This window comes from Mesorhizobium sp. B4-1-3 (assembly GCF_006439355.1).
GTDB lineage: Bacteria > Pseudomonadota > Alphaproteobacteria > Rhizobiales > Rhizobiaceae > Mesorhizobium.
Map to the genome: position 1 here is coordinate 167,311 of NZ_VFTG01000004.1, position 55,082 is coordinate 222,392.

The 55,082-nt window shown below is 63.7% G+C and carries 56 protein-coding genes (2 of these 56 only partly in view); 25 read left to right on the forward strand and 31 right to left on the reverse strand.

Features of this window, described 5'->3' with window-relative positions:
* The 6 genes from FJW06_RS07650 to FJW06_RS07675 form a co-directional block, all read right to left on the reverse strand.
* On the reverse strand, positions 1 to 300 hold the beginning of the coding sequence (locus FJW06_RS07650; protein WP_140750242.1) for a pyridoxal-dependent decarboxylase. The gene continues 1,113 nt to the left of window position 1, outside the view; only the first 300 of its 1,413 coding nucleotides appear in the window; the start codon lies at positions 298 to 300; its stop codon lies off the left edge, out of view.
* 99 nt (positions 301 to 399) lie between these two features.
* Positions 400 to 1,131 (reverse strand): peptidase, encoded by a 732-nt coding sequence (locus FJW06_RS07655; RefSeq protein WP_140750244.1) that lies wholly within the window; start codon positions 1,129 to 1,131, stop codon positions 400 to 402.
* Between the two features lie 133 nt (positions 1,132 to 1,264).
* Positions 1,265 to 2,059 (reverse strand): transglutaminase family protein, encoded by a 795-nt coding sequence (locus tag FJW06_RS07660; protein WP_140750246.1) that lies wholly within the window; start codon positions 2,057 to 2,059, stop codon positions 1,265 to 1,267.
* Between the two features lie 21 nt (positions 2,060 to 2,080).
* Positions 2,081 to 3,022 carry an alpha-E domain-containing protein gene (locus tag FJW06_RS07665; RefSeq protein ID WP_140750248.1) on the reverse strand — a complete coding sequence of 314 codons (942 nt, stop codon included), beginning with the start codon at positions 3,020 to 3,022 and terminating at the stop codon, positions 2,081 to 2,083.
* Between the two features lie 134 nt (positions 3,023 to 3,156).
* Positions 3,157 to 4,569 carry a circularly permuted type 2 ATP-grasp protein gene (locus tag FJW06_RS07670; RefSeq protein WP_181178179.1) on the reverse strand — a complete coding sequence of 471 codons (1,413 nt, stop codon included), beginning with the start codon at positions 4,567 to 4,569 and terminating at the stop codon, positions 3,157 to 3,159.
* Positions 4,570 to 4,738: 169 nt separating this feature from the next.
* Positions 4,739 to 4,975: an Lrp/AsnC family transcriptional regulator gene (locus FJW06_RS07675; RefSeq protein WP_040995065.1), complete on the reverse strand. Its 237-nt coding sequence runs from the start codon at positions 4,973 to 4,975 to the stop codon at positions 4,739 to 4,741.
* Positions 4,976 to 5,270: 295 nt separating this feature from the next.
* Between FJW06_RS07675 and FJW06_RS07680 the strand changes: the two genes are divergently transcribed.
* Positions 5,271 to 5,690 carry a DUF4864 domain-containing protein gene (locus FJW06_RS07680; protein WP_140750252.1) on the forward strand — a complete coding sequence of 140 codons (420 nt, stop codon included), beginning with the start codon at positions 5,271 to 5,273 and terminating at the stop codon, positions 5,688 to 5,690.
* 61 nt (positions 5,691 to 5,751) lie between these two features.
* Here FJW06_RS07680 and tgt read toward each other — a convergent pair whose 3' ends face one another.
* From tgt to coaD, 6 genes are read right to left on the reverse strand one after another with little or no spacing between them, the layout of a single operon-like run.
* Entirely contained in the window at positions 5,752 to 6,882 is a 1,131-nt protein-coding gene (gene tgt / locus FJW06_RS07685) for a tRNA guanosine(34) transglycosylase Tgt (RefSeq protein ID WP_140750254.1), read from the reverse strand.
* A gap of 43 nt (positions 6,883 to 6,925) precedes the next feature.
* Positions 6,926 to 8,014, reverse strand: coding sequence for a tRNA preQ1(34) S-adenosylmethionine ribosyltransferase-isomerase QueA (gene queA / locus FJW06_RS07690; protein ID WP_140750256.1), 1,089 nt, complete (start codon positions 8,012 to 8,014; stop codon positions 6,926 to 6,928).
* Positions 8,014 to 8,463, reverse strand: coding sequence for a DMT family transporter (locus FJW06_RS07695; RefSeq protein ID WP_140750258.1), 450 nt, complete (start codon positions 8,461 to 8,463; stop codon positions 8,014 to 8,016). The genes queA and FJW06_RS07695 overlap by 1 nt, the downstream gene beginning before the upstream one ends.
* Before the next feature lie 10 nt (positions 8,464 to 8,473).
* A complete protein-coding gene (locus FJW06_RS07700; protein WP_140750260.1) occupies positions 8,474 to 8,986 on the reverse strand; it encodes a peptidylprolyl isomerase in 513 nt (170 codons plus the stop codon).
* 30 nt (positions 8,987 to 9,016) lie between these two features.
* The gene (locus FJW06_RS07705) at positions 9,017 to 9,622 is read right to left on the reverse strand and encodes a peptidylprolyl isomerase (RefSeq protein ID WP_140750262.1); all 606 of its coding nucleotides are present in this window, start codon (positions 9,620 to 9,622) and stop codon (positions 9,017 to 9,019) included.
* A gap of 19 nt (positions 9,623 to 9,641) precedes the next feature.
* A complete protein-coding gene (coaD, locus tag FJW06_RS07710) occupies positions 9,642 to 10,142 on the reverse strand; it encodes a pantetheine-phosphate adenylyltransferase (RefSeq protein ID WP_140750264.1) in 501 nt (166 codons plus the stop codon).
* A gap of 284 nt (positions 10,143 to 10,426) precedes the next feature.
* Here coaD and FJW06_RS30050 point away from each other — a divergent pair, with 284 nt between their 5' ends.
* Positions 10,427 to 10,576 carry a hypothetical protein gene (locus FJW06_RS30050; RefSeq protein ID WP_181178180.1) on the forward strand — a complete coding sequence of 50 codons (150 nt, stop codon included), beginning with the start codon at positions 10,427 to 10,429 and terminating at the stop codon, positions 10,574 to 10,576.
* Between the two features lie 50 nt (positions 10,577 to 10,626).
* On the opposite strand, the gene gyrA is transcribed toward FJW06_RS30050, so the two are convergent.
* Entirely contained in the window at positions 10,627 to 13,413 is a 2,787-nt protein-coding gene (gyrA, locus tag FJW06_RS07715; RefSeq protein WP_140750266.1) for a DNA gyrase subunit A, read from the reverse strand.
* Between the two features lie 173 nt (positions 13,414 to 13,586).
* Here gyrA and FJW06_RS07720 point away from each other — a divergent pair, with 173 nt between their 5' ends.
* From FJW06_RS07720 to FJW06_RS07730, 3 genes are all read left to right on the forward strand, one after another.
* The gene (locus tag FJW06_RS07720; protein ID WP_181178181.1) at positions 13,587 to 15,305 is read left to right on the forward strand and encodes a SulP family inorganic anion transporter; all 1,719 of its coding nucleotides are present in this window, start codon (positions 13,587 to 13,589) and stop codon (positions 15,303 to 15,305) included.
* Positions 15,302 to 15,925 (forward strand): ParB-like protein, encoded by a 624-nt coding sequence (locus FJW06_RS07725; RefSeq protein ID WP_140750268.1) that lies wholly within the window; start codon positions 15,302 to 15,304, stop codon positions 15,923 to 15,925. Before FJW06_RS07720 ends, FJW06_RS07725 begins: the two co-directional genes overlap by 4 nt.
* Positions 15,926 to 16,044: 119 nt before the next feature.
* The gene (locus FJW06_RS07730; RefSeq protein ID WP_140750270.1) at positions 16,045 to 17,058 is read left to right on the forward strand and encodes a PQQ-dependent sugar dehydrogenase; all 1,014 of its coding nucleotides are present in this window, start codon (positions 16,045 to 16,047) and stop codon (positions 17,056 to 17,058) included.
* Between the two features lie 65 nt (positions 17,059 to 17,123).
* Here the strand turns inward: FJW06_RS07730 and FJW06_RS07735 are convergent, their stop codons facing one another.
* On the reverse strand, positions 17,124 to 17,954 hold the full coding sequence (locus FJW06_RS07735; protein ID WP_140750272.1) for an AraC family transcriptional regulator: 831 nt from the start codon (positions 17,952 to 17,954) through the stop codon (positions 17,124 to 17,126).
* Between the two features lie 85 nt (positions 17,955 to 18,039).
* Here FJW06_RS07735 and FJW06_RS07740 point away from each other — a divergent pair, with 85 nt between their 5' ends.
* Both FJW06_RS07740 and FJW06_RS07745 read left to right on the forward strand, forming a co-directional pair.
* Positions 18,040 to 18,573, forward strand: coding sequence for a hypothetical protein (locus FJW06_RS07740; RefSeq protein ID WP_140750274.1), 534 nt, complete (start codon positions 18,040 to 18,042; stop codon positions 18,571 to 18,573).
* A 152-nt stretch (positions 18,574 to 18,725) separates the two neighbouring features.
* Entirely contained in the window at positions 18,726 to 19,355 is a 630-nt protein-coding gene (locus FJW06_RS07745) for a MarC family protein (RefSeq protein WP_140750275.1), read from the forward strand.
* A gap of 24 nt (positions 19,356 to 19,379) precedes the next feature.
* Here the strand turns inward: FJW06_RS07745 and FJW06_RS07750 are convergent, their stop codons facing one another.
* The 3 genes from FJW06_RS07750 to FJW06_RS07760 all read right to left on the reverse strand — a co-directional run bounded on the left by FJW06_RS07750 (position 19,380) and on the right by FJW06_RS07760 (position 20,940).
* On the reverse strand, positions 19,380 to 19,823 hold the full coding sequence (locus FJW06_RS07750; protein ID WP_140750277.1) for an OsmC family protein: 444 nt from the start codon (positions 19,821 to 19,823) through the stop codon (positions 19,380 to 19,382).
* Between the two features lie 174 nt (positions 19,824 to 19,997).
* A complete protein-coding gene (locus FJW06_RS07755) occupies positions 19,998 to 20,396 on the reverse strand; it encodes a DUF2306 domain-containing protein (RefSeq protein ID WP_140750279.1) in 399 nt (132 codons plus the stop codon).
* Positions 20,397 to 20,421: 25 nt separating this feature from the next.
* The gene (locus FJW06_RS07760; RefSeq protein ID WP_140750281.1) at positions 20,422 to 20,940 is read right to left on the reverse strand and encodes a single-stranded DNA-binding protein; all 519 of its coding nucleotides are present in this window, start codon (positions 20,938 to 20,940) and stop codon (positions 20,422 to 20,424) included.
* Between the two features lie 236 nt (positions 20,941 to 21,176).
* On the opposite strand from FJW06_RS07760, the gene FJW06_RS07765 reads away from it, so the two are divergent.
* From FJW06_RS07765 to FJW06_RS07800, 8 genes are all read left to right on the forward strand, one after another.
* Entirely contained in the window at positions 21,177 to 21,491 is a 315-nt protein-coding gene (locus FJW06_RS07765; protein ID WP_042642786.1) for a metalloregulator ArsR/SmtB family transcription factor, read from the forward strand.
* Complete coding sequence (locus FJW06_RS07770) at positions 21,488 to 21,964, forward strand: SRPBCC domain-containing protein (protein ID WP_140750283.1); 477 nt, start codon at positions 21,488 to 21,490, stop codon at positions 21,962 to 21,964. The genes FJW06_RS07765 and FJW06_RS07770 overlap by 4 nt, the downstream gene beginning before the upstream one ends.
* 16 nt (positions 21,965 to 21,980) lie before the next feature.
* Positions 21,981 to 22,583 (forward strand): ATP-dependent Clp protease proteolytic subunit, encoded by a 603-nt coding sequence (locus tag FJW06_RS07775; protein WP_140750285.1) that lies wholly within the window; start codon positions 21,981 to 21,983, stop codon positions 22,581 to 22,583.
* Positions 22,584 to 22,659: 76 nt separating this feature from the next.
* Complete coding sequence (locus FJW06_RS07780) at positions 22,660 to 22,941, forward strand: hypothetical protein (RefSeq protein WP_140750287.1); 282 nt, start codon at positions 22,660 to 22,662, stop codon at positions 22,939 to 22,941.
* Between the two features lie 794 nt (positions 22,942 to 23,735).
* Positions 23,736 to 26,657, forward strand: coding sequence for an excinuclease ABC subunit UvrA (gene uvrA, locus FJW06_RS07785; protein WP_140750289.1), 2,922 nt, complete (start codon positions 23,736 to 23,738; stop codon positions 26,655 to 26,657).
* A gap of 106 nt (positions 26,658 to 26,763) precedes the next feature.
* Complete coding sequence (locus FJW06_RS07790) at positions 26,764 to 27,222, forward strand: GNAT family N-acetyltransferase (protein WP_140750291.1); 459 nt, start codon at positions 26,764 to 26,766, stop codon at positions 27,220 to 27,222.
* Positions 27,223 to 27,250: 28 nt separating this feature from the next.
* Positions 27,251 to 28,057 (forward strand): DUF72 domain-containing protein, encoded by an 807-nt coding sequence (locus FJW06_RS07795; protein ID WP_140750293.1) that lies wholly within the window; start codon positions 27,251 to 27,253, stop codon positions 28,055 to 28,057.
* A 112-nt stretch (positions 28,058 to 28,169) separates the two neighbouring features.
* Positions 28,170 to 29,315 (forward strand): GGDEF domain-containing protein, encoded by a 1,146-nt coding sequence (locus FJW06_RS07800; RefSeq protein ID WP_140750295.1) that lies wholly within the window; start codon positions 28,170 to 28,172, stop codon positions 29,313 to 29,315.
* Positions 29,316 to 29,337: 22 nt separating this feature from the next.
* On the opposite strand, the gene FJW06_RS07805 is transcribed toward FJW06_RS07800, so the two are convergent.
* Positions 29,338 to 29,514 carry a hypothetical protein gene (locus FJW06_RS07805; RefSeq protein WP_140750297.1) on the reverse strand — a complete coding sequence of 59 codons (177 nt, stop codon included), beginning with the start codon at positions 29,512 to 29,514 and terminating at the stop codon, positions 29,338 to 29,340.
* Between the two features lie 625 nt (positions 29,515 to 30,139).
* On the opposite strand from FJW06_RS07805, the gene FJW06_RS07810 reads away from it, so the two are divergent.
* Positions 30,140 to 30,529 carry a hypothetical protein gene (locus FJW06_RS07810; RefSeq protein WP_140750299.1) on the forward strand — a complete coding sequence of 130 codons (390 nt, stop codon included), beginning with the start codon at positions 30,140 to 30,142 and terminating at the stop codon, positions 30,527 to 30,529.
* A gap of 155 nt (positions 30,530 to 30,684) precedes the next feature.
* Here the strand turns inward: FJW06_RS07810 and FJW06_RS07815 are convergent, their stop codons facing one another.
* The 3 genes from FJW06_RS07815 to FJW06_RS07825 form a co-directional block, all read right to left on the reverse strand.
* Complete coding sequence (locus FJW06_RS07815; protein WP_140750301.1) at positions 30,685 to 32,256, reverse strand: GMC family oxidoreductase; 1,572 nt, start codon at positions 32,254 to 32,256, stop codon at positions 30,685 to 30,687.
* A 142-nt stretch (positions 32,257 to 32,398) separates the two neighbouring features.
* Positions 32,399 to 32,947 carry a gluconate 2-dehydrogenase subunit 3 family protein gene (locus tag FJW06_RS07820; protein ID WP_140750303.1) on the reverse strand — a complete coding sequence of 183 codons (549 nt, stop codon included), beginning with the start codon at positions 32,945 to 32,947 and terminating at the stop codon, positions 32,399 to 32,401.
* Positions 32,948 to 33,025: 78 nt separating this feature from the next.
* Positions 33,026 to 33,421, reverse strand: coding sequence for a VOC family protein (locus tag FJW06_RS07825; RefSeq protein ID WP_140750305.1), 396 nt, complete (start codon positions 33,419 to 33,421; stop codon positions 33,026 to 33,028).
* Between the two features lie 337 nt (positions 33,422 to 33,758).
* Between FJW06_RS07825 and FJW06_RS07830 the strand changes: the two genes are divergently transcribed.
* The 4 genes from FJW06_RS07830 to FJW06_RS07845 all read left to right on the forward strand — a co-directional run bounded on the left by FJW06_RS07830 (position 33,759) and on the right by FJW06_RS07845 (position 38,062).
* On the forward strand, positions 33,759 to 34,064 hold the full coding sequence (locus FJW06_RS07830) for a ribbon-helix-helix domain-containing protein (protein WP_140750307.1): 306 nt from the start codon (positions 33,759 to 33,761) through the stop codon (positions 34,062 to 34,064).
* 261 nt (positions 34,065 to 34,325) lie between these two features.
* Entirely contained in the window at positions 34,326 to 35,078 is a 753-nt protein-coding gene (locus FJW06_RS07835) for a gluconate 2-dehydrogenase subunit 3 family protein (protein ID WP_181178182.1), read from the forward strand.
* Positions 35,079 to 35,081: 3 nt separating this feature from the next.
* A complete protein-coding gene (locus tag FJW06_RS07840) occupies positions 35,082 to 36,848 on the forward strand; it encodes a GMC family oxidoreductase (RefSeq protein ID WP_140750309.1) in 1,767 nt (588 codons plus the stop codon).
* Entirely contained in the window at positions 36,845 to 38,062 is a 1,218-nt protein-coding gene (locus FJW06_RS07845; RefSeq protein ID WP_140750311.1) for a cytochrome c, read from the forward strand. Before FJW06_RS07840 ends, FJW06_RS07845 begins: the two co-directional genes overlap by 4 nt.
* Before the next feature lie 2 nt (positions 38,063 to 38,064).
* Here FJW06_RS07845 and FJW06_RS07850 read toward each other — a convergent pair whose 3' ends face one another.
* Together FJW06_RS07850 and FJW06_RS07855 are read right to left on the reverse strand one after the other, a co-directional pair.
* Positions 38,065 to 38,772: a DeoD-type purine-nucleoside phosphorylase gene (locus FJW06_RS07850; RefSeq protein WP_140750313.1), complete on the reverse strand. Its 708-nt coding sequence runs from the start codon at positions 38,770 to 38,772 to the stop codon at positions 38,065 to 38,067.
* Positions 38,773 to 38,870: 98 nt separating this feature from the next.
* Entirely contained in the window at positions 38,871 to 41,456 is a 2,586-nt protein-coding gene (locus FJW06_RS07855) for an ATP-binding protein (RefSeq protein ID WP_140750315.1), read from the reverse strand.
* Positions 41,457 to 41,664: 208 nt separating this feature from the next.
* Here FJW06_RS07855 and FJW06_RS07860 point away from each other — a divergent pair, with 208 nt between their 5' ends.
* Positions 41,665 to 42,393, forward strand: coding sequence for a flagellar biosynthetic protein FliO (locus FJW06_RS07860; RefSeq protein ID WP_140750317.1), 729 nt, complete (start codon positions 41,665 to 41,667; stop codon positions 42,391 to 42,393).
* Positions 42,394 to 42,622: 229 nt separating this feature from the next.
* Here FJW06_RS07860 and dksA read toward each other — a convergent pair whose 3' ends face one another.
* Positions 42,623 to 43,039, reverse strand: a complete 417-nt coding sequence (gene dksA, locus FJW06_RS07865) for an RNA polymerase-binding protein DksA (protein WP_040972254.1) — start codon at positions 43,037 to 43,039, stop codon at positions 42,623 to 42,625.
* Between the two features lie 243 nt (positions 43,040 to 43,282).
* On the opposite strand from dksA, the gene FJW06_RS07870 reads away from it, so the two are divergent.
* The 4 genes from FJW06_RS07870 to FJW06_RS07885 all read left to right on the forward strand — a co-directional run bounded on the left by FJW06_RS07870 (position 43,283) and on the right by FJW06_RS07885 (position 47,055).
* Positions 43,283 to 43,786, forward strand: a complete 504-nt coding sequence (locus FJW06_RS07870; RefSeq protein ID WP_140750319.1) for a histidine phosphatase family protein — start codon at positions 43,283 to 43,285, stop codon at positions 43,784 to 43,786.
* Positions 43,787 to 43,849: 63 nt separating this feature from the next.
* Positions 43,850 to 45,322, forward strand: coding sequence for a YcjX family protein (locus FJW06_RS07875; RefSeq protein WP_140750321.1), 1,473 nt, complete (start codon positions 43,850 to 43,852; stop codon positions 45,320 to 45,322).
* The gene (locus FJW06_RS07880) at positions 45,319 to 46,401 is read left to right on the forward strand and encodes a TIGR01620 family protein (protein ID WP_140750323.1); all 1,083 of its coding nucleotides are present in this window, start codon (positions 45,319 to 45,321) and stop codon (positions 46,399 to 46,401) included. Before FJW06_RS07875 ends, FJW06_RS07880 begins: the two co-directional genes overlap by 4 nt.
* Before the next feature lie 99 nt (positions 46,402 to 46,500).
* Positions 46,501 to 47,055 (forward strand): hypothetical protein, encoded by a 555-nt coding sequence (locus FJW06_RS07885; protein ID WP_181178183.1) that lies wholly within the window; start codon positions 46,501 to 46,503, stop codon positions 47,053 to 47,055.
* Positions 47,056 to 47,101: 46 nt separating this feature from the next.
* Here the strand turns inward: FJW06_RS07885 and FJW06_RS07890 are convergent, their stop codons facing one another.
* The 7 genes in view from FJW06_RS07890 to FJW06_RS07920 are tightly spaced (at most 39 nt apart) and all read right to left on the reverse strand, a layout consistent with a single transcriptional unit that may run on beyond the window.
* A complete protein-coding gene (locus tag FJW06_RS07890) occupies positions 47,102 to 48,091 on the reverse strand; it encodes a dipeptide ABC transporter ATP-binding protein (protein WP_140750650.1) in 990 nt (329 codons plus the stop codon).
* Between the two features lie 8 nt (positions 48,092 to 48,099).
* A complete protein-coding gene (locus FJW06_RS07895; protein WP_140750327.1) occupies positions 48,100 to 49,059 on the reverse strand; it encodes an ABC transporter ATP-binding protein in 960 nt (319 codons plus the stop codon).
* On the reverse strand, positions 49,056 to 50,027 hold the full coding sequence (locus tag FJW06_RS07900) for an ABC transporter permease (RefSeq protein ID WP_140750329.1): 972 nt from the start codon (positions 50,025 to 50,027) through the stop codon (positions 49,056 to 49,058). Before FJW06_RS07900 ends, FJW06_RS07895 begins: the two co-directional genes overlap by 4 nt.
* The gene (locus FJW06_RS07905; protein ID WP_140750331.1) at positions 50,027 to 51,043 is read right to left on the reverse strand and encodes an ABC transporter permease; all 1,017 of its coding nucleotides are present in this window, start codon (positions 51,041 to 51,043) and stop codon (positions 50,027 to 50,029) included. The genes FJW06_RS07900 and FJW06_RS07905 overlap by 1 nt, the downstream gene beginning before the upstream one ends.
* Positions 51,044 to 51,079: 36 nt before the next feature.
* Positions 51,080 to 52,741: an ABC transporter substrate-binding protein gene (locus FJW06_RS07910; protein ID WP_140750333.1), complete on the reverse strand. Its 1,662-nt coding sequence runs from the start codon at positions 52,739 to 52,741 to the stop codon at positions 51,080 to 51,082.
* A gap of 17 nt (positions 52,742 to 52,758) precedes the next feature.
* Complete coding sequence (locus tag FJW06_RS07915) at positions 52,759 to 53,664, reverse strand: proline iminopeptidase-family hydrolase (protein ID WP_140750335.1); 906 nt, start codon at positions 53,662 to 53,664, stop codon at positions 52,759 to 52,761.
* Positions 53,665 to 53,703: 39 nt separating this feature from the next.
* Positions 53,704 to 55,082, reverse strand: the 3' portion of a protein-coding gene (locus FJW06_RS07920) for a leucyl aminopeptidase (protein WP_140750337.1). It continues 136 nt past the right edge of the window; the window shows 1,379 of its 1,515 coding nt (coding positions 137-1,515); the start codon falls outside the window, past its right edge; it ends in the stop codon at positions 53,704 to 53,706.

A 55,082-nucleotide genomic window follows, 5' to 3' on the forward strand; every position in this document is an offset into this window, starting at 1 on the left:
CGCGGCCATCGCCGAGACCAGATATTCCGCCACGACCGAGACCGGCGCCGCGTTGGCCGGGAAATAGGCGAAGAAGCGCGGATGCTGCCAATGCGTCATGCCCGGCACGATTTTCGCTTCGAAATCGGCGAAGATCTTTTCCATCGGTTCGGGCAATTCGGGTGGCGAGGCCTCGATGCTCCTGAAAATCTCGCCCGGCGCGATCGCCGGCCGCACCGGGCGGTCGCGCAAGCCCGCACGGTAATCGGCGCCCCAATCGGCAGCCCGCCGCGACCAGTCGCGGAATTCCTCATTCTCCATATCTTTCCTCCCGGCAGCCGTCGAAAGACACGGTCGATCGAGCCGCTTTCGAATTTAATTAACATGTTAATACGGCGAAGCAACGGGGGTGGGAGAGCCCTACCCCGGAAAATCAGGCAGATTTGAAAACGCGATTTTCAGCGCGTTGGACCAGCCGTCGGAAATGGTTCGGTAATAAGGATCATCCTGGCCGATCCGTTGGTTCAGCCCCACCTTGAGCGCATCCTGTTCCAGGAACAGCAGATCAAGCGGCAGCCCGACCGAAAGGTTGGATTTCAGCGTGGAGTCGAACGACACCAGAAGCAGCTTCACCGTTTCGGCCAGGCTCATTGTCCGGTCATAGGCGCGGATGATGATCGGCTTGCCGTATTTCGTCTCGCCGATCTGGAAGAAAGGCGTGTCATCGGTCGACTCGATGAAATTGCCCTCCGGATAGATCATGAACAGCCTGGGCGGGCTGCCCTTGATCTGGCCGCCAAGGATGAAGGAGGCATTGAAGTAGGAATCCGCCTTGTCGCCATTCGGCGAGGCATGCTCGATGACTTCCTTGACCGTATCGCCGACCAGCCGCACCGTCTGGTACATGGACGGGGTTTCGAGTAGCTTCGAATGACGGTCGCTAACGGCCTTGTTGCGTTCGTCGAGCAGGCTGACCACCGCCTGCGTCGTGGCCAGGTTGCCCGCCGACATCAGCACGATGACGCGCTCGCCGGGGTCTTCCCACATATGCATCTTCTTGAAAGTCGAGATCGAATCCATGCCGGCATTGGTGCGCGTGTCCGACATGAACACGAGCCCGCGATCGATCTTGAGGCCGACGCAATAGGTCATGGTCGCTCTTCTGCCAAAGCAATTCCAAGAAAGGCGTATAGCGTTTTTTCGCCCGGAATTGCGTGAAAACAAAGAGATAGAGCGGTTCGGCGATTCTATCAAACGCTGAACCGCTCCTGCGATTCGAGGCGGATTACTGCTCTACCGTGACGGTGACGGCAAGCTTCTCTTGCGCTTGCCCCAAGAGTATGCCCGACACCGGCGAGGCGTCGCGATAGTCGCGCCCCGTCGCCACCCGCACATAGCGCTCGTCGGGCGAGATACCGTTCGCCGGGTCGAAGGCAACCCATCCGAGCCCGACGATATAAGCCTCGGCCCAGGCATGGCTCGCGGCCTGCTCGACGGCCGCATCCATCATCAGGTAGCCGCTGACATAACGGGCGGGAAAACCAAGCGCGCTGGCGGCGGCGATGAAGATGTGGCTGTGGTCCTGGCAGACGCCGGACTTCAGCGCGAGCGCCTCTTCCGCCGGCGTCACGACGCTGGTCGTGCCCGGTCTGTAGGCGACGCGTTCGCGGATCACGCCCATCAGCCGGTGCAATCGCTCGATCTCGGTGCCCTGCCCGACCGCGCCGGCCAATTCGCGTATGCCGTCGCCGGCGGCGGTGAGCGGCGTCCGCTGTGCGAACAGCCAGAGCGGCGCAAAGCCCTGATGCGGTCCCGTCACGCCCGCCGTGTCATGCGTGGTCACCTCGCCCGCGGCCTCCACCGTGATCGAGTTCTGGCCGCTCTCGGCGCTCACCAGCCGCGTGTCGTTGCCGAAATGGTCGGCGAAGCGCACCTCCTCGCGCGCGCCGTCCACCTTGATCGCCCAGGACCCGACTGTCTGCATGCGCCCGCTGGAGGGGAGCAGCCGCAGCCGTTGCAGCAGATACTGCACCGGCTGATCGTAGCGGTACTCGGTGCGATGGGTGATCTTGAGCCGCATAGCGCTCGCCCTCGGCTGTGCTCAATAGAACCGGTAGTCCTGGGCAATCTCGTCGCCCAGCCTGGTGTTGTCGCGAATGAACTCGTGCAGGAACTCGTGCAGGCCGTGATCGAATATGTCCTTGATCGACCCTCTCTTGAGCAGCGCCTGGATCTTCTCGGCCGTGGCATGGCAGGCATGGCGCTCGCCGTAATCGTCGGCGAGGAATTTCAAATGCTCGCCGAGGAAGCGGTAGCAGAAGGTCAACGAGCGCGGCATGCGCACATTGAGGATCAGATAGTCGGCGATGTTCGTCGGCTTGTAGTCGGCTTCATAAACCCAACGATAGGAGCGATGCGCCGACACCGAGCGCAGGATCGACTCCCACTGGTAGTTGTCCAACGTCGAGCCGACCCAGGACAGCGAAGGTAGGAGCACATAATATTTCACGTCGAGGATGCGCGCCGTGTTGTCGGCGCGCTCGACATATGTGCCGAGCTGCGAGAAATCGAAGATCTCGTTGCGCAGCATCGTGCCGTAGAACGAGCCGCGGATCAGCGCCGTCTCGCGCTTGATGGCATCGAGCACGGTCGGCAGGTCGCGCTCGTCGATCGGCCGCGCCAGCATGCGCTTCAGCGACATCCACGCTTCATTGATGCTTTCCCAGGTCTCGCGCGTCAGCGCCGTGCGCACCATGCGGGCATTGTTGCGCGCTGTCTCGATGGACGACATGGTGCTCGACGGGTTCGAGGTGTCGCGCAGCAGAAAGTCGGAGACGTTGGCGGCGGTGTACTCCTGATACTTCTGGCTGAAGGCAACGTCCGAGCCAGCGCTGAGCAACACCGAATTCCACTCCTCGGATGCATCCTGGGTGCGCGTCAGCGCCATGCGCAGGCCGGCATCGACAAGGCGCGCCATGTTTTCGGCCCGCTCGATATAGCGGTTCATCCAGTAGAGACCGTTGGCGGTGCGGCCGAGAAGCATGGGAAGGCCCTTCGGGCTAGTGAGTGGCGAATAGGGAGTAGTGAGTAGTAAGCAATTGAATTTCAACGGAGTATGGCATGCGCTTCCCCTCTACATTTCACTACTGACTACTCACTATTCCATACTCACTCATATCAATCATCCAACACCCACGTATCCTTCGTCCCGCCACCTTGCGAGGAATTGACGACAAGCGAACCTTCCTTCATGGCAACGCGCGTGAGGCCGCCTGGCACGATCTGAATGCGATCGGAGACCAGCACATACGGCCGAAGGTCGACATGGCGCGGCGACAGGCCTTTTTCGGTCAGAATCGGACAGGTCGACAGCGCCAGCGTCGGCTGGGCGATGTAGTTCGAGGGCTTCGCTTGCAGCTTCTTGGCGAACTCCTCACATTCCTTTTTTGTCGCCGCCGGGCCGACCAGCATCCCGTAGCCGCCGGAGCCATGCACTTCCTTGATCACCAGTTCGCCTATGTGCTCGAGCACATATTTGAGGCTGTCCGGCTCGGAGCAGCGCCAGGTCGGGATGTTGCCCAGGATCGCCTTGCGGCCGGTGTAGAACTCGACGATCTCCGGCATATAGGAATAGATCGCCTTGTCGTCGGCGATGCCGGTGCCCGGCGCATTGGCGATGGTGATGTTGCCGGCGCGATAGACATCCATGATGCCCGGGACGCCAAGCGCCGAGTCCGGCCGGAACGTCAGCGGATCGAGGAAGGCGTCGTCGACGCGACGGTAGAGCACGTCGATCTGCTTGTAGCCTTCGGTCGTGCGCATCGCGACATGGCCCTCGACGACGCGCAGATCCTGTCCTTCGACCAGTTGCACGCCCATCTGGTCAGCGAGGAAGGCGTGCTCGAAATAGGCCGAGTTGTAGGACCCAGGCGTCAGCACCGCGATGGTCGGCGTGCCTATGGCGCTTTGCGGCCTGACCGCCGCCAGCGACTGGCGCAGCAGCTGCGGATAGTTCTCGACCGGCCGCACCTTGATCTTCTGGAACAGCTCCGGAAAGAGCTGCATCATCGTCTCGCGGTTCTCCAGCATATAGGAGACGCCGGACGGCGTGCGGGCATTGTCCTCCAGCACGTAGAACTCGTTCTCCGAGATGCGGACGGTGTCGACGCCGATGATATGCGTATAGACGCCGGCCGGCGGCCTGACGCCGATCATCTCGGGCAGGAAGGCCTCGTTCCTGGCGATAAGATCCTTGGGCACCCGCCCGGCGCGCAGGATCTCCTGGCGGTGGTAGATGTCGTCGAGAAAGGCGTTCAGTGCCTGCACGCGCTGTTCGATGCCCTGCGTCAGCCGCCGCCATTCCTGGCCGGAAAGGATACGCGGGACGATGTCGAAAGGGATCAGCCGCTCGGAAGCTTCCTGCTCGCCATAGACGGCAAAGGTGATGCCGGTCTTGCGGAAGACGCGCTCGGCGTCCTGCATCTTCTGGGTAAGCCTGGCCGGGTCCTGCTCCTTCAGCCAGCGATCGTAAGCCTCATAAGGTCTTCTCAATCCGGAGACTTCCGGAAGCATTTCGTCGAACGCTGCCAATCGCGTACTCCCCTCTGAGGACATTTCACTGGCCCCGCCGGAGAAAATCAAGCGCAATCGGTGATTTAGGAAGCCGTGACGGCTACTCTATGCAAATTGCCTAAAATCAAGGCGCGGACAGCAAGGCCGGGTCAGCTCCTGCTTGCCGGCAGGGCACAGACAGGCCCGGTCAGAACGCCCGGAAGGTCACGATGGTGAAGGTGTCCTTGATTCCAGGCAGAATCTGCACCCGCTCGTTGACGAAATGGCCGACGTCTTCCTCGTCGTCGATATAGAATTTGGCAAGCAGGTCGTAATTGCCCGCGGTCGAGTAGATCTCGGAGGCGATCTCGGCATCGGCGAGCGCGCTGGCAACCTCATAGGACTTGCCCAGGTCGCACTTGATCTGCACGAAAAATGCCTTCATTGCCCGGTCCTGCCAGCCTCGGAGCAATTCCAGGAAAAGTGGCCTGGCGGTTTTCCGTCCGGAATTGCGTCAAACAAATAGTTGGAACGGGTCGGCGATTCCAGGAGCCGATCCGTTCCAACGAATAAGCGGCCCTTGTGGCAGACTGCCGCCCGGCTTTCAAGCTTCACGCGCCGCGCACCTCAAAGAGCCTCCCGACGCTGAAATGGCGAAATCTTCGCAGCGCGGCGAAACCAAGCCATGCCGCGACACGTATGTTAGATTCGTTCGCCAGCGAATTCCGGGGAGGCAGGCCATGCGCCGCGCATTGTTAGCACTAGCTCTCGTTCCGCTGCTTCTGGCCTCGCTTGCCTTCGCCGGCGATGCCGAGATCAAGGCCGCGCAGACCGTCATCGACAGCCAGTTGAAGGCCTTCATCGCCGATGACGGCGCCACCGCCTACAGTTTCGCCGCGCCGAACGTGAAACGGATATTCCCGACCGTCGACACCTTCATGAACATGGTGACGAACGGCTACGCGCCGGTGCGAAAACCCCAATCCTATTCCTTCGGCAAGGTCGAGCAGACCGCGCCTGGTTCGATCGTCCAGCAGGTGCTGATCGTTGGGCCCGACGGCAAGGACTACGAGGCGGTCTATACGCTGCAGCAGCAGGCGGACGGCAGTTTCAAGATCACCGGCTGCAGCCTGCGCGCCTCGACTTCGGTCAGCGCCTGAGCAATCTCAGGAAAGCGCGGAGCGATTTCCGTCCGGAATTGCGTCAAAATAGATATCGGCGTCACAGCACCGGAATATCGCCCCTCGCCCAGCCTTCGGTGATCTCGGCGGCGCGCGCTTCGAAGGCTTGCGCCGCGATGGCCGCCCGGATGTCCTGCATCAGCTTCTGATAGTAGGACAGGTTGTTCCAGGTCAGCAGCATGGCGCCGAGCGCTTCCTGCGAGCGCACGAGGTGGTGCAGATAGGCGCGCGAGTAATCGCGCGCAGCCGGGCAGTCGCTCTCCTCGTCGAGCGGCCGCGGATCGTCAGCATGGCGGGCATTCCTCAGATTGACCTTGCCGCGGCGCGTATAGGCAAGACCGTGGCGGCCAGCGCGCGTCGGCATCACGCAGTCGAACATGTCGATGCCGCGCGCCACCGATTTCAATATATCGTCCGGCGTGCCGACGCCCATTAGATAGCGCGGCCTGTCGGCCGGCAGTTCCGGGCAGGTGATGTCGAGCATCTCCAGCATCACCGACTGCGGCTCGCCGACCGCCAGCCCGCCGACGGCATAACCCTTGAGGTCCATCGCCTTCAGGGCTTGAGCGGAGCGCAGACGCAAGGCCGCGCTGTCGCCACCCTGGACGATGCCGAACATCGCCTTGCCCGGCTGGTCGCCGAACGCGGTCTTGCAGCGTTCGGCCCAGCGCAGCGACAATTCCATGGCGCGCTCGATCTCCTTGGTCTTGGCCGGAAGCGCGGTGCACTCGTCGAGCTGCATCTGGATATCGGAATCGAGCAGTCCCTGGATCTCGATCGACCGTTCCGGCGACATTTCGTAAGGCGCGCCGTCGATATGCGAGCGGAAGGTGACGCCCTGTTCGGTCAATTTCCGGAGCTTCGACAGCGACATGACCTGAAAGCCGCCGCTGTCGGTCAGGATCGGATATGGCCAGCGCGCGAACTCATGCAGGCCGCCGAGCCGGGCGACGCGCTCGGCGCCTGGCCGCAGCATCAGATGATAGGTGTTGCCGAGGATGATGTCGGCGCCGACGCCGCGCACCTGGTCCATATACATGGCCTTGACGGTGCCGCCGGTGCCGACCGGCATGAAGGCCGGCGTGCGGATCTCGCCGCGCGGCATCGAGACAAGACCGCGCCTGGCCTTGCCGTCGGTAGCAAGCACCTTGAAGGAAAACGTCTCAGCCATTGAACTGCCCGTCGATGGCCGGCGCGCAGACTGTCTTTCGAGATCAACGTCCATCGCTTGTCTCCGCTCGAAAAAGCAGGCTGGCATCGCCATAAGAATAGAACCTGTAGCGGTCCTCGATCGCATGCGCATAGGCCGAACGCATCGTCTCCAGCCCGCTGAAGGCCGAGACCAGCATGAACAGCGTCGAGCGCGGCAGATGGAAATTGGTCATCAGCATGTCGGCGGTGCGGAAGCGATGGCCGGGCGTGATGAAGATATCGGTAGGCCCCGACCAGGGCTCGATCCTGCCGTCGTCAAGAGCCGCACTCTCGAGCAGGCGCAGCGACGTCGTGCCGACGCAGACGATCCGCCCTCCCCGCGCCTTCGCCGCGTTGAGCGCCGCCGCCGTATCCGGGCTCACCGAGCCGGTCTCGGCATGCATCTTGTGATCGGCCGTGTCGTCGGCCTTGACCGGCAGGAAGGTACCGGCGCCGACATGCAGCGTGACGAAGCGGCGCTCGATGCCGTGGGCGTCGAGCGCGGCGAACAGCTCCGGCGTGAAATGCAGCCCGGCGGTAGGGGCAGCAACGGCGCCCTCTTCCCTGGCATAGATCGTCTGGTAATCGGCGCGGTCGCGCTCGTCGTCATCTCGCTTGGAGGCGATGTAAGGCGGCAGCGGGATGTGGCCGACCGCATGCAGCGCCTCGTCGAGGAACGGCCCGGACAGGTCGAAGCCGAGCAGCGCCTCGCCCGCCTCGCGCTTCTCGAGCACCGTCGCGTCGAGTTGGCCGAGGAAGCAGGAATTCTGGTCATGGCCGAAATGGATGCGGTCGCCGGCGGCGATGCGTTTGCCCGGCCGCATGAAGGCCTGCCAGCGGTCCGGCGCCACGCGCATATGCAGCGTCGCCTCGACCTGCGCCACCGCCTCGCCGCGCTTGCGCATGCCTTTGAGCTGCGCCGGAATAACCTTGGTGTCATTGAACACCAGCACGTCGCCTTCGCGAAGCAGCGACGGCAGATCGGAGACGATGCGATCCTGCAGCGTTTCGCCCGGTTTGACGACGAGCAGCCTGGCGCTGTCGCGCGGCTCCGCCGGGCGAAGCGCGATGCGCTCCTCCGGCAAGTCGAAGTCGAACAGGTCGACGCGCATTAGAAAAGCCGGATAAGCAGCGCCCCGGCAAGCAAGAGCACGGCGCCGGCGACGCGGCCAAGCGAGATTTCGCGCACCGCCACGCCAAGGAAGCCGGCGCGGTCGATCAGCATGCCGGCAATCAGCTGGCCGGCGACCAGAAAGGCCATCAGCGCGGCGGCGCCGATCCGCGGCGTCAGGATCGTCGACAGCGTCACATAGAAGCCGCCGAGCATACCGCCGGCAATGAACAGCCACGGCGCCGGCGCCTTCCAGTCGAGCGAGATGCCCTGCAGCTTCACCACTGTGATGGAGATGATGCCGAGCACGATGGCGCCGGACAGGAAGGAAAAGGCGGCGGCCGCGACCGGAAGGCCGAGGCCCTTTGCCAATTGCGAATTGATCGGTGCCTGGATGGCGATGAAGGCGCCGGACAGGATACCAAGCAGGGACCAGACAGCGCCCATCATCGTTCCGCCCTTACTTGACGTCGGCCGCGACCTTCAGCGACACGATCTTGTCGGGATCCTGCACCGGCTCGCCGCGCTTGATCTTGTCGACGTTCTCCATGCCTTCGATGACCTGGCCCCAAACCGTGTACTGGCGGTTGAGGAAGGCGGCGTCGTCGAAGCAGATAAAGAACTGCGAATTCGCCGAGTTCGGGTTCTGTGCCCGAGCCATCGAGCAGGCGCCGCGACCGTGATTGGCGTTGGAGAACTCGGCCTTCAGATCCGGCTTGTCGGAGCCGCCCATGCCCGCGCGCGACGGCGCATAGGTCGGCTTCGAGGAATTGCCGAACTTGACGTCGCCGGTCTGCGCCATGAAGCCGTCGATGACGCGGTGGAATACCACGCCGTCATAGGCGCCCTCACGCGCCAGTTCCTTGATGCGGGCGACGTGCCCGGGCGCCAGCTCGGGATACATCTCGATGACGACCGGGCCCTTGGTCGTCTCCATGATCAGCGCGTTCTCGCGATCCTTGATATCAGCCATGTCAGAAATCCTTTTTGAAAATTGAGGGAGTTATTTGCCGTCGGCCGCGATCCGAACCTTGATCATCCGGTCGGGGTCGGCGACCGTGCCGTTGTCGGCCTCGTCGCCCTTCTTGATCTTGTCGACGAGATCCATGCCGCCGACCACCTTGCCGACGATGGTATATTGGCCGTCGAGGTTCGGCGCCGGCGCGAACATGATGAAGAATTGCGAGTTCGCCGAATTCGGGTCCTGCGAGCGGGCCATGCCGACCACGCCGCGCGTGAACTGCTCGCTCTGCGAGAACTCGGCCGGCAGGTCGGGAAGGTCGGAACCGCCGGTGCCGACGGCTTGCGGGTTGAAGCCCTTCTTCATGTTGCCGAATTTGACGTCGCCGGTCTGCGCCATGAAGCCGCCGATGACGCGGTGGAAGGCGACGTTGTCATAGGCGCCGTCGCGCACCAGCTTCTTGATCTGCGCCACGTGCTTGGGCGCCAGATCGGGACGCAACGCGATGGTCACATCGCCGTCCTTGAGCGTGATGATCATGGTGTTTTCCTTGTCGGCGGCGCCGGCCGGCCCGGATATCGAGAAAAGGGATGCCGCGACAAGGCCGGCAAGCACGACAAGGAACGAAGCGAGCTTCCTCAGCTGCATAGGGATCTCCGGGAAAAGCCTATCTGGTGAACTTGGCGTTGAGCGCGCCGGCGACGGCCGCTGGCACGAATGGGCGGATGTCGCCGCCCATCGAGGCAATCTGGCGCACGAGTGTGGCGGTAATGGTGCGCACGGACGGGCTGGCGGGGAGAAAAACCGTCTGCAATTCCGGCGCCATCGTCTCGTTCATGCCGGCCATCTGCATCTCGTAGTCGAGGTCGGTGCCGTCACGCAGGCCTCGGATCATGATCGAGGCGCCGTGCTTGCGGGCCGCCTCGATGACCAGCCCGTCGAAGGCAACGACCTTGATGCGACCACCGTCGCGGCCGAACTCGGCCTTGGTCGCGGCCTCGATCAGCTCCACGCGTTCCTCGAAGGAAAACAATGGCTTCTTGCCCGGATGAATGCCGATCGCCGCATAGACGGTATCGGCCACTGCCAGCGCGGCTTTCAGCACGTCGAGATGGCCGTTGGTCAGCGGGTCGAAGGAGCCAGCGTAAAGGGCGGTGCGTTCGGTCATGGCAGGCTTCTAGAGCAATTCCAGGAAAAGTGTGAGCAGTTTTCCGTCCGGAATTGCGCAAAACAAAAAGATAGAACGGTCCGCCGTTTCCGACGAAACGCTTTAGGGAGCCTCTCGAAGGATGGCAAATCCCACCGACCGGTCGGCCGTGAACCTTTTCGCGCCGATGAACGACAGATGAACGCGGCAATCACGATCGTTTCACGCAGCGTTCACTAGGTTGGCGCTTCAAGGAATGAAACCAAACCCCCATGTCATCGTTGTAAGCCCAGGAGAACACGCAAATGCTGATCTACATGCTTGCCACTGCAATGACCATCGTGATGCTGATCGCGACTGCATTCGGATTGCACCAAGAAGCGGCGCGGGTGCGCGTCAAGGCCAACACCAAGCGGCTCGATTTCGCGCATCGCAACGTCTATCGTCGTCACTGATACCCGCCAAGACCGAGCCGGCCCAAAAGGCCGGTTGAGCCGGACGAAATCTATTCGCTTCGGCCCGTATCATTCCCATCAGTCTCGCTCGAAGACACGTCTTCCGCCTCCTCGTCAGACTGCGGCTCCGAAATCCGCTCGACCGACACAACCTTCTCGCCTTCGGCCGTGTTGAAGATCGTCACGCCCTTGGTGGCGCGGCTGGCGAAGCGTATGCCGTTGACCGGCACCCGGATGACCGTGCCGCCGTCTGAAACCAGCATGATCTGATCGTCATTGCCGACTGGGAAGGTCGCGACCAGGCGGCCGATCTCGGCCGTCTTCGACACGTCGGTGGCACGGATACCCTTGCCGCCGCGGCCCGTCAGGCGGAAGTCGTAGGACGACGAGCGCTTGCCATAGCCATATTCGGTCACCGTCAGCACGAGCTGCTCATGCGCCTTGAGGAACTCGTAGCGCTCGTCGGAAAGCTCTGCTTCCTCGCCGACCTCCTCATTGGTGAGCGCGATCTCCTCTTCCTCGCCGGCTCCGCCGACGGCAAGCCGCCGCTCGGCCGCCGCGCGCTTCAGGTAGGCTGCGCGCTCGGCGGGTGAGGCATCGACATGCTCGATGATCGACATCGAGATGATGCGGTCGGTCTCGGCCATGCTTATGCCGCGCACGCCGACGGAATTGCGGCTCTGGAAGACACGCACGTCGGAGACCGGGAAACGGATGCACTGGCCGGAATTCGCCGTCAAAAGCACGTCGTCATTGTCGGTGCAGGTCTCGACACCAAGGATCTCGTCGCCCTCTTCCTCCAGCTTCATGGCGATCTTGCCGTTGCGGTTGACCTGGACGAAATCGGACAGCTTGTTGCGGCGCACGGTGCCGCGCGTGGTGGCGAACATCACGTCGAGCTCGCCCCAGTTGCTCTCGTCCTCCGGCAGCGGCATGATCGTGGTGATGCGCTCGCCCTGTTCGAGCGGCAGCATGTTGATCAGCGCCTTGCCGCGCGATTGCGGGTTGCCGATCGGCAGCCGCCAGACTTTTTCCTTGTAGACGATGCCGCGCGAGGAGAAGAACAGCACCGGCGTGTGCGTGTTGGCGACGAACAACCGGGTGACGAAATCCTCTTCCTTGGTCGACATGCCGGAGCGGCCCTTGCCGCCGCGGCGCTGCGCCCGGTAGAGCGACAGCGGCACGCGCTTGATGTAGCCGGAATGGCTGACGGTGACGACCATGTCTTCGCGCTGGATCAGGTCCTCGTCTTCCATGTCCGCCCCGCCCTCGGAGAGCTCGGTGCGGCGCGGCGTGCCGAATTCGTCGCGGACCGCGATCAGCTCGTCCTTGACGATCTGCTGGATACGCGCGCGCGACGACAAAATATCAAGGAAATCAATAATCTCGGCGCCGATCTTGTTCAACTCGTCGGCGATCTCGTCGCGGCCCAGCGCGGTCAGGCGCTGCAGGCGCAGGTCGAGGATGGCGCGAGCCTGTTCCTCGGAGAGATTGTAGGTGCCGTCCTCGTTGATGCGGTGGCGCGGATCGTCGATCAGCTTGATCAGCGGCGCGACATCATGCGACGGCCAGCGCCGCTCCATCAACTGTTCGCGCGCCGTCTGCGGATCGGGCGCGGTGCGGATCAGCTTGATCACCTCGTCGATGTTGGCGACGGCGATCGCCAGACCGACCAACACATGCGCCCGCTCGCGCGCCTTGCGCAGCAGGTACTTGGTGCGGCGGCTGATCACCTCCTCGCGGAAACCGACAAAGGCCTTCAGCATGTCGATCAGCGTCATCACTTCCGGCTTGCCGCCGTTAAGCGCCACCATGTTGGCGCCGAACGAGGTCTGCAGCGGCGTGAAGCGGTAAAGCTGGTTCAGGACGACGTCGGCGACTGCCTCGCGCTTCAATTCGATGACGACGCGGTAGCCCTGGCGGTCGCTTTCGTCGCGGATGTCGGAAATGCCTTCGATGCGCTTTTCGCGCACCAGCTCGGCCATCTTCTCGATCATCGCCGCCTTGTTCACCTGATACGGAATTTCGGTGACGACGATGGATTCGCGGTCGTTGCCGCGTTGTTCGATTTCGACGCGGCCGCGCATGACGATCGAACCGCGGCCGGTGGAATAAGCGCTGTAGATGCCTGACCGGCCAAGCACGATGCCGCCGGTCGGAAAATCCGGGCCGGGCACGATCTCCATCAGCGCCGGCAGGTCGATGGCCGGATTGTCAATGATCGCCATCGCCCCGTTGCACACTTCGACTAGGTTGTGCGGCGGGATGTTGGTGGCCATGCCGACGGCGATGCCGCCCGAACCGTTGACCAGAAGGTTCGGGAAACGCGCGGGCAGCACCTTGGGCTCTTGTTCGGCGCCGTCGTAATTATCCTGAAAATCGACCGTTTCCTTGTCGATATCCTCCAGAAGCTCGTGCGCCAGCTTGGTGAGCCGCGACTCGGTGTAGCGCATGGCCGCGGGCGGGTCGGCGTCGATCGAGCCGAAATTGCCCTGCCCGTCGATCAGCGGCACGCGCAGCGACCAGTCCTGAGCCATGCGCACCAGGGCGTCATAGATCGAGGCGTCGCCGTGCGGATGGTATTTACCCATCACGTCGCCGACGATGCGCGACGATTTCACATGCTTGCGGTTCCAGTGGTAACCGCCTTCCTGCATGGCGTAGAGGATGCGGCGGTGAACGGGTTTCAGGCCGTCGCGCACGTCGGGCAGCGCCCGGCTGACGATCACGCTCATGGCGTAATCGAGATAGGAGCGCTGCATCTCCTCGATGATCGAAATCGGCTCGATGCCGGTGGGGCCGCCGTCCGGCCCGCGCGGTGTCTTCTGGTCGGTCAAATCAGGTCACAATCCAGTCGGGAATCACTGCATGCTTATATAGGAAGCCTCGCCGAAACTCCAATGTCGGCCGGACTTTTCCAGAGACAATTTTGATGGTAATTTCAAATGGATACCGCTGATTGCGACGATATGGCCACCGTCGTTTTCGCCGTCATGCGGCAAGGTCGGCGATGGATCGGGCAAAAACCCCAAGTGCTGTGAACCAGGCCTCATGGCTGCCCTTGCGGGCGTTAAGCGGCTGGAGCGTCAAGGACTTCAACGGCGACCTAGCGGCAGGCGTCACGCTGGCCGCGATCGCCATTCCCGAGCAGATGGCGACGGCGCGGCTCGGCGGTTTCGCGCCGGAGATTGGCTTTTTCACCTTCGTCGCCGGCTCGGTCGCCTTCGCGCTGCTCGGGGCCAACCGCCAGCTGTCGGCGGGCGCGGATTCGACGATCACCCCCTTGTTCGCCGGCGGTCTGGCATTGATCGCCACCTCGGGCTCGCCGCATTACCTGGCGCTGGCGGCCATGCTGGCGCTGATGGTGGGGCTGTTGGTGGCGCTCAGCGGCATTTTCCGTCTCGGCTGGATTGCCGATCTCCTGTCCGTGCCGGTCACGACCGGTTTCCTCGCCGGCATTTCCATCCATATCATCGTCTCGCAACTACCTTCCTTGCTTGGCCTGCCGCCCGAAAGCGGCGAGACGGTGCGGCGGATCGGCGAGATAGGCGCCAATCTCCACCTCACCAATCCCTGGTGCCTGGCAATCGGCCTTGGCGTCTTCGCCGCCGGACAGGTCAGCGCGCGGATCCCGGCGGCATTGATCGGCATGGTGCTGGCGACGCTTGGCGTTGTCGCCTTCGATTTGAGGAACCGGGGCGTCGAGGTGCTCGGCGCCTTGCCGAACGGGTTGCCGATCCCCGGCATGCCGACCGCCGACTTCCAGGACGCGCAGGCGCTTGTCCCGCTGGCGCTGCTGATCGCCATCGTCGTCATGGTGCAGACGGCGGCCACCAGCCGCGCCTTCCCGCCGCAGGATGGCGAAGCGCCCGACCTCAACCGCGACTTCGTCGGCGTCGGCGCGGGCAGCATCGTGGCCGGCCTGTTCGGGGCCTTTGCCGTCAACGCTAGCCCGCCGCGCACGGCTATCGCCGCCCAGACCGGCGGACGCTCGCAGCTTTCGGGCCTGATCGCGGCGGCCATCGTTCTGGCGCTCGGCGCGTTCGGCGGCAGCCTGCTTGCCAACGTGCCGCAAGCGGCCCTCGCCGGCGCGCTGATGTTCGTGGCCCAGCATATCTTGCGCTGGCAGGTGTTCGCCAAGGTCTGGCGCCAGGCGAAGGTCGAGTTCGCGCTGATCCTGATCACCATGATCGCCATCGTCGTGCTGCCGATCGAAACCGGTGTCGCGATTGGCATCGGCCTGTCGCTGCTGCACGGCATCTGGGGCTCGACGCGCACAGCACCGATCGAGCTGGCGCAGGTGCCGGGCACATCGGTCTGGTGGCCTCCGAGCGGTTCCAGCCCGGGCGAGCGGCACTCCGGCGTGCTGGTGGCGGCGTTCCAGGCCCCGCTTTCCTTCGTCAACGCCGACCGTTTCAAGCGCGGCCTGAGCGACCTGATCGACGCCAGGAACGAGGATGTGAAGCTGGTGGTGCTGGAGGCCAGCAACATCGTCGAGATCGATTATACCGCCGCCCAGGCGCTGATCGACACGATCCGCCATTGTCGCGACAAAGGCGCGGTCTTTGCTATCGCGCGCATGGAATCGCTGCGCGCCCAGGCGGCGCTGACGCAGTTCGGCATCGCTGACATCGTCGGCGCTGAGCGCATTTTCCACAGCGTCGACGCGGCGATCAGATCACTTGGTCCGTGGAAACCGCAGCTCAAGAAACAGGATAACATGCCATGATCGATCCTCGAGAGCCCATTGTCACCCCGGTCCCCGTCGAGGATCTGAGGCCGACGCAGATCACGGTCGGCATGCGGGAGGTTGCGCTGAAGCGCCAGATGATCCGGGCGCAGGACGCCAAGAAGAAGACCGGTGTCTTTCTGGGCAGACACATGGTGCCGGTGGTGCTCGGTCCGAAAAACCGCAACTACGTCACCGATCACCACCATCTCGCCCGCGCCTTGCTCGAGGAAGGCGTCAAGGACGTGCTAGTGACCGTGATCAGCGACCTGTCGGCACTCGACAAAGACGCCTTCTTCTTCGTGCTGGACAATCGCGGCTGGATGCACCCCTTCGACGAGAACGGCCGGCGCCGCGATTATTCGGCCATTCCAAAAACTATCGGCGAGCTGGTCGATGATCCTTATCGGAGTATGGCGGGCGAACTGCGCCGGCAGGGCGGCTTCGCCAAGGACACGACGCCGTTCAGCGAGTTCATCTGGGCGGATTTCCTGCGTAGGCGCATCGACAAGGATGCGGTTGCGAAGAACTTCGACAAGGCGATGAAGCAGGCGCTGGCGCTGGCCAAAGGCAAGGATGCGGACTATTTGCCCGGCTGGTGCGGGCCGACGTCCGACTGACGGCTGCCGGGCCTGCACTCGTGCTTTGGCTGTCGCCACTGTCTGCGGCTCCGACTTGAAACGGAAATGAGCCGCTCCAATTGCTCCCAGCAGGACCCCGCTTGCGTGTGGAGATGACAATGGACGTCCTTTCCCTCAAGACCGGATTGCTTTCCGCTGGAATTCGGTTTCTCGCTTTGGCTTCCGTTGCGGCGGTCACTTCCGGCCTGGACCTGAGCGCGGCGCAGGCTGCGCTTCTTGCCCGTGTTCCAGCCGCCCGCGAAATGGCGGTCTGCGGCGACATGCTGTTCGTCGGCACAAAAGGTTCCTCGGTCTATTCGTTGCCAGTGTCCGGGGGGCGCGCCCGAGTGGCCGCCTCGGGATTCTCGGCTGCGAACGGCGTCGCATGCTCCGGCAATCATCTGTTCGTAGCATCGAGGAACAGCGTGACCGCCTTCGACATCGGGACAGACGGCACTCTGAGCGGCAGGCGCGATATACGTCGCGGGTTAGCGAATTCAGGGGTCCATAGTTATCGCTATATCGGGGTCGGTCCTGATTCTCGGCTTTATGTCTCGCTGGGTTCACCTTGCAACATATGCCGGACGCAAGGACTGCAAGGCACGATCGTCAGTATGAAGCAGGACGGGTCCGATTTTCGGCGCGCCGCCTGGGGCGTGCGCAATTCGGTCGGCTTTGACTGGAACGGCGGCACCATGTTCTTCACCGACAACGGTGCCGACAGGATGGGCGATGACATCCCGCCCGACGAACTGAACGAACTCCAGCCCGGTGGATTCTATGGCTTTCCCTATTTCGGTAGCCGGGTCCGGCTCAAGGGATTCGAGAACGCGGAGCCGCCCGCGCAGCAGATTCCGCCCGTCTTCGAGTTCCAGGCGCACGTCGCAACGTTAGGAATCCATTTCTTCCACAGTCTCGGCGGCGACGCTTTGGTCGCCGAGCACGGAAGTTGGAACAGGACGGTCCCGGTCGGCCGCGAGGTCGCACGCGTGCACTTCCAGGGCGGCCGCCCTGTTTCGGTCGCGAGATTCGTCAGAGGCGTTGGTCGCCCTGTAGATGTTAAGGAAGCGCCGGATGGTTCCGTCCTCGTATCCGACGACAGCGGAGGCGCGATTTACGTTTTCAAGCAATGACCACAGGGCACCCGAGACGCCTGGTTATTGGCCAAGTTGCCGGGCCAATCAAAACGCGTACGGCTCTATCGTTTGTGGGATCGCCTGGCTCGGTATGCGCCCGGCGCCTCTCCCATCTCTCGCCGGAACCGGCGGTTGAAGGTCGACAGGTCGTTGAAGCCTGCGTCGAAAGCGATCATCGAGATCGTCGCGTCCGAGCTGCGCAGGCGCACCGCGGCGCGGTGCAGTCTGGTCCTCAGCAGAAACTGATAGGGCGTCATGCCGGCCACGTATCGGAAAATGCGCAGGAAATGATAGGGGCTGGTCGCCGTACCGTCGGCAAGCTCGCTCAGCGAAAGTGGCCGTTCGGCATTGAGCTCGATCAGCCGCACCGCTTCGGCAACCCGTTTCTGGTCGCGGCGGCCGGGCGTTCGGGTCGCGGCGGCGGACCCGGCCGCAGCCGCAGCGACCGCGCCGGCAATGCGCAGGCCGAGTTCCTCGAACGCCTCGTTGTCACTCCTTTCCCGCGCGGCCTCCGCCTCGGCCAGCACCGGCGCCAGCGACGGTAGGGGCGGCAGCCGCGGATCGGCGAAACCCAGACGCTTCGCGCCCGGCAGTTCGGCCACGACGCGCTCCAGATAGGCCGGCGAAAAATGGAAGGAAAGGCAGCGATCGCCGGCGCCGTGCTCGTGCCCGCATTCATAGCAGGCGCCGGGATTTCCGAGCAGGATGGCGCCCGGCACAAGCATCGCCGTGCCCTGGCGCGTGCGGTAGCGGAACGTGCCCCTGGTTACCGCGGCGATGCAGAAGCCGCGATGCTCCTCCTCAAACGGCCTGTCACCGGCGACCGCCGCGCACACCACGTCGGACACTGACCAGCCTGATCCGGAAGCCAGAGTTTTCTGCGTTGTCGTCATGTTCGAAAGATAGCAATTTTTCCCAAGCGACGAACCCTGCCGCGCGCCTATTGCTTGCCCTCTCCTGACAAATGAGGCAGCAACCATGACCGATCCCTTTGCCGAAGCCCTGCACAGCGACGGCCCCATTCCGGACCTCGCCGAAAAATTGAAGCTCTACGGCCGCTTCATCGGCGCCTGGACGTTCGATGCCACCCGCATTCTAGAGGACGGCGCTAGGCTCACCGGTCGCGGCGAGGTGCATTTCGGTTGGGTTCTGGAAGGCAAGGCCGTGCAGGACGTCTGGATCCTGCCCGCCCGCGACGCGGGTCCATCCCCGTCCCTCGGGCCATGGACCTTCTATGGCACGACATTGCGCGTCTACGATCCCGGCGCCGATGCCTGGCACATCTTCTGGAGCGACCCGCGCAACCAGTATTACAGCCGGCAGCTCGGCCGCGCCGAGGGCGACGCGATCGTCCAGCTCGGCGCCGACGGCACCGGCGCGTCGGTGCGCTGGAGCTTTTCACGTATCACCGAAAACTCGTTTCGCTGGCTGGGCGAGCGCTCCCATGACGGCGGCGCGACCTGGCGCATAGAGGTCGAGTTTCTGGCCCGTCGAGTGAATGAGCCTCGATAACGATCGGAAAGTCACCAGGAATTGGAAAGCAGCGATTCCTTGCGCCTGCTTTCACAGCTTCGCGCACCATTTCTCTCCCGCCTGTTTCCACCGACCGGGCTTTGCTCTACCAATTACGGAGGCTGGGCTTCGCCTGGCGGGAGGGGCCAGCGATGCCGAGTTTCGACAGCCTGTTCAACGCCTTCGTCACCATCCTGGTGACCATCGACCCGCCGGGGCTGGCGCCGCTCTTCCTGGCCGTGACGCGCGGCATGAACCGCGAGGAGCGCCAGCAGGTCTCGGTTCGCGCCTCGGTGATCGGCTTCCTGGTCATGGCGCTGTTCGCGATTGCCGGCGCGGCGATCCTGTCGGTGTTCGGCATCACGCTGCCGGCCTTCCGTGTCGCCGGCGGTTTTCTCTTGTTCTTCATCGCCTTCGAAATGGTCTTCGAGCGCCGGCAGGACCGCAAGGAGAAGATCGGCGACGTCGCCATCACCAGGGACATGATCCACAACATCGCCGCCTTCCCGCTGGCGATCCCGCTGATCGCCGGTCCGGGCGCAATCTCGGCAACCGTGCTGCTGTCAGGACATTTTGAAGGTTTTGCCGCTCAGGCAGCGCTGGTCGGCATCATCTTCCTCTGCCTCGTCATCACCTATCTGGTGTTCGTGCTTTCGGAACGCATCGACCGCATACTCGGCCAGACCGGCCGCTCGATCCTGACGCGCCTGCTCGGCGTCATCCTGGCAGCCTTGGCGGTGCAGTTCGTGGCCGACGGTGTCAGGGCGCTGATGGCGGCCTAGTTCATCCGCAGCGAGCCACTCACCTCATTGCCTACTGCCTACTGCCTCTGTCTCTGTCTCTACCACCTCGAAGTCATGCGTGAGCCTCGCCGTCTTGGCCATCATGGCTGACGCCGAGCAGTATTTCTCGACCGACAGGTCGATCGCCCGCTTCACCTTGTCATGCGACAGCGCGCGGCCCTTCACGATGAAATGCATATGGATGCTGGTGAACACTTTCGGGTCGGTCTCGGCGCGGTCGGCGTCCAGCTCGACCACGCAGTCCTCGACCGCCTCGCGGCCTTTCTCGAGGATGTGCACGACGTCGAAGGCCGAGCAGCCGCCGGTACCGATCAGCACCAGTTCCATCGGGCTCGGTCCGGGCGTCTTGCCATCCGGCCCATGCGCCGTGCCCAGCACGACCTTATGCCCACTGCCGGACTCGCCGACAAAGGTGCGTTCCTCAACCCATTTGACGCGTGCTTTCACGTTGATCTTCCTTGAGAAATTCCAGTCCGCGCTCAGGCGTGTTGAGATACAGGTCAGGCCCCGCCGAAAATGGCGGGTTCGGAGAACCGGAGCGGAGCGTACTTGAATACGCGAGCACCGGAAGCGCAGGAGGCCGCCATTTGCAGGCCGGCCTCACCTGAATATCAACACGCCTTACTGGCCGAACACGACGGCGTGCATGATCCGGCCAGGCAGCAGCGTGAAGATGCCGGCGCCGACCAGCGCGAACAGATAGAGTTTTATCATCGCGCCGCGATGCGCGGCGACCTTATGCGTGTGCGCATACCACGCCGCCAGCGGTACCGTGACCAGCACCAGGACCGATAACAGATGGATCGGGCTGAATGGACCGATGAGCCGGATCTGCTGGATCCAGAAACTGGATATGGCGATGACCAGCATCAGCGCCACCCAGGCATAACCCAGCGCGCGGTGACGCAAAGTACCCTTCGGCAGCGCCAGCTGGACGCCGCCGATGGCTAAAGCGGCAAAGGCCGCGAAGGCATGCCATGGAATGGGAGGCGGCGCAGACAGAAGCGGCCCGAGCGACATCGCGCCTCCCCCTCAAACGATCAGCTTAGAACGGGATCTCGTCGTCCAGTTCGCGCGACGAGCCGCCGCCGCCCCTGGAACCTTCGCCGCCGCCACGGCTGAAACCTTCGTTCGGGCCGGACTGGCCGAAATCGGAGCCGCGGCTGCTGCCGCCGCCGGAATAATTCCCGACCTGGCCGCCGCCACCCTCGCCGCGCGCATCGAGCATCTGCAATTCGCCGCGGAATTTCTGCAGCACGATCTCCGTCGTGTAGCGGTCATTGCCGGTCTGGTCCTGCCATTTGCGGGTCTGCAGCTGGCCCTCGACATAGACCTTCATGCCCTTCTTCAAATACTGCTCGGCCACCTTGGCGAGCTGGTCGTTGAAGATGACGACATTGTGCCACTCGGTCTTTTCCTTGCGCTCGCCCGAGTTCTTGTCGCGCCAGCTTTCCGACGTGGCAACGCGGATGTTGACGACCGGATCACCGGAATTCAGGCGGCGGATTTCAGGGTCCGCCCCGAGATTGCCGACCAGAATGACCTTGTTGACGCTACCCGCCATCTTGCTTCTCCGCGCTCATCCGAAACAAATTTTAAGTCGCTCACCTTACAGCCTCGGGGTCGCCCATGCCCGCAAAGGCTGGCTTTTCCCACAAGGTTTTTGTTCTCTTTTCGTTCTAGTCACAACCGCCTTCTCTGTCAAGGAATGTCAGCAAAGGCAGGGTTTAGACCTGTGTCTCGATATGGCGATCAAATAGCCGCTTGCCAAACCAATAAGTATCGACTTATGCTTTGTCCATGATCGAAGCAGAGATTTTCCGGGCGTTGGCCGACCCGACGCGGCGCGCCGTCTATGAGCGGTTGACGGCCAGCGAGATGAGCGTGAGCGAGTTGCGCGCCGGCATGAGCGTGTCGCAGCCCGCGGTCTCGCAGCACCTCGCCGTTCTGCGCGGCGCCGGCCTGGTGGTCGAGCGGCGCGCTGGCCGCAACGCCTATTACCGCGCCGATCCGCAGGGGCTCGACCCGCTGCTCGGCTGGATCGAACGCTACCGCGCCTTCTGGCCGGAACGCATCGAGAAGTTGAAGACGGTTCTGAAGGGAATGGATCAATGACGGCAACCGAAAACCCGACGGTCAACGAAGCGCCCCTCAGCTTCGAATGCGACCTCCCCGATCCGCCGGAAAAGGTCTGGCGGGCGCTGACCGAGCCGGAACTGCTCGCCGCCTGGATGATGCCGAACGACATCAAGGCTGAAGCCGGCAGCCGGTTCGCTTTTGGCGGACCGGATACGCCGGTCGAATGCGAGGTGCTCGAGGCCGAGCCCGCCAGGCTGCTGCGCTATTCCTGGCGCGAACGGCCCGGCGCGAAGGATGCCGGCCGGCTTCCCGCCTTCGACAGCGTCGTTACCTTCAGGCTCGCCGGCACGGTCACGGGCGGCACGCATCTCAGCATCGTGCATGACGGCTTCGTGCCGGTGGCGCAGCCGCTCGTCGCCGTCTCGGGCGCGGGATGCGGACTTTCGCTGAACGCACGCAAGACCCCAACCGCCGCCAATGCGCCTTGCATGATGCTGCGCGCGGCCTGATCGAAAGGAATCCGTCATGAGCATTGCCAATCTGGTGCCGATGGTCATCGAGCAATCGAGCCGCGGCGAGCGCTCCTTCGATATCTTTTCGCGGCTGCTGCGCGAGCGCATCGTCTTCATCAACGGCGAGATCAACGACAATGTCTCGGCGCTGGTCTGCGCCCAGCTTCTGTCGCTGGAATCGGACCATCCCGAAAAGGAGATTTCGCTCTACATCAATTCGCCCGGCGGCATGGTGACCAGCGGCTTCGCCATCTACGACACCATGCAATACATCTCCTGCCCGGTGTCGACGGTCTGCATGGGCTTCGCCGCCTCAATGGGCTCTTTCCTGCTGATGGCCGGCTCCCCGGGGCGCCGCATCGCGCTGCCCAACACGAGGATAGTACTGCATCAGCCTCTCGGCGGCTTCCAGGGCCAGGCCTCCGACATCCAGCGCCATGCCGAGGACATCGTGCGCACCAAGCAGCACATGACCGAACTCTACGCCAAGCATTGCGGCCGAACCTACGAGGAGGTCGAGCGCACGCTCGACCGCGATTACTTCATGAGTGCTGCGGAAGCGAGGGACTGGGGCCTCGTCGATCACGTCTACGACACGCGCAAGAAAGCGGCCTGAGGTCGCGGGGCGGGCGCGCGGCAATTTGATCGCCGCGCATCTGGCATCCCTTTGGTCGCGTCCCTATAGTCCGCGCATGATCAGGTCCGCTCAGCCCAGACATTTATGCGCTGCCCTCGCCGCGCTTGCCGCCGTGCTGATGTCCGGCGCCGCGCTGGCCGAGGACAGTTCGCCGCAGAAACTGCCCGGAGTCAGCGGCGACTACCGCATCGCCAAGCCCGCGCCGCAGCCGGAACCCGATGACGCCCAGCCCACCGGCAGCGACGGTTCGTTCAAGATCGGCAACACCGATGTCAGGATCGGCGGCAGCATCACCATCGACATGGCAACGGGCGGCATGAAGCTGCCGAACCGCTGATGGCGGTCGCAGGCTAGCGCTTCGCAAAATGTAAGCCCCATCCCTGCTGTGCAGACGGATGGGGCTTCATGGATCTGAAATCCAACTTTAGCCGGGAGTGAACTGCCGGCGTTCTGTCTCGGATGCAACGCGGCGTTCAGCCGACGATCCGACTATGGTCTCTGATTGTTGGCAATCGGCAAGTCACGGTTTGTCGGGCCGGCATTTCAAGTCTGCCCTGGCACTTATGCCCGCCGCGGCTCCATCTCCGTGTGGAGCCTCAAGGGACTGTCCGGTGGCGTCATGCTCCGCTCCTGGGTCCGTTGCGACAATGTCGTTCGAAGCGCAAATCGCTATCACCTGCGGCGTCTCGCAGGCCGCCTGTTGGGCGGCGAGGCCATCGAAAGACGGCCGGCTTCGTTGACGGTTTGAGACTGCTCCCGTGGGTCCCTGGCGTCAACACTTGAATAGCCGGTTACCGAAAAATGTGATCGCCGGTAGGTTACGTTCGGGTAACCCGAGCGGCTCCGTGGATCAACGAGGCGGGGATCGGCGGCACTTGCTTCCACGACGCTTCGAGCGACTGATCCCACGGTGCTTGACGCGACTTTGTTTCCACAGCGCTTTGTCAGGAGCGTGTTCGGCCTTTGTTCTTTCCGCTTGCCCGCTCGCGCTAAAGGCGGTTAAACCCATGATCGGCTTCTTCCGTCGAGATTGTGGCGTCTCTCGACGCGGCGGCAAAACAACCTACATATGGGATGGCCGGGACAACCCGCCCAATCCAGCAAATTCCAGATCTGAGGCGGCGACCGGCGATGGCCGACCATAAATATCTTTCCATTCGCGGGGCGCGCGAACACAATCTCAAGAACGTCGATCTCGACCTGCCGCGAGACAGCCTGATCGTCATGACCGGGCTGTCGGGCTCCGGCAAGTCGTCGCTCGCCTTCGACACGATCTATGCCGAGGGCCAGCGCCGCTATGTCGAAAGCTTGTCGGCCTATGCCCGGCAATTCCTCGAGATGATGCAGAAGCCGGACGTCGACCAGATCGACGGCCTGTCGCCCGCCATCTCGATCGAGCAGAAGACAACCTCGCGCAACCCGCGCTCGACGGTCGGCACCGTCACCGAGATCTACGACTACATGCGCCTGCTCTTCGCGCGCGTCGGCATCCCCTATTCACCGGCCACCGGCCTGCCGATCGAGAGCCAGACGGTCTCGCAGATGGTCGACCGCGTGCTGGCGCTAGAGGAAGGCACGCGCCTCTATCTGCTGGCGCCGATCGTGCGCGGCCGCAAGGGCGAGTACCGCAAGGAACTGCTGGAGCTGCAGAAGAAGGGTTTCCAGCGCGTCAAGGTCGACGGCACCTTCTATGAGATCGCCGACGTGCCGGCGCTGGACAAGAAGTACAAGCACGATATCGATGTGGTGGTCGATCGTATCGTCGTGCGCGGCGATCTGGCGACCAGGCTCGCGGATTCGATGGAGACGGCGCTGAAGCTCGCCGACGGGCTGGCTGTGGCCGAGTTCGCCGACCGGCCGCTCGACGCCAGCCTCACCGGCGAGGACTCGGTCAACAAGTCGAAGAACGAGACGCATGAGCGCATCCTGTTCTCGGAAAAATTCGCCTGCCCGGTGTCCGGCTTCACCATTCCCGAGGTCGAGCCCAGGCTGTTCTCCTTCAACAATCCCTTCGGCGCCTGCCCGACCTGCGATGGCCTCGGCAGCCAGCGCGCCATCGATCCCAACCTCGTGGTGCCGGATGAGAACGTCTCGCTGCGCGACGGCGCCATCAGCCCGTGGGCGAAGTCGACCTCGCCCTATTACGCCCAGACGCTGGAAGCGCTCGGCAAGGCCTATGGCTTCAAGCTCGGCGACAAGTTCAAGGACCTGAGCGCGGAGGCGCAGAAAGCCGTGCTGCATGGCACCGGCGAGCGCGAGATCACCTTCCAGTATGACGATGGCCTGCGCTCCTATAAGACCACCAAGACCTTCGAGGGCGTCATCCCCAATCTCGACCGGCGCTGGAAGGAAACGGAATCGGCCTGGATGCGCGAGGAGATCGAGCGCTTCATGTCGGCCACTCCCTGCCCCGCCTGCAACGGCTACCGCCTGAAGCCGGAAGCGCTGGCAGTGAAGATCGCCGGCAAGCATATCGGCGAGGTCACTGAGATGTCGATCCGCAAGGCCGACCAGTGGTTCACCGACCTGCCGGCGCAGCTCAACGAGAAGCAGAACGAGATCGCGGTCCGCGTGCTCAAGGAGATCCGCGAGCGGCTGCGTTTCTTGAACGACGTCGGCCTCGATTATCTGACGCTGTCGCGCAACTCCGGCACGCTGTCGGGCGGCGAGAGCCAGCGCATCCGGCTGGCCTCGCAGATCGGCTCCGGCCTCACCGGCGTGCTCTATGTGCTGGACGAGCCGTCGATCGGCCTGCACCAGCGCGACAATGCGCGCCTGCTCGACACGCTCAAGCACTTGCGCGACATCGGCAACACGGTGATCGTCGTCGAGCACGACGAGGACGCCATCCTGCATGCCGACTACGTCGTCGACATCGGCCCGGCCGCCGGCATTCATGGCGGCAGGATCATCGCGCAGGGCACGCCGCAGCAGATCATGGCGACGCCCGCTTCGATCACCGGCAAATATCTGTCCGGCGAACTCGAAGTGGCGACGCCGGAAGTGCGACGCGAAGCAAAGAAGAACCGGCGCATCAAGGTCGTCGGCGCGCGCGGCAACAACCTGAAGAACGTCACGGCCGAGATCCCGCTTGGCACTTTCACTTGCGTCACCGGTGTCTCCGGCGGCGGCAAGTCGACCTTCCTGATCGAGACCTTGTTCAAGGCGGCCTCGCGCCGCATCATGGGCTCGCGCGAGCATCCGGCCGAGCACGACCGCATCGAAGGGCTGGAATTTCTCGACAAGGTCATCGACATCGACCAGTCGCCCATCGGCCGCACGCCGCGCTCGAACCCGGCGACCTATACCGGCGCCTTCACGCCGATCCGCGACTGGTTCGCGGGGCTTCCGGAGGCCAAGGCGCGCGGCTACCAGCCGGGCCGCTTCTCCTTCAACGTCAAGGGCGGCCGCTGCGAAGCCTGCCAGGGCGATGGCGTGATCAAGATCGAGATGCACTTCCTGCCCGATGTCTACGTCACCTGCGACGTCTGCCACGGCAAGCGCTACAACCGCGAGACGCTGGACGTGCTGTTCAAGGGCAAGTCGATCGCCGACGTGCTCGATATGACGGTCGAGGAAGGCGTCGAGTTCTTCTCGGCGGTGCCGGGCGTGCGCGACAAGCTGGAGACGCTGAAGCAGGTCGGCCTCGGCTACATCCATATCGGCCAGCAAGCGACGACGCTTTCGGGCGGCGAGGCGCAGCGGATAAAACTCGCCAAGGAACTGTCGCGCAAGGCGACCGGCAAGACGCTCTACATCCTCGACGAGCCGACCACCGGCCTGCACTTCCACGATGTCGCCAAGTTGCTCGAAGTGCTGCACGAGCTGGTCGATCAGGGCAACACGGTGGTGGTGATCGAGCACAATCTCGAGGTGATCAAGACCGCCGACTGGGTGCTCGACCTCGGCCCCGAAGGCGGTGACGGCGGCGGCGAGCTGGTGGCATCGGGCACCCCGGAAGCGATCGTGCGCGAAAAGCGCAGCTACACCGGCCAGTTCCTGAAGGAGCTTCTGGAGCGCCGCCCCGGAGGCAAGCGCGAAGCGGCCGAGTGATGGCAGGCAACAGCCTCGTCTCCGTCGAAAGCCGCTTCGGCGCCGTCGCGGCCATAGCTGCCGGGATGCAGAAGTTCGTCGCGACCGCTGCCGGAGTGGACCAATCATGAGAGCGGCCCGCCCCGAAGACCTCGCCGCCGTCGTCGGGCTCACCGGCGATGCCTATGCCCCTTACACGCCCATCTTCGGTGGGCCGCCCGTCCCGGTCACCGAGGACTATGCGCCGCGCATCGAGCGCGACGAAGTCTGGCTGCTGGAAGAAGGCTCAAAGCTCGCCGGGCTGATCGTGATCGAACGGCATTCCGACCACGCCATGATCTTCAGCGTTGCCGTCGCGCCGGCTTTCCAGGGCAAAAAGCTCGGGATCAGGTTGCTGACCTTCGCCGACGAGCAGGCGCGGGCATGGGGCGTGCCGGAGGTGCGGCTCTACACCAATTCGCGCATGGAACGGAACATCGCGCTCTATTCCGCTTACGGCTATCGCGAAACGGGTCGCCGTGCCAATCCATACCGGCCAGGATGGACATTGGTCGACATGGTGAAGCCCGTCGACCGGGCGGCCTGATCGCAGGTTCAAACGGAGGAGGAAGACGATGACTGCCCAAGGAAAAATCCGCTCCGGCATGGGCGGCTGGACCTTCGAGCCCTGGGATACCGCCTTCTATCCGGAGAAACTCGCCAAGGCTAAGCAACTGCACTATGCCAGCCGCCAGGTGCCGAGCATCGAGGTCAACGGCACCTATTATTCCAGCTTCAAGGAACCGACCTTTGTGAAGTGGGCCAAAGACACGCCGGAGGGTTTCGTCTTCTCGCTTAAGGGCAACCGCTTCGTGACCAACCGCCGCGTGCTCGGCGAAGCCGGCGAATCGATGATGCGCTTCCTCGGCTCCGGCGTTGCCGCGCTCGGCGAGAAGCTCGGCCCGATCCTGTGGCAATTCGCGCCGACCAAGAAATTCGACGCCGACGATTTCGAAGCGTTCCTGAAGCTTCTGCCCGAAAAGCAGGACGGCGTGCCTTTGCGCCACGCGCTGGAAGTGCGCCACGACAGCTTCATCGTACCGGAATTCCCGGCCCTCGCGCGCAAATACAAGGCCGCGATCGTCTATGCCGACCACGCGAAGTATCCTGCGATCGCCGACGTCACCGGCGATTTCGTCTATGCACGCCTGCAGACCGGCAGCGACGACAACCCCGACTGCTACACGCCGAAAGGCCTCGACGAATGGGCGAAGCGCGTAAAGACCTGGGCGGAGGGCAAGCAGCCCGCCGACCTGCCGCGCGCCGATCCCAAGACCGATGCGCCGGTCAAGCCGCGCGACGTGTTCGCCTATTTCATCACCGAAGGCAAGGTGCGCGCGCCGTTCGGCGCCATGGCGCTGATGAAGCGGGTGGCGAACTGATAAGGGCAAATCCAGCAATCTTCGGGGCGATCGTAACGTAATCGATACTTCCTTGCTGCACTAATGGACCTACGTCAGGTTGCAGAAGCCCGGCGCCGGCAGGGACGCGTGCATGCTGCTCGACTACAATTCATTGCTTCTGGCCGTCGGCTTCTCCGCCGCTTGCCTCAGCCTCACCCTGGTCGGAACCTGGATGGCCGCCCGTTCCGACAAGTTCCTTTTGACGTGGGCTGTCAGCGTGCTGATCGTGGTGGTCGAAGTCTTTGCCTACGACGCCTATATCGCCAGGCCCGGAACGGCGCTCGGCGTGCTGACGCTGGCGCTGCTCTTGCTGGGCTTCTCGGTGATGCTGGGTGCTGCCCGTCAATTCAGGACCAGGCGCTCGCCCTTGCCGCTGATCGCGCTCGGCGCCGGCATTTCCTATACTATCGCGCTGCCGCCTATGGCGCTCGGCTATGACGGGCTGGGCTTCATGCTGGAGAACGCTCTGGCCGCGCTGCTCCTGTTCGGCACCGCTTATGAATATTGGCGGGGCCGCGCGGAAGCGCCTGTCCATCTCATCGGCGTGGCGCTGCTCTATTCGCTGACCGCGGCATCCTTCGTGCTGTGCGCGGCCGTGCTGGCACGGGACGGCAGGCTCGTCCTTGGCCATGCGCCAAGCAACTGGGCGGAGGATCTGAGCCTCATCATCGTCATCGCCTCCATGACCGGCATCGGCGCATTGTCGCTGGCGCTCAACCAGGGGCGGCACGCCCGCCATCATCAGCGCGAGGCGCAGACCGACGCCTTGACCGGCCTGCTCAACCGTCGCGCCTTGTTCGACCTGCACGGCCAGACACCGGTCGGCGCTTTCACGGCGGTGGTGGTTTTCGATCTCGACGGCTTCAAGGCCGTCAACGACCAGTTCGGCCACGCCGCCGGCGACGAGGTGCTGAAGGTCTTTGCCGAGGTGCTCTCCGCCGACCTGCGCCCAAACGACTCCGTCGCCCGCATGGGCGGCGAGGAATTCGCCATGGTGCTGAGGCGCACCTTGCCCGAGACAGCCGAGGCGACGGCCGAACGTGTCAGGGCTGCGTTTGCCGCGCGTACGGTCGAGACGGAGACCGGCCCATTGCGTTGCACGGTCAGCGCCGGCTTCGCCTTCGGCAGCACGGACGGCATCAGCTTCGACAAGGTCCTCAGCGCCGCCGACAAGGCGCTCTACGCCGCCAAGCGCGGCGGCCGCAACCGAGTGCTCGATTTCCGCCGTGCGGGTTGAAGCTTAGACTAAGGCATTGCCCTCAGTGGTGGGCGATCACTTCGTTGAATGCATCGAGATCGACGTAGAAGACCTTGGTCATTTCACCCAGCAGATCATCCTCGTCATAGCCCTGCGACATCAGGATGTTGATCGCCGCCATGATATCGACGCGATCTGTGAGCCGCCGCTTCTGATAGTCCTCGACAAAACGTTCCATCGCCGTCCCCTGGCACGAATCTTTTTGGACGCGTTGACCGACAATCACTGCGGGGAAAGCTAGGCAGGCTTGCTTGCGTGGAACTTGCGGGCGGTGACCGCGCGCCTTCCCCTCATTGGCGACTGATACGGAAGCGGCCGACTCTCACCAAGGCTAAGAAAAGGCTAGCATGCAGCCCATGTTCCGCCAGGGCAGCAGCCAATCAAATCGCAGCAAGCTGTCTTCGCGCGAGCAGCAGCAGCGATGCCCGGCCGGGCGCGATCATGCGTCGTGCTCCGGCCGGGCGCCTTCCCCTCGAAGGCAACATCTGCGTTCGTCAGCGCATCGCCGGCGAACGATCTCGTGGAGGCACATAGGTCCTTGGCCCACCAAGCATTGCAATCCCCATGCCAAATCGGTCCCGTTAAATGACACGCAGGATATTTCATATTTTCAGCCAGTTAGCTGAATACGCGGTAGAATGCGTCTGGTTGCCGGTCTCATTCGTGAGGAAACTTTACGCGCCCAGGTTCTGCACAATTGATCCAATGCCTAAACTTTGTTCAGAGCTGTCTGGCAACGATACCGGCCCGGTTGCAGGCTCATGGCGAAATGGGGCAAGGTCGCCGTGCAAACGAGCGACGTCATGGCCCTGCGAACGATCCTGACTTTCCTGCTTCTGATATCCACTGCCGGCGCCGCCCGCACCGATTTCGCCAACGGCAAGCTGCCGGACGGCGTCTATCACTGCGAGGTCTACCTGCTCGGCCTGTTCCTCAATCTCGGCGAGATCACCATCAAGGGCAGCCTCTACAGCGGCCCTGTGACCTTCGGCGCCCCGCCGCCGCCTTACAATTACCAGATGAACCCCAATGGCGAGATCACCTGGCTCGGTCCGCTCGGCGGCTACACTAGCGGCGGCAATTCGATCTCGATGACCCAGGCGACGCTGGACGACCCGAGCGCTCCCTCCTTCGACATCATCATGAAGCAGCAGGACGGCGCCTTCACGGCCTCGACCTGCACCAGAAGGTAGCCGCGCATAAAAAAGGCGCGGAACCCTTTCGGGTCCCGCGCCAGCAGGCAGTCGGGAGGACCAACGCAATTCCAGAAAAAGTGCGTAGCGGTTTTCCGTCCGGAATTGCGTCAAACAAAATAGCTGGAGCGGGTCGGCGGTTACGCCGAACCGCTTCAGATGGTCTTGGCCGACATTTGCGCGGCGATGTAGTCGGCCTGGCGGATCGCCAGCGTCACGATGGTCAGCGTCGGGTTCTCCGCGGCGCCGGTGGTGAACTGGCTGCCGTCGGAAACGAACAGGTTCTTGATGTCGTGCGACTGGCCGTGCTTGTTGACCACGCCGTCCTCCGGCTTCTCGCTCATCCGGTTGGTGCCGAGATTGTGGGTGGAAGGATAAGGCGGCGTCGGGAAGGTCCTGGTCGCGCCGACCGCGGCATAGAGCGCCTGGCCTTGGCTGTAGGCGTGGTTGCGCATGGCCTCGTCGTTCGGATGATCGTCGAAATGGACGTCGGCGATCGGCATGCCGTGCTCGTCCTTTTCGTCCTTGTGCAGCGTGATGCGGTTCTCCTCTCGCGGCATGTCCTCGCCGACGATCCACAGGCCGGCCATATGGTCGTAATGATCGAGCGCCGTGGTGAAGGAACGGCCCCAGCCGCCGGGGTTGAGGAAGGCCGCCATGAACGGAAGGCCGAGCGACAGCGTCTCCATCTCATAGCCGCCGACGAAGCCGCGCGAGGGATCGTGGCGCGCCTCGTCGCGGATGATGCCGGCCATGGTGGTGCCGCGATACATATGTACCGGCTTGTCGAAAATGGCATAGACCGAGCCGGTGGTGTGGCGCATATAGTTCTTGCCCACCTGTCCCGACGAATTGGCAAGCCCATGCGGGAACTTGCTCGATTCCGAATTGAGCAGCAGGCGCGGGCTCTCGATCGCATTGCCGGCGACCGCGACGACGCGGGCCTTCTGCTCCTGCAGTTTGCCGTCCTTGTCGGCATAGACGACGCCGGTCACCTTGCCTGAAGCGTCATGGTTGATCTTGATCGCCATCGAGTTCGGCCGCACCTCCAGATGTCCGGTCGCCTCGCCCTTCGGGATCTCGGTGTAGAGCGTCGACCATTTGGCGCCCCATTTGCAGCCCTGGAAGCAGAAGCCGGTCTGCTGGCAGGAATTGCGGTCGTCGCGCTCCACCGAATTGATGGCCATATTGCCGGTGTGGCATTCCTTGTAGCCGAGCTTGTCGGCGCCGGCCTTGAGCACCTTGAAATTGTTGTTGCCGGGCAGCCGCGGCCAGTTGTTGGTTCCGGTGACACCCATCTTGGCTTCGGCCTTGGCGTAATAGGGCTCCATCTCGGCCAGCGTCACCGGCCAGTCGAGGAGGTTCGCGCCCTTGACCTTGCCGTAGGTCGTGGCCGCCTTGAACTCATGCTCCTGGAAACGCAGCGAGGCGCCCGCCCAGTGCGTGGTCGAGCCGCCGACCGACTTGACGATCCAGGCCGGCAGGTTCGGAAAGTCCTTGGCGACGCGCCAGTCGCCCGACGTGGTGCGCTTGTCCTTCCAGGCGAGCTGGGCAAAGGACTCCCACTCGTCATTGATGAAGTCCTCATATTCGTGGCGGGCGCCCGCCTCGAGGATGACGACGTCGATGCCTTTCTGCGCGAGCTCGTTGCCGAGCGTGCCTCCGCCCGCGCCGGAGCCGATGATGACGACCACGCCGTCATTGTTGAGATCAAATTGTGCTGCCATGGTTTCCTCCCATGAAATTCTGTCGAAAAGCGGTTCAGGAGCAATTCCAGGAAAAGTGCGTAGCGGTTTCCGTGCGGAATTGCGTAAAACAAAGACTTAGAGTGGTTCGGCGAAACGCCGAACCGCTCTAGGACAGAGCGGCTCAGAGCCACTCGACGTCGTTGAAGCCGCGCGCGATATAGCCGCCCTTGGAATAGGACTCGCCCTCGTAACCGAAGATCGGCCACACCTCCTTCTGGTTGTAGAGGCTGACGACAAGTCCGCCGCGCACCGCCTGGAAGAACGGCGTCTTCTCGATGCCGGTGAGCAACGCCACCCGCTGCTCCTCCCAGCCAAGCCCGCGATAGCCGCCCTTGCCCGCCTTCTTGTCGAGCTCGGCGATACCCTTCTCGATCAGCTCCTTGTGGGCCGGGTCCTTGGCGGCCGTCTCGTCGTGGTCCTTGACGGCAATGGCGTAATATTTGTCCGGCACCTGGTCGTGCGGGTAGATGTCGCGCGCCACCTGGATCAGCGTCGCCATCGTCTCCGGCTTCAGCGCCGAGGTTTCGAGACCCCAGGCGTGCTCGGGGCTGATGACGGCGCTGCCCGAGATGATGAGCAGCGCGCCCGCGCCGCCGCGCTTCAGAAGCTCGCGCCGCGAAAGCCCGGCCTCCGTCCCGTAGCCCGGCTGCTTCTGGTAGACTGTAACCATGATTTCCTCCCTGCTTGCTGATCGCACCCCTGAGAGAGTGCCGTTGCTGGCGCCGCGCCTCTCCGCGGCGAATATCCCCTATTGAAAGCGCCCTCCCCGCTGCAGGACCTCGATCTTGTAGCCGTCGGGATCCTCGATGAAGAAGAAGCGGGCGATCAGCGCCCCGTCGTGGTTGAACTCGACGATCTTCTTCGGGTTGAGACCGAGCGCGCCGATCCGGTCGTGCTCGCTGTCGAGATCGGCGACCGAGACGGCGAGATGGCCGTAGCCGTCGCCAAGCGCGTAGGGCTCGGTGCGCCCCTTGTTGACGGTCAGCTCCACCTCGAAAGGCGAACTCTCATTGCTGAGATAGACGAGTGTGAAGGTCTCGAAATCGAGCCGCTGCGCGACCTTAAGGCCAAAGGCCTTGCCGTAGAAATCGACGGACCGCGCCTCGTCGAGCACCCTGATCATGGAATGGATCGTCTTCGCCAAATCGGACTCCGTGAGCTCTCTTGCTTCGAAGCCGATTATGCGCGCCGGCGAAAAATGGTGGTGGCAGCCGATTACCACGCTTGGAGCTTGAAAACGGCTAGTGTCGCTCCAGTTTCATCTGCATGCCGCCCAAAAGTGTGCCGCGGTTTGGGGAACGGCATGCAGGACACAAAAGGTTTAAAGCGCGTCGCCGAAACGGCTTCGGCGACGCGCTTTAAGGACGAAAGTCTGATTGCCGTCGACGGCTATCGGATCGAAAATGACCGACGCAGGCAGTGTTCAAAAAGGCGCCAGCCGACCCAATCGGCGCCAAGACAAACAACAACGGGAGGTACCGATGTGCAGAGTCTTCGCCGGGCAGGACCCGGAAGGCTACCGGCAGATCAACAGGTCGATCCGCATCGACGGCCATTCGACCAGCATCCAGCTCGAGGCGACGTTCTGGGGTCTGCTAGACGAGATCGCCGACAGCCAGGGACTGACGACCCCGAAATTCATCTCGAAACTCTATGACGAGGCGATCGAGATCAACGGCCAGATCCCGAACTTCGCTTCCATGCTGCGCACGACCTGCGCGCTTTATCTGCGCGGCCACCGGCCCAGCGTTGAGGACCAGGCTGCGTTGAAGCGGGAAGCCGCCTAACACGGCATGGTGAATTCCCCTGGACAGGCCAGGCGGCGGAGCGATCCGCCCACCGACAGGTTATTGCATCCATCTAAAATACAGGCACAACGGACAACGGCGGCAGGCCTAACCAACGATTGACGATGCGCTTGACGGACAGTCTATCTTTCCGCAGGCTGGCACAAATCGAGCTATGCGGCTTGAGCTTTACAGTTTCCATCATCTTTAACTTGGGCGTGATTTCCCGAGGCCGGCACCTTTATCTTCGAGGCACCTAATATGAGCCATCGCTATCCTATCAGGATGAACCGGCGTCTTTTCCTCTCCTCTGTCGCCATGCTGACGATCACAGCTCCGGCCGTGAGCTTCGCGCGAACGATCTCGGGCTCCCTGCCCTGGGAGCCGATGGCTTCGGATCCGCCGGCGCGGGTCATCCCCGGCGGGTGGCAGTTCTTCACGCCGAAGGAAGCGGCTCTGGTCGAGGCCATCGTCGACAGGCTGGTCCCCCACGACGACCTCAGCATCGGCGGCAAGGAGGCCGGCTGCGCCGTCTACATCGACCGGCAACTGGTGGGCGCATTCGGGACATCGAGCCGGCTCTACACGCAAGGGCCGTTCAAGCCGGCATTGCCGACACAGGGCTACCAGGGCGAAGCCGACCCGGCACAGCGCTACCGCGCCGGACTGGCTGCCATGGATGCCTTCCTGAAACAGCGCGACGGCAAGACATTCGTCGAGCTCAAGCCGGAGGAACAGGACGCTTTCCTCACCGAGATGGAAGCGGGCAAGGTCGATCTGCCCAACGGAGTCAAGGCCGCCGGATTCTTCGGGCTTTTGCTGCAGAACACGATGGAGGGCTTCTTCGCCGACCCGATCTATGGCGGCAACAAGGACATGGCGTCGTGGCGCATGCTCGGTTTCCCGGGCGCCCGCTACGACTACCGGGACCACGTCGCCAAGCACAATCAGCCTTATCCGCTGACGCCGGTGTCGATCGCCGGGCGTCCGGAATGGCTCGGCAAGGGAGCCTGACCGATGACAAGGATATTGCCGCGCAAGGATGTCGTCATCGTCGGCCTCGGTTGGACGGGCGCGATCCTTGCCAATGAGCTGACGGATCAGGGGCTGGACGTGCTCGCCGTCGAGCGCGGTCCCTGGCGGGATACCGCGACCGATTTCAACATCGGCTATGCGCAGGATGAGTTGCGCTACTCGATCCGTCGCGATCTCTTCCTGCAGCCGGTCGTCGAGACCATGACGATGCGCAACGATCCCTCGCAGACGGCGCTGCCGATGCGCGATTTCGGCTCTTTCCTGCCGGGCAATGGCGTCGGCGGCGCCGGTGTCCATTGGAACGGCCACACCTGGCGGTTCTGGGATTCCGACTTCAAGACCAAGACCAATCTGACGAATAAATATGGCGCGGCCCGGATAGCCGACCTCCAGGTCGAGGACTGGGGCGTCACCGGCGCCGATATGGAGCCTTATTACGATCAGTTCGAGTATCTGGCCGGGATCTCCGGCAAGGCCGGCAACATCAAGGGCCAATTGCAGGAAGGCGGCAACCCGTTCGAGGACCCGCGGGCGCGCGATTACCCGAACCCGCCGATGCAGATGACCTACGCGCCCACCCTGTTTGCCGAGGCTGGCAGGTCGATGGGATTGCATCCGTTCCCGACCCCGTCGGCGAACATGTCGCGCGCCTACACCAATCCACTCGGCATCACGCTTGGCCAGTGCACGTTCTGCGGCTTCTGCGAGCGCTTCGGCTGCGCCAACTATTCCAAGTCGAGCGCCCAGACGACCGTCCTGCCGGTGCTGATGAAGAAGGCTAATTTCGAGGTCCGCACCGACAGCGAGGTGCTTCATGTCGACCTTGCCTCCGGCGGTAAGTCCGCGCGCGGCGTGACCTACATTGACTCCTCCGGCGAGGAATATTTCCAGCCTGCCGACCTGGTGCTTTTATGCGCCTACGGCCTGCACAATGTGCGGCTGATGATGCTGTCCGGTATCGGCAAGATCTACGATCCCAACAGCGGCGAAGGAACGGTCGGACGCAACTACTGCTACCAGACCAACGCCGGCGTGCAGGTGTTCTTCGACGACAAGAACTTCAATCCGTTCATCGCCGCCGGCGCGCTCGGCCAGACGATCGACGATTTTAATGGCGATGCCTTCGATCATGGCGGCCTCGATTTCGTGGGTGGCGCGGGCATCAACTGCATCCCGACCAACGGGCGCCCGATCGGCACGCGCCCGACGCTTCCCGGCACTCCGAAATGGGGCAGCGCCTGGAAGAAGGCCACCGTGGAGGGCTACAAGAGCACGCTTTCCTTCTCCTCGCAGGGAAGCAGCTATGCCACGCGCGCCAACTATCTAGACCTCGATCCGACCTACAAGGATCGTTTCGGCCGCCCGTTGATGCGCATGACCTTCGACTTCCCCGACAACGACGTCCGCATGTCGAACTATCTCTGCGACCGGATGGAGGAGATCGCCAAGAAGCTCGGCGGCAAGCAATACGCCGTCGGCCGGCGCAAGAAAGGCTGGGACAGCGTGCCGTACCAGAGCACGCACAACACCGGCGGCGCCATCATGGGGACGGACCCCAAACGAAGCGCCGTCAATGTCTTCCTGCAAAGCTGGGACGTGCCGAACGTCTTCGTCATCGGCGCTTCGGCCTTCCCGCAGAACGCGGGCAAGAATCCGACGGGAACCGTGGGCGCGCTCGCTTTCCGCGCCGCGGATGCCATCCGCAACCAATATCTGCGCAATCCGGGCGCACCGCTGGTGCAGGCATGAGGACGCTGGCCATCACCCTTGCCGCGGGTCTCGCCACCCTGTGCTGGACCTCCGCGATCGCCGCCGACCAGGCGGACCAGATCATTCGCGGCCAATATCAGGCCGTGCTCGGCGATTGCGCCGGTTGTCACACGAGGCCAGGCGGCAAGCCTTTGGCCGGCGGCCTGCCGCTCGAAACGCCGTTCGGCGCCCTGGTCCCGCCAAACATCACGCCCGACAGCGAGACGGGCATCGGCAACTGGAGCGAGGCCGATTTCCGCAACATGATGAAGACCGGCATCGGCCACAATGGCGTGCGGCTTTATCCGGCGATGCCCTACCCGGCCTACACCAGGATGACCGAACAGGACATTTCCGACCTTTGGGCCTATCTCACCACGGTCGAACCGGTCTCGAACAAGGTCGAAGCCAACCAGTTGCCGTTCCCGCTCAACATCCGTCTGTCCATGTGGGGCTGGAACCTGCTCAACTTCAGCGAGACGGCTTTCACGCCGGACCCGTCCAAGCCGGCGGAATGGAACCGCGGCGCCTACATCGTCCAGGGGCCTGGCCATTGCGGCACCTGCCACACGCCGAAATCATTCCTCGGCGCCGACAAGGACAGCGTCTTCCTGCAGGGTGCTTCGCTGCAGGGCTGGTTCGCGCCCGACATCACCAACAATACGCAATCCGGTCTTGGGAAATGGTCCGAGGACGATCTGATCCAGTACCTCAAAACCGGCGTCAACGCGCATTCGATCGCCTCGGGCCCGATGGCCGAGGCCGTAGAGAACTCGACCTCCAAGATGACCGATGCGGATCTGAAAGCCGTCGCCGTCTATCTGAAGAGCCTGGGTTCGGATACCGGCAACGCGCAACCGGCAAAACCCGACCAGGCAAGGATGGTGACCGGCGAGGCCATCTACCGGGACAATTGCTCGGCCTGCCATGGCGGCGACGGCGCAGGCGCAGGCGCCCTCTTCCCGGCGCTCGTCAACAACTCCATCATTGCCCAGGGCAATACGGAGACGCTGGCCCGATTGGTCCTGGCGGGAAGCCAGGCCGTGCATACGCAGCACGCGCGCACCACTCCGGCAATGCCATCCCTGGCCTGGCGGTTGAACGATCAGGAGGTCGCCGACGTCCTGACCTATGTGCGCAACAGCTGGGGCAATGCCGCTCCGGCGGTTTCGTCCGGCGAGGTCGCCGCCGTTCGCAAGGAATTGACCCAGTAGATTTAGCTCTCGGCTGCGACTTCGAGCGCCAGCCGGGTCATGTCGGTGAAGAGGGCCTGACGCTCCGAATAATCGGTCAGCTCGCCGGTGGCGATGTGATCGACCACGGTGAGCAGCGACAGCGCCTGCGCGCCGAACTTCGCCGCGATCCGATAGAGCGCGCTGGTCTCCATATCGACCGCCAGCGCTCCGAGCGCCCTCGGCTCGTCGAACCGCGCCCGGCCGTCGGGATGGTGGAACACGTCGCTGCAGATCGTCAGTCCGGCGCTGCAGGCGATGCCGAGATCGGCTGAGCGTCGCAGCGCCAGCGCATGCAGCGCCGGGTCGGGTCCCGCCGGCTGGAACAGCCCGAACACCTGCCCACTGATTGGCCCCTCGGCGCGCACCTGGCTGGAGATGACCACACCGCGTAGGGGCACCGCTTCCGACAAGCCGCCGCATGTGCCGGTGCGTATCAACGTTTTGACGCCGTAACAGTCCATGAGCTCAAAGGCATAGATCAGGAAAGACGACACCCCCATCCCGGTCGCCTGGATGCTGACCGGCTTGCCGCGGAACCGGCCGGTGAAGCCCAGCGCGCCCCTTCTGCGGTTGACGCAGCGCGGGGCCTCGAGAAAGGTTTCCGCCATCCATTGGGCGCGCTCGGGATCGCCCGGCAACAGCACGGTTTCGGCATAGTCCCCCCGGCCCGCCTCGATATGCGGCGTCACGTGCTACTACCACCATGATAGACCCATCCGAAGACCATCATGACAGGGTGGCCGCAATGCGCAAGCGCTGGCTTACTTAAGCACAGCGCTGAAACGCCCTACGATTCCAGAACGTCCTTGACGATCGTCGCCAGTTGCTTGAGCGAGAACGGTTTCGGCAGGAAGCCGAAATGCGCGTCGGCTGGCAGATTCTTGGCGAAGGCGTCCTCGGCATAGCCCGAAACGAACACGAACTTGATGTCCGGCTGACGCTTGCGCAACTCGCCGAGCAGTGTCGGCCCGTCCATCTCCGGCATCACCACGTCGGACACGACGATATCGATCTTGCCGCCGAGCGCCTCGAACACTTCCAGCGCCTCGACGCCGGACGACGCCTCATGCACGGTATAGCCGCGCGAGGTCAGCGCCCGCACACCGCCCATGCGCACCGCATCCTCATCCTCGACCAGCAGCACGGTGGCGGAGCCGGAGAGGTCTTTCGCGGCATCGGTCGGCTTCGCCGGGGCCGCCGCCGCGGCCGCCGGCGCGTCGCCGGGCTCGGCCTGCTTTCTCGCTTCGGCGATGTGGCGCGGCAAGAAGATGCGGAACACCGTGCCCTTGCCGACTTCGGAATCGCAGAAGATGAAGCCGCCGGTCTGCTTGATGATGCCATAGACCATCGACAGGCCGAGGCCGGTGCCCTTGCCCACTTCCTTGGTCGTGAAGAACGGCTCGAAGATCTTCTTCAAGACGTCCGGCGCGATGCCGCTGCCGGTGTCCTCGACTTCGACGAGCACATAATCGGCCGGCGTCAGCTCGCGGTAGGCGAAGGATTTGCATTCTTCCGTCGTGACGTTGCGGGTACGCACGGTGAGATCGCCGCCGCTCGGCATCGCGTCGCGCGCGTTGACGGCCAGATTGACCACCACCTGCTCGAACTGGCCGATATCGACCTTGACCGGCCACAGGTCGCGGCCATGGTCGATCTTGAGCTTGATGTCGTTGCCGACCAGGCGGGCAAGCAGCATCCGGAGATCGGCCAGGACATCGGTCAGGTTGAGCACTTCCGGGCGCAGCGTCTGCTTGCGCGAGAAGGCCAGCAATTGCCGTACGAGCGAAGCCGCCCGGTTGGCGTTCTGCTTGATATTCATGATGTCGGGGAAGGACGGGTCCGACGGCCGGTGGTTGGTCAAGAGAAGGTCGGACGCCATGATGATGGCGGTCAGCACGTTGTTGAAGTCGTGCGCGATGCCGCCAGCGAGCTGGCCAACCGCCTGCATCTTCTGGCTCTGCGCCATCTGGCCCTCGAGCGCCTTCTGCTCGGTAGTCTCGACCGCATAGACGATGGCGGCTTCCTCGGCGCCTTCGCCGCCCGCGCTGTCGGCGACGGCATTGACGTAGAAGCGGATGTGGCGCTCCTCATTGCCGGGCAACACGGAGTCGATCGGCTCGATATTAGCCTGCCGCTGCCTGGCCTTTTCGAAGGCGGCGGCAAAGGCCGGCCGGTCGCGTTCGTGGACGATGGTCTCGAAGCGTACCCGCCGGTCGACGGCGTCGCGGTCGACCACGGATGAAAACAGCTGCAGGAACGGCGCGTTGGTGCGCAGGATGCGTCCGTTCGCGTCGACGCCGGCAATGGCCATCGGCGTCGAGTTGAAGAAGCGCGTGAAGCGAACCTCGGATGCTCTGAGCTCGGCCGAGGCGTCCTCGCCCTGTGTGCGGTTGAGCACGATCGTTCGCGTGGGACCGTTCACGCCTTCGCGGCTTGCCGAAACCCGGTGCATGAAGCGCACCGGCAGCGCCTGGCCGCTCATGGTGGTGAGATCGAGGTCGATGACGGCGTTGCGCGTGGTGCCGGGATCGGCCTTGACCGAGCGGACCAGCGCCATGCCGTCGCCGGCGATGATTTCGGGCAGCGTGATGGCGCCCGGCGTGAAGGAGGCGAGGTCGATGCCCAGCCACTCGGCAAGCGTGGCGTTGATGTAGGTGACGCGGCCTTCCTGATCGGCCGAGAAGAACCCGGCTGGCGCGTGGTCGAGATGGTCGATGGCCTTTTGCAGGTCGAGGAAGAAGCGTTCCTGCTCCGCCCGTTCCTGCGAGATGTCGGCGAGCTGCCAAGCCAGCATCGGCAGCCTTTGCCCGGGCATGCTGAAGGCGCGGGCACGCGCCCGATACCAACGCGCGCCGGGCTCGGCGCCCGGTTTGATCGACTGCGCCAGCCGGAATTCGCCGTCGCCCGCCTGGCCGTCGCGCAGGCCCGATGCCAGCCGGTAGATCGTCATCGACGCCTCGGGGACATCCGACAACAGCCCCTCGACGGTCTTGAGGTCGGCGGCCGAGGCGGCACCCGTCATGTCGGCATAGGCGCGGTTGGCGTAGACGACTCGACCCTTGGTGTCGGTGACCAGCAGGCCCTGCGACATCGAGTCGACGAAGGCTTTCGACAATTCGTCGCCGGTCGAGCGCGGCGCGATCTGCACGAAGCCGATCGCGGTCGCGAACAGGAAGCCGACGCCGATCATGGCGAGCACGCCGAGCATGCCGAGCAGGAAGGGATCGCCGAGCCGCTCGCGGAAAAGCCCGAAGACGATCGCGGCGCCGGTCAAGACGACGATGAAGACGATGAGCCTGGTGACGGCGCCCGGACGCGTGTTCTGGTCGACGATCGGTACCGGATAGAAATCGCCGCGCGCTTCCTTGGCCATGTTCCCCCTGCTCGTGATTCCGGTGTCCGATGGGCGCGGACGGTCGGTTGAATCACATTCTCCTGTAACGGAAAAGACCCCGGCGGCAAATGTCCGATAAAATCAACGATTCATGTTTCAAACTGTTCACGATCGGTGATGTGAACTTGCGGCCGGCCGCCGCCGCGGTCTAGTGTCGCCTCACTCGAACAGGCGATTGGGTGCACCGATGCTGCAGTGGCTGGATAGCGTGGCGGGTCCGGGTTATGTCGCTGCAATCTTGTGGACGTTCGCGGCGCTCATTTTGCTTGTCGTCGTCCTGCTCGTCATCAAGGTGGTGCGCAACCTGACCTTCGGCACCTTCGTGGCCGGCGGCAGGAACCGCAAGACGCGCCTTGCGGTCATGGACGCCACCGCCGTCGACAGCCATCGCAGGCTGGTGCTGGTGCGCCGTGACGACGTCGAGCACCTGATCTTGATCGGCGGACCGACCGATGTAGTGGTCGAGCGCGATATCCGGTTGGCAGCGCCTCGCCGCCCGGCGCTGACCGGCGACAGCGGCCAGCAGCAGGCAACCGCCGCGCGGCCGCGCACGCCGCAGCCGGCGCCTCCACCCGCCCCCGCGCCCGTCAGGCAACCGCCGCCGCCTGCTACTCAGCCGGCTGCCGCCACGCGTCCGCGTGCGCCGGCGCCCGCTCCGGTGCCGCCCAAGCCGGCGGCGCCGAGCCAGCCGACGGCGAAGGTCATGCCGCTGCCGGGCTACGGAACGACCAACGGCAGCACCAGATACACGCCGCCGCCCTCAAACGATTCCATCGACGACACGTTGATGCACGAACTCGAGACCTCTCTCGACGAGACGCACGCCCAGCCGGCGGCAAGCAAACCCGCGCCAAAGCCTTCCCTCGATGATGAGATGACCAAGCTGCTTGGCGAACTGGGCAGCCACAAGCGCTGACCTGACGGCAGCTTGCCGGTCCCGGCGAACCTTGCCGCGGCCCTTGACGCAATTCCAGGAAAACTGCGCACGGTCAGGCTTGGCGACTTCGCCGCAGCCTTCCATCCGATTTGCATCAGAACAAAAGAGATGGGAGCGTTTCACGGCTTCCGTGAAACACTCTGATCTGAAAGCAAAAATGGCCGGAAATCCGGCCATTCTCTACGTCTTCTTGTCTATTCAGGTCGCGTCAGTCGTCGCGATAGACCTTCTCGCGACGCTCATGGCGCTCCTGCGCCTCGATCGACAACGTCGCGATCGGGCGCGCGTCGAGCCGCTTCAGCGCGATCGGCTCCCCGGTTTCCTCGCAATAGCCGTAGGTGCCTTCGTCGATGCGCTGGAGCGCGGAGTCGATCTTGGAGATGAGCTTGCGCTGGCGGTCCCGGGCGCGCAATTCGATAGCACGGTCGGTTTCGGAGGAGGCGCGATCGGCCAGGTCGGGGTGGTTTGCGTTTTCCTGCTGCAGGATTTCGAGGGTTTCGCGCGCTTCGCGCAGAATGTCATTCTTCCAAGTGATAAGCTTCTGGCGGAAGTACGATTTTTGCCGTTCGTTCATGAACGGCTCGTCTTCGGAGGGTACGTAATCGGCGGTAACGATGTCGTTCATTCGACTCACCCAACAACCCCAAAATTTGGCGCCTATATATTCGGGGACAAGAGCCTGCACAAGCGCTATCGGCGAGTGTTTCACGCAATTGTTAGTCTCACATGGGCGGCTCCGACGACGTTGTTTCGACGGCAGAAAACGAATTCGCGCGCGATTCGTTGCAGCCGCCGGCATCGGCCATTGTGCAGGACATCGTTCTGGTGACTAATCGCGCTTTGATCCGAAGCGCCATGGGGGTTCCGGTTGAGCAGGCTTTATCTGTTGCGGCACGCCAAAGCCGGCTGGGCGCTGCCTGGCGTGCGCGATTTCGACCGCCCGCTCGACGCATCGGGCATGGCCGATGCCGAAGCGATGGGAGAGGCCATGCGGGCCCGCAATTATGTGCCGGACGTCACGCTTTGCTCCAATGCCAAGCGGGCAAGGCAGACGCTGGAAAGCCTGGCGGGGCGCACCGACACCGGCCGGGTGCTGTTCTTCGACACGCTCTACAGCGAGGATGCGGCCGGCTATCTCGACATCATTCGCAAAAACGGCGGCGCCGGCCAGCTTCTGGTGGTCGGCCACAATCCCATGACCGAGGATCTGGCCATGGCGGTGTCGGGCGACGGCGACGAGACGGCGCGCGGCATGATGAATCACGGCTTTCCGACCTCCGGCCTCGCCGTGGTGCGCTTTCCCGGCAATCTCGCGGAGGCGGCGCAAGGCAACGGCTATCTCGAAGCCTTTCTCACGCCCGCCAACCTTTGAGGCCATTTCAAACCCGCGGCCCAAAGCCTATATCGGGCGCGGACGCCCAACCAGAGGCCTGATTTGGCATCATCGCTCACCAATTTCACCGACGAGGCAAGGATTGCGCTCGACACGTTGTCGGGCCGCGCCGCCGGGCTCTTCTCCCCGTCATTGCGCCTTGGCGTCACCGGGCTCTCCCGCGCCGGCAAGACGGTGTTCATCTCCGCGCTCGTCCACAACCTCATCCATGGCGGACGCCTGCCGCTGTTCGAGGCGCAGAAATCCGGCCGCATCGCCCGCGCCTTCCTGGAGGAACAGCCGGACGATGCCGTTCCGCGTTTCCAGTATGAGGACCATGTCGCGGCTCTGGTGAACGATCGCGTCTGGCCGGACTCGACCCGCGCCATCTCCGAGCTCCGGCTTACCATCGAATATGAGTCGGCTTCGGGCTGGAACCGGTTGTTTTCAGCCGGAAAACTATCCATCGACATCGTCGACTATCCCGGCGAATGGCTGCTTGACCTGCCGCTGCTCAGCAAGTCCTTCGCCGATTTTTCGCGCGAGGCCGTCGAGATGGCCGCCCTGCCCGTCCGTTCCGACCTGTCGCAGGCCTGGCGCGAGCTGGCTTCCACCGTCGATCCCGATGCCGACGCCGAGGAGATGACGGCGCGCCGTCTGGCCGAGAGCTTCGCCGCCTATCTCAAGGCCTGCAAGCTCGACGACCGCGCGCTGTCGACGCTTCCGCCTGGACGTTTCCTGATGCCGGGCGATCTCGAAGGCTCGCCGGCGCTCACCTTCGCGCCGCTGATGACATTGGCGCAGGGCCGGCCGCGCTCCGGATCGCTGCAGGCGATGATGGAGCGCCGCTACGAGGCCTACAAGACGTATGTCGTCAAACCGTTCTTTCGCGAGCACATCACCCGCCTCGACCGGCAGATCGTGCTGATCGACGCTATGCAGGCGCTCAATGCCGGCTCGGCAGCGATGGCCGATCTGGTGCGCGCGGTCACCGAGATCCTGTCCTGCTTCCGGCCCGGACGCGGCAATTTCCTCACCGATTTCTTCTCGCGTCGCATCGACCGCATCCTGGTTGCCGCGACCAAGGCGGACCATTTGCATCACGAAAGCCACGACCGGCTGCAGGCGATCGTGCGCCGGCTGACTGACAGGGCCGCGGCGCGGGCGAATTTCAGCGGCGCCGCCGTCGATGTCGTCGCCATGGCGGCGGTTCGCTCGACCCGCGAGGGCACGGTGAAGCAAGGGCGCGAGACGCTGCCGGTCATCATCGGCACCCCGCTGAAGGGCGAGACGATCAACGGCGAAACGTTCGACGGAAAGGCCGAAACCGCCATATTCCCGGGTGATTTGCCGGAAAAGGTCGATGCGGTGTTCGACAGTTCCGGATCATCGCCCGACAGCACCGAACCGGCGATCCGCTTCGTGCGTTTCCGTCCGCCGAAGCTCGAGCGCACCGCCGAAGGCGTCACGCTGTCCTTGCCGCATATCCGGCTCGACCGCGCGCTGCAGTTCCTGATCGGAGATCATCTGGCATGACCGCGCCCCGCAAACCGGCGGCCTTCCGCATCGAGCCCGAGACCGAGGCGCCGCCACAACCGCCGCGAAACCGCGTCACCGAGGAGCAGCCGGCGCGCAGGCCGCGTGCCGCGAGGGCCGACGTAGCGGTCGTGATCCCCTCGGAAGTCGACGTCTTCGACGAACCGGACATCGAGGCCGCGGGCCCGCCGCCGGCGACGGCGCCGCGGAAGCGTTCCCTGCTGGCACGGCTGTTCTTTGGGGCCCTCAGCGTGCTCGTCTCGCTGGCGGTCGGCTTGTGGGCCGACCAGTTGATCCGCGACCTCTTCGCGCGCGCCGAGTGGCTTGGCTGGCTGGCGGCGGGCATGGCGGCGATCGCGCTGCTCTCGCTGCTCGTCATCCTCATTCGCGAATTTCTCGCCATCGCCCGCCTTGCTGAAGTCGAAAAGATGCAGAAACGGGCGCTGGATGCCGTGGCGCGCGACGATCCCAAGGCGGCGCGCGCCCTGGTCGACGAGCTCTCGACCTTCGTCGCCGCAAAACCCGAGACCGCCGCCGGACGCCGTTCGCTCGCCGAATTGCGCGGCGAGATCATCGATGGCGTCAATCTGGTGCGGCTGGCCGAGACCGAAATCCTGTCGCCTCTCGATGCCCGCGCGAAAATCATGATCCTGGAGGCCGCGAAGCGCGTGTCACTCATAACAGCGGTCAGCCCCCGCGCGCTGGTCGACGTCGCCTATGTCGTCTTCGAGGCCGGCCGCCTAATCCGGCGGCTCTCCGAACTCTACGGCGGCCGTCCAGGCACGCTCGGCTTCTTCCGGCTGGCGCGCGGCGTGCTCGCGCATCTAGCGGTGACCGGCTCGATCGCGGTCGGCGACAGTTTCGTGCAGCAGATCGTCGGCCATGGCCTTGCCGCAAAACTCTCGGCAAAGCTCGGCGAAGGCCTGGTCAACGGCATGATGACGGCACGCATCGGCATCGCCGCGATGGAGACCGCCCGCCCCTTGCCGTTCATCGCCGTCAAGCGCCCCGGCCTCGGCGATTTCCTCTCGGCGCTGACGTCCTTCGCGGCAAGAAAAGACGGTCAGCCGGACCAATAGGGTAAATGCGAAAACCCGGACCAGTGACGAAGCATTAACCAATCTTCGCCATGGTCGATCAGGTCCCAACAACAGACTCTGCCGTGCCGGGTGTCGTCCATGAGAAGCGTAATCTTGTCCTGCGTGCTGCCTGCGACGGTTGCGATTGCCGCGCCGCTCGGATTGGTCGGAAAGACCTTCGCGGCGGAACCGGACAAGCAGTTCTTCCGCTCCGTCGAAGGCAGATGGGTCGGCCCCGGCGAGATCATCGCCGGCAAGTACAAGGGCACCAAATTCACCTGCGATTTCAACGGTTCGACGCCCGCCAGCAAGCTCGGCATGACGCTTGACGGCGGCTGCAGGGTTGGCGTGTTCACGCAAAAGATGTCCGCCAGCGTCGAGCGCAAGGGTCGCGACGGTTACAGGGGAACCTTCATGGGCGGCTCGACCGAAAGCGGAATGGACATTGTCGGCGGCAATGTCGTCGACGCCCAGAAAGTCGTCTTCACCATCAACCGCAAGCAGTTGAATGGCGTCATGCAGGCGCGTGTTCCCGACGGCAATTCGATGACCGTGACGGTGGCCGTGCGCGTCAACGATCAGCTGGTGCCGGTCATCGGCATGAGCCTGAAGCGGGTCGACTCGGTCGAGGTCGGCGCCATCGTCAAGAACTGATCCGGCGCGGTCTCGACAGCCACGCCCGCCACCCAAAGTAGACAGCTCAAGTCAAGGTCGGGAAGTGGCAGGCCATTTTGCGGCCTGGACGATGTTCCGTCAGTTCCGGCCGCTCGGAGCGACAGCGGTCCGCCGCGATCGGGCATCGCGGATGGAAACGGCATCCGGACGGCGGCTTGAGCGGGCTCGGCACGTCGCCGGTCAGGATGATGCGCTTGCGCGTGCCCGTAGGCGTCGTCTCTACGACGGGAACGGCCGAGATCAGCGCCTGGCTGTAGGGATGGGCGGGTGTCGCAAAGACCTCTTCCGCCGGGCCTTCCTCGACGATCGAGCCGAGATACATGACCGCGATGCGGGTCGAGACCTGGCGCACCACGGAAAGGTCGTGGGCGATGAAGATATAGGTGAGTTTCAGCTTCTCCTGCAGATCGGCGAGCAGGTTGACGATCTGGGCCTGCACCGACACGTCGAGCGCGGAGACCGGCTCGTCCAGAACGACGAGATCGGGATTCAACGCGATCGCCCGCGCGATGCCGACGCGCTGGCGCTGCCCGCCGGAGAACTCGTGCGGATAGCGCATCATATGGTCCGGCAGCAGTCCGACCAGCTCGAACAACTCCGCCACCCGCGCGGCGATCTCTTTGGCCGAAAGCTTGCCGTGGATGCGCAGCGGCTCGGCGACGAGGTCGCCTACGCGCCGGCGCGGATTGAGCGAGGCTGAGGGATCCTGGAAGACCATCTGCAGGCGCCGTCGCAATGGCCTGAGCTCGGACAGGGACTTCGAGGTGATGTCGTCGCCCTCGAACAGAAGCTTGCCGTCGGTGATGTCGTAGAGCCGCACCAGGCAGCGCGCCAGCGTGGACTTGCCGCATCCGGATTCGCCAACGAGGCCTACCGTCTCGCCGCGCCGCACGGTCAGCGAGACGTTGTCCACCGCATGCACCGTACGCCTGCCCTCCGCGGAAAAACGAGTACCGATCGAAAACCGTTTTGCCAGCGAGCGCGTCTCGAGGATCGGTCGGTCGGCGTCAATCATCGCCTCGCTCATGCCTGTGCCACCCGAAAACATGCCGCGGCATGCGCGCCGCCACCGAGACCCGGCCTGCCACTCTCGCAGGGCTCGTAACGGACCGGACAGCGCGGACCGAATGCGCAGCCTTGCGGCAGCCGCAGCAAGGAGGGCGGCGAACCGGGGATCGCCGGCAGGCGGCGAGGTTTCTGGCCGGTCAGCGGCGGGATCGAGCCAAGCAGCGCCCGTGTATAGGGATGTCTCGGATCGGAAAACAGCTCCATGCGGGTCCCACGCTCCACCACGCGGCCGGCATACATGACCATGACGCGGTCGGCGAGCTCGGAGACGACGCCCATGTCATGCGTGATGAAGACTACGGCCGATTTATGCTTCGCCCGCAATTTGCGCACAAGGTCGAGAATGCCGGCCTGCACCGTGACGTCGAGCGCGGTGGTCGGCTCGTCGGCTACCAGCAGCGCCGGATCGCAGGACAAGGCCATCGCGATCACCGCGCGCTGCCGCATGCCGCCGGAAAGCTGGTGCGGATAGCGCGACATGGCCTCGTGCGGATTGGGGAAATTCACCTCCGCCAGCAGCTCTTCGACGCGCTCCATCGCCTTGGCCTTGCTGACGCCGCGATGCGCCCGGATCTGCTCGGCGATTTGCCAGCCGATCGTGTAGACCGGCGTCAGCGCCGTCATCGGATCCTGGAAGATCATCGCGATCTCGTTGCCGCGCAGGCGTCTCAGCTCGCGCGGCGGCAGGCCCACCAGCTCGCGGCCCTTGTAGCGGATCGAGCCTTGGATGGTGGCGTTGGGGTCGGTGATGAGCCCCATGACGGCAAGCAGCGACACCGTCTTGCCCGAGCCGGATTCGCCGACGACGCCAAGGATCTCGCTTTCCTCCAGGTCGAAGGAAACGCCGTCGATGGCGCGCACCGGCCCATCATGGGTGCGGAAAGACACTCTGAGATCGCGCACGGACAGGATCATGATGCCCTCAGGCGCGGATCGAGGAGGATATAGACGAAGTCGACGACCGCGTTGGCTATCACCACGAACATCGATGCGTACATGACCGTCGCCATGATCATCGGCAAGTCGAGGTTCTGTAGCGCGTCATAGGTGAGCTTGCCGATGCCGTGCAGGCCGAACACGACCTCGGTCAGAAGTGCCGAGCCGCCGACCAGCGCGCCGAAGTCGAGGCCGAACAGCGTGACAAAGGCGATCAGCGACGTGCGCAACGCATGGCGGAAGAGGATGCGGGTCTCCGACAGGCCCTTGGCGCGGGCGGTGCGGATATAGTCTTCCTGCATGGATTCGATGATGGCCGCGCGCAGCACGCGCCCGTAGATGCCGATATAAAGGATCGCCAGCGTGATCCATGGGATGACCAGCGTCAGGAACCAGCCCCTGGGGTCGTCGGAAAAGTTCTTGTAGCCGAGCGGCGGCACCCAGGAGAACGCCCAGCTGTCATGATAGCGGCTCTGGGTGATCAGGTTCATCACCTCGCCCAGCCAGTAGACCGGCATGGAAATGCCGAGCAGGCCCAGCGCCATCAGGAGCTTGTCCAGCCAGCTGTCCCGGGTGGCCGCCGCGACGATGCCGATGATGATGGAGACGACCACCCACAGGACCGCGGCCCCGAACACCAGCGAAAGCGTGACGGGGATAGAATCCATGACGGCCGGCACGACCTTCCAGCCGCGATTGACGAAGGAGGTCAGATCGCCGGTGACGAAGATCTTCTCCATCATCCGCGTGTATTGCACATAGAGAGGCTGGTCGAAGCCGAAGCTGTGGCGCACCGCCGCCAGCACTTCCGGAGAAGCGTTGCGGCCGGCGATGCGTGCGGCGGGATCGGCGCCGGGCGTGGCGAAGAAGATCAGGAAGACGATGACAGAGATGCCGAACATCACGAACAGCATCTGACCGAAACGGCGCAGGATCGCGTAAATCATCAGTCGCGCCCCAGCCGGACCTTGGAGCGCGGGTCAAGCGCATCGCGCAGGCCGTCGCCGAAGACGTTGAGCGCCATGACCGAAACCGCGATCGCCAGGCCGGGCACCAGCGCAACCAGCGGCCGCGTGTAGAGGAGCGCCTGCCCGTCCTGGATGATCGTGCCCCAGCTTGCGGCGGGCGGTTGCACGCCGATCGACAGGAACGAAAGCGCCGATTCCGTCAGCATGTTAAGCGCCATCATCAGCGGCACGAAGACGATGAGCGTGGTGGTGATGTTGGGCAGGATGTCGCGCAGCAGGATGCGCCAGCCCGGCACGCCCAAATTGATCGCGGCGAGCACGAACTCGCTGTAGCGCAGCGCCAGAACCTGCCCGCGGATGGGGCGCGCGACATAAGGTATATAGACAATGCCTATGATGATGATCGGCAGCCATAGGCTGCCCGATTGGATCTCGATCGGTCCGATCGCGATGCCTTGAGCGATGGTGACGATGGAAAGCGAAATCGCCAGCAGATAGATCGGGAACGCCCAGAGCACATCCAGCAAACGCGACAGCACCGTGTCGGTGATGCCGCCGAAATAGCCGGCGATCAATCCCGCCAGCGTGCCGACGATCAGCGTGAAGATGGTGGCGGCGCCGGCGATCAGCAGCGAGTTGAGTCCGCCATAGAGCAACCTCGCCATGACGTCCCGCCCCTGGCTGTCGGCGCCGAGGAAATAATTGCCGAGCCGCCAGGTCGGACCGATCGGCGTGTAGCCAAGCCCCAGTCCCTCCGTCGACTGTTCCATCACGGGAACGTCGGCGCCGTCGATCTGGATGACGGCGTCAAGCGTCGACGCGAACGGGTCCGTGCTCGCCCATTTCGCGTAAAGCGGCGCGCTGAAACAGGCGAGAACGATGATGAGGAACACGGCCAGGGACGCCATGGCGGCCCTGTCCGTTGCCAGCTTCGCAAACGCGACGGCCCAAGGCCCTCGCGTTTTGCGCGGCATGGCGGCGACTTGGCTGGACACGATGCGCCTTCTGCTGTTGGTTACTGCACCCAGGCCCTACTGCACCCAGGATTGGGTGATAATCCAGTTGAACTGCGGGTTGAACTTGAAATTGCCGATGCGCTTGCTGACGAAATCAAGCCGCTTCGGCGTGAACAGACCGACCGCCGGCGCCTTGTCGGTGACCTGCTTGTCGATCGCCGCCCACAATTTGTCGGCCGCCTTCTGGTCGGTCACGCCGAGGTCCAGCGCCTTCTGCATCTGCGCGTCGATGTCCTTGTCGCAGAAGCCGGAGATGTTGATCGACGCGTCCGAGCCTTCGCGATAGGAGGCGCAGCTGAACAGGATGTTCAGGAAGTCCGACGCCGCAGGGTAGTCCTTGTACCACTGGGTGACGGACATCTGCACTTTGTTGTTGGTGTTCTGGATATAGGTGAACTGCAGGTTGGACGAGATCGGCTTGACGTCGGCAACGTAGCCGATGTTGGTCAGTACGCTCTGCAGATAGACGCCGATCGACCGCGAGATCGCGGTATCCTCGACGATGATGGTCACCTTCTGGCCCTTGGTGCCCGATTCCTCGACGAGCTGCTTGGCCTTGTCGACATCCGGAGCCGACCATTTGGCACCCGGGTTCTTGGTGAAGGGGCAATAGTCCTCATGTCCGGGGAAGTCCGGCGGCAGGACCTGGCAGACCGGCGAGGCCAGCACCTTGCCGCCGAACAGCTTGACCAGCGTGTTGCGGTCGACGGCGTAAGCGACGGCCTGGCGGGCCTTTTCATTGTCGAACGGAGCCATGCGGGTGTTCAGCGGCGCGTACCACCAGGCCGAAAGCGGCGAGATATGCAGCTGGTCCATGGACTTGCTGCCGAGCTCGCCGAGGCGGTCGCTGGGCAGCGCGTCGAACATCCAGTCCGCTTCGCCGTTCTGGATGGCCGTCACGGCCGCCTCTTCCGACAGGCCGAAATCATACTGCACGACATCCGGATAGCCGTCGGGCTGGGCTTCCTCGCTCCACTGCTTGAAATTGGGATTGCGGGAAACCGTCATGCCCTTGTTGGGGTCGAAGGCCGAGATCATGTAGGGGCCGGTGCTGGGAATCGGCTTGGAGCCCATATCCTCCGCCGGCGTGTCCGCCGGCAGGATCACGGCATGCGGCAAGGCAAGTTTGTAGAGGATCTCGGCGTCCGGCTTGGTCAGATTGAGAGTGATCGTGCCGGCCGCCTCGTCGGCGACGACGCCGCCTTCCAGCGTGCAGCTCTTTGTGTCGGCCAGGCATTTGTCGGCGCCGACAATGCCTGCATAGAAGGTGCCGGAGGTCGGCCCGGAGACCTTGAAGATGCGCTGGAATGAGGCGACGACATCCTTCACGCCGAGGTCCTGGCCGTTGGAGAACTTGATGCCCTTGCGCAGCTTGAAGGTGAAGGTCTTGCCGTCATTGCTGACCGTGGGCAGCGCCTCGGCCAGGTCGGGAACGACGCTGAAACCCTCGACGCCCTCGGCTTTGCGGAAGGCGACAAGGCCGTCATAGATCGGCTGGTACATCTGCCAGCCCTGGTCGGTGTAGTTGATATGTGGATCGAGGGTGCCGGCCGCCGAGCGGGCGAGAAGGCGAATGGTGCCGCCGCGGTGCTCCTTGAGATATTCGGCATGCGCCGGAGCGAGCCACGAGCCGGCCAGCAATGCCGCGGCCGATGCCGCCAAAAGCAGTTTCTTCATGTCGTCATTCCCCTTTTTCAGTTGTCGTTGTCGTCCAGGAAGTTTCCCACCACCCGCATGCAGAGGTCCTGCTCCTCGACATGCGGCATGTGGCTGGAATGCTCGAATATCTGCCAGCGCGATCCCTTGATGCCGTCCTTGAAGGGCTGCACGGTCGCGGGCGTGGCTTCGTCATAACGGCCGGAGATGATGAGTGTTGGAACCTCGATGGCCGGCAGCCGATCGATGACGCTCCAGCTCTTCAGTGTGCCGATGACGTGAAACTCGTTCGGACCGTTCATCACATTGTAGACGGTCGGATTGCGCACGATCTGGGCAAAAGTCTCCGTCACCTCGGGCGGGAACGGCATGACCCGGCAGACATGCCGTTCATAGAACCGCATCGTCGCTTCCTGGTAGGCCGGATCATCCGTTGTGCCGGCCTGTTCGTGCTTTGTCAGCGTCTCTTGCACGTCCCTGGGCAGATCGGCGCGCAGCCGGTTGGCCTCCTCCACCCAAAGCTTCATGGATGCCGGCGAGTTGGCGATGGTCAGCGACTTCAGGCCCTTCGGCCGGGTCACGCCATACTCGGCGCCCAGCATGCCGCCCCAGCTTTGACCGAGCACATGGAAGCCGCCGCGGATGCCGAGATGGTCGACGAGATTTTCCAGTTCGTCGATGAAGAGTTGGGGCGTCCAGAAATCGGCGCCCTTTTCCGGCAGCAAGGTGGAATTGCCGCAGCCCAATTGGTCGTAGTGGATGACGGCGCGGCCGTCCCTGGCGAGAAGCTTGTAGGCGTCGACATAATTATGCGCGGCGCCCGGTCCGCCATGCAGGATCACCACCGGAGCCTTGCCGGCATCGAGATTGCCGCTGATCCGATACCAGGTCTCATAGGCGCCGAAGCCGGCCCGCCCTTCCTTGCTGACGATCTCGGACGACATCCCGGCTCCCTGTGTGGTTGAAGACATTCTCGTTGTCGCTTAATTCGCCGCCCGGCCGGACTGCACCCACTCTTCCAGCATCTGCACGCCGAAGGCCGTGGCGCCTTCCCGGCCCAGCGGCCGGTCCTTGTCGGCCAGTTCCTTGCCGGCAATGTCGAGATGCACCCAGGGACGGTCCTCGGTGAAATTCCGCAGGAAGGCGGCGGCATAGGGCGCGTCGCCGTCTTCCATGTCCTTGGCGTGATGGCGGATATCGGCGAAAGGCGATTGCAGCCCCTCGTCATAGGCCCGGTCGAGCGGCAGCTGCCAGAACCGCTCACCGACCTTTTCCCCGGCCGCGATCATGCGGGAGGCGATGGTGTCGTCGGTGCTGAACAGGCCGGCAAAGACCGAGCCTAGGCCCCGCATCACCGAATAGGTCAGCGTCGCCAGATCGACGATCACCGAGGGGTTGAAACGGGAAGCGGCGTAATAGAGGCAGTCGGCCAGGATCAACCGCCCTTCCGCATCCGTATCGAACACTTCCACGGTCTGCCCCGACGCGGTTGTGATGATATCGCGCGGCTTGAGCGCCGTGCCCGACGGCATGTTCTCGGCAATGCCGAGCACGCCGACGGCATGCACCGGGCTGCCCTGCCGGGCGAGCGCGATCAACAGGCCGACCACGGCGGCCGCGCCGCCCATGTCGGCCTTCATGTCGAACATCTGCTCGCCGCGCTTGATGCACAGCCCGCCGGAATCGAAGCAGACGCCCTTGCCGACGAAAGCCAGCGGCTGCGCGGGAGCGCCCTTGCCGCGATAGCGCAGGACCGCGACGCGCGGCGATCTCACCGAACCCGAGCCGACCGCCAGGATCGCATTCATGCCGAGTTCCTTCAGCCGTGCGGCATCGAGGATCTCGACATCGATGCCAGCCTCGCGCAGCGGCTCCAGGTGGTCGTGGAAATTGTCCGGGTGGAGATGGTTCGGCGGCAGGTTGACCAGCGTGCGCGCATATTCGACCCCGTCGGCGATGGCGTTGACCCGGGCCAGCGCCGTCTTCAACTCCGGACCGGCCGCGCCGATCAGTTGCACCCGCAAAGTCCGGTCAGCCCCGGCTCCTTGCCGCCGGTTGCGCATATCGAAGCGATAGCGCCGCAGCCGCATGCCGAGCGCGACCCGCGCCAGGACTTCTGCTGCGGGCAGATCCACACCGGCGAGCGGGTCCAAAACAAGAGTAGCCGCGCATTCGCCCTTGCCTTCCAGATGGGCTGCAAGCAAACCGCCGGCCCGCGCCAGGGAAAGCGTGGTTACGGTCTCGGCCCTGCCCAAACCCAGCACCACCACGCGGCGGATGGACATGGCCTTGGGAGGGATGACGTCGACGCAGGCGCTGGATTCCTCAAGCGCGACCGGCTCGGAACACGCACGGGACAGGA

What these genes read in the sequence shown, in the direction of transcription:
- dksA (WP_040972254.1), bottom strand. Translation starts at nt 43,039, where the DNA reads ATGAACGACATCGTTACCGCCGATTACGTACCCTCCGAAGACGAGCCG.
- coaD (WP_140750264.1), bottom strand. Translation starts at nt 10,142, where the DNA reads ATGACCGAACGCACCGCCCTTTACGCTGGCTCCTTCGACCCGCTGACC.
- FJW06_RS07775 (WP_140750285.1), top strand. Translation starts at nt 21,981, where the DNA reads ATGAGCATTGCCAATCTGGTGCCGATGGTCATCGAGCAATCGAGCCGC.
- FJW06_RS07885 (WP_181178183.1), top strand. Translation starts at nt 46,501, where the DNA reads ATGAGAAGCGTAATCTTGTCCTGCGTGCTGCCTGCGACGGTTGCGATT.
- FJW06_RS07855 (WP_140750315.1), bottom strand. Translation starts at nt 41,456, where the DNA reads ATGGCCAAGGAAGCGCGCGGCGATTTCTATCCGGTACCGATCGTCGAC.
- FJW06_RS30050 (WP_181178180.1), top strand. Translation starts at nt 10,427, where the DNA reads ATGCTGATCTACATGCTTGCCACTGCAATGACCATCGTGATGCTGATC.
- FJW06_RS07740 (WP_140750274.1), top strand. Translation starts at nt 18,040, where the DNA reads ATGACCGATCCCTTTGCCGAAGCCCTGCACAGCGACGGCCCCATTCCG.
- FJW06_RS07805 (WP_140750297.1), bottom strand. Translation starts at nt 29,514, where the DNA reads ATGGAACGTTTTGTCGAGGACTATCAGAAGCGGCGGCTCACAGATCGC.
- FJW06_RS07770 (WP_140750283.1), top strand. Translation starts at nt 21,488, where the DNA reads ATGACGGCAACCGAAAACCCGACGGTCAACGAAGCGCCCCTCAGCTTC.
- FJW06_RS07860 (WP_140750317.1), top strand. Translation starts at nt 41,665, where the DNA reads ATGCTGCAGTGGCTGGATAGCGTGGCGGGTCCGGGTTATGTCGCTGCA.
- FJW06_RS07745 (WP_140750275.1), top strand. Translation starts at nt 18,726, where the DNA reads ATGCCGAGTTTCGACAGCCTGTTCAACGCCTTCGTCACCATCCTGGTG.
- FJW06_RS07880 (WP_140750323.1), top strand. Translation starts at nt 45,319, where the DNA reads ATGACCGCGCCCCGCAAACCGGCGGCCTTCCGCATCGAGCCCGAGACC.
- FJW06_RS07725 (WP_140750268.1), top strand. Translation starts at nt 15,302, where the DNA reads ATGATCGATCCTCGAGAGCCCATTGTCACCCCGGTCCCCGTCGAGGAT.
- FJW06_RS07735 (WP_140750272.1), bottom strand. Translation starts at nt 17,954, where the DNA reads ATGACGACAACGCAGAAAACTCTGGCTTCCGGATCAGGCTGGTCAGTG.
- FJW06_RS07890 (WP_140750650.1), bottom strand. Translation starts at nt 48,091, where the DNA reads ATGATTGACGCCGACCGACCGATCCTCGAGACGCGCTCGCTGGCAAAA.
- tgt (WP_140750254.1), bottom strand. Translation starts at nt 6,882, where the DNA reads ATGGCTGAGACGTTTTCCTTCAAGGTGCTTGCTACCGACGGCAAGGCC.
- FJW06_RS07700 (WP_140750260.1), bottom strand. Translation starts at nt 8,986, where the DNA reads ATGGCTGATATCAAGGATCGCGAGAACGCGCTGATCATGGAGACGACC.
- FJW06_RS07665 (WP_140750248.1), bottom strand. Translation starts at nt 3,022, where the DNA reads ATGCTTCTCGGCCGCACCGCCAACGGTCTCTACTGGATGAACCGCTAT.
- uvrA (WP_140750289.1), top strand. Translation starts at nt 23,736, where the DNA reads ATGGCCGACCATAAATATCTTTCCATTCGCGGGGCGCGCGAACACAAT.
- FJW06_RS07820 (WP_140750303.1), bottom strand. Translation starts at nt 32,947, where the DNA reads ATGGTTACAGTCTACCAGAAGCAGCCGGGCTACGGGACGGAGGCCGGG.
- FJW06_RS07835 (WP_181178182.1), top strand. Translation starts at nt 34,326, where the DNA reads ATGAGCCATCGCTATCCTATCAGGATGAACCGGCGTCTTTTCCTCTCC.
- FJW06_RS07830 (WP_140750307.1), top strand. Translation starts at nt 33,759, where the DNA reads ATGTGCAGAGTCTTCGCCGGGCAGGACCCGGAAGGCTACCGGCAGATC.
- FJW06_RS07705 (WP_140750262.1), bottom strand. Translation starts at nt 9,622, where the DNA reads ATGCAGCTGAGGAAGCTCGCTTCGTTCCTTGTCGTGCTTGCCGGCCTT.
- FJW06_RS07680 (WP_140750252.1), top strand. Translation starts at nt 5,271, where the DNA reads ATGCGCCGCGCATTGTTAGCACTAGCTCTCGTTCCGCTGCTTCTGGCC.
- FJW06_RS07795 (WP_140750293.1), top strand. Translation starts at nt 27,251, where the DNA reads ATGACTGCCCAAGGAAAAATCCGCTCCGGCATGGGCGGCTGGACCTTC.
- FJW06_RS07895 (WP_140750327.1), bottom strand. Translation starts at nt 49,059, where the DNA reads ATGATCCTGTCCGTGCGCGATCTCAGAGTGTCTTTCCGCACCCATGAT.
- FJW06_RS07790 (WP_140750291.1), top strand. Translation starts at nt 26,764, where the DNA reads ATGAGAGCGGCCCGCCCCGAAGACCTCGCCGCCGTCGTCGGGCTCACC.
- FJW06_RS07845 (WP_140750311.1), top strand. Translation starts at nt 36,845, where the DNA reads ATGAGGACGCTGGCCATCACCCTTGCCGCGGGTCTCGCCACCCTGTGC.
- FJW06_RS07720 (WP_181178181.1), top strand. Translation starts at nt 13,587, where the DNA reads ATGGATCGGGCAAAAACCCCAAGTGCTGTGAACCAGGCCTCATGGCTG.
- FJW06_RS07810 (WP_140750299.1), top strand. Translation starts at nt 30,140, where the DNA reads ATGGCCCTGCGAACGATCCTGACTTTCCTGCTTCTGATATCCACTGCC.
- FJW06_RS07695 (WP_140750258.1), bottom strand. Translation starts at nt 8,463, where the DNA reads ATGATGGGCGCTGTCTGGTCCCTGCTTGGTATCCTGTCCGGCGCCTTC.
- FJW06_RS07915 (WP_140750335.1), bottom strand. Translation starts at nt 53,664, where the DNA reads ATGTCGTCCGAGATCGTCAGCAAGGAAGGGCGGGCCGGCTTCGGCGCC.
- FJW06_RS07760 (WP_140750281.1), bottom strand. Translation starts at nt 20,940, where the DNA reads ATGGCGGGTAGCGTCAACAAGGTCATTCTGGTCGGCAATCTCGGGGCG.
- FJW06_RS07755 (WP_140750279.1), bottom strand. Translation starts at nt 20,396, where the DNA reads ATGTCGCTCGGGCCGCTTCTGTCTGCGCCGCCTCCCATTCCATGGCAT.
- FJW06_RS07730 (WP_140750270.1), top strand. Translation starts at nt 16,045, where the DNA reads ATGGACGTCCTTTCCCTCAAGACCGGATTGCTTTCCGCTGGAATTCGG.
- FJW06_RS07675 (WP_040995065.1), bottom strand. Translation starts at nt 4,975, where the DNA reads ATGAAGGCATTTTTCGTGCAGATCAAGTGCGACCTGGGCAAGTCCTAT.
- FJW06_RS07900 (WP_140750329.1), bottom strand. Translation starts at nt 50,027, where the DNA reads ATGATTTACGCGATCCTGCGCCGTTTCGGTCAGATGCTGTTCGTGATG.
- FJW06_RS07910 (WP_140750333.1), bottom strand. Translation starts at nt 52,741, where the DNA reads ATGAAGAAACTGCTTTTGGCGGCATCGGCCGCGGCATTGCTGGCCGGC.
- FJW06_RS07840 (WP_140750309.1), top strand. Translation starts at nt 35,082, where the DNA reads ATGACAAGGATATTGCCGCGCAAGGATGTCGTCATCGTCGGCCTCGGT.
- FJW06_RS07765 (WP_042642786.1), top strand. Translation starts at nt 21,177, where the DNA reads ATGATCGAAGCAGAGATTTTCCGGGCGTTGGCCGACCCGACGCGGCGC.
- FJW06_RS07815 (WP_140750301.1), bottom strand. Translation starts at nt 32,256, where the DNA reads ATGGCAGCACAATTTGATCTCAACAATGACGGCGTGGTCGTCATCATC.
- FJW06_RS07800 (WP_140750295.1), top strand. Translation starts at nt 28,170, where the DNA reads ATGCTGCTCGACTACAATTCATTGCTTCTGGCCGTCGGCTTCTCCGCC.
- queA (WP_140750256.1), bottom strand. Translation starts at nt 8,014, where the DNA reads ATGCGCGTCGACCTGTTCGACTTCGACTTGCCGGAGGAGCGCATCGCG.
- FJW06_RS07780 (WP_140750287.1), top strand. Translation starts at nt 22,660, where the DNA reads ATGATCAGGTCCGCTCAGCCCAGACATTTATGCGCTGCCCTCGCCGCG.
- FJW06_RS07655 (WP_140750244.1), bottom strand. Translation starts at nt 1,131, where the DNA reads ATGACCTATTGCGTCGGCCTCAAGATCGATCGCGGGCTCGTGTTCATG.
- FJW06_RS07660 (WP_140750246.1), bottom strand. Translation starts at nt 2,059, where the DNA reads ATGCGGCTCAAGATCACCCATCGCACCGAGTACCGCTACGATCAGCCG.